The 57,513-nt window shown below is 57.4% G+C and carries 51 protein-coding genes and 1 pseudogene (1 of these 52 only partly in view); 14 read left to right on the top strand and 38 right to left on the bottom strand.

Annotated elements, in window-relative coordinates:
* Positions 1-240: 240 nt before the first annotated feature.
* Together PVZ80_RS17890 and PVZ80_RS17895 are read right to left on the bottom strand one after the other, a co-directional pair.
* A complete protein-coding gene (locus tag PVZ80_RS17890; RefSeq protein WP_009050733.1) occupies positions 241-972 on the bottom strand; it encodes an OmpA family lipoprotein in 732 nt (243 codons plus the stop codon).
* Between the two features lie 114 nt (positions 973-1,086).
* Positions 1,087-1,659: an MBL fold metallo-hydrolase gene (locus tag PVZ80_RS17895; RefSeq protein ID WP_273864355.1), complete on the bottom strand. Its 573-nt coding sequence runs from the start codon at positions 1,657-1,659 to the stop codon at positions 1,087-1,089.
* Positions 1,660-1,737: 78 nt separating this feature from the next.
* Between PVZ80_RS17895 and PVZ80_RS17900 the strand changes: the two genes are divergently transcribed.
* From PVZ80_RS17900 to PVZ80_RS17915, 4 genes are read left to right on the top strand one after another with little or no spacing between them, the layout of a single operon-like run.
* A complete protein-coding gene (locus tag PVZ80_RS17900) occupies positions 1,738-3,183 on the top strand; it encodes a site-specific integrase (RefSeq protein WP_257372685.1) in 1,446 nt (481 codons plus the stop codon).
* Between the two features lie 4 nt (positions 3,184-3,187).
* Positions 3,188-5,146: a hypothetical protein gene (locus PVZ80_RS17905; protein WP_257372684.1), complete on the top strand. Its 1,959-nt coding sequence runs from the start codon at positions 3,188-3,190 to the stop codon at positions 5,144-5,146.
* Complete coding sequence (locus PVZ80_RS17910) at positions 5,143-7,161, top strand: hypothetical protein (protein ID WP_257372682.1); 2,019 nt, start codon at positions 5,143-5,145, stop codon at positions 7,159-7,161. The genes PVZ80_RS17905 and PVZ80_RS17910 overlap by 4 nt, the downstream gene beginning before the upstream one ends.
* A complete protein-coding gene (locus PVZ80_RS17915; RefSeq protein ID WP_257372681.1) occupies positions 7,158-7,574 on the top strand; it encodes a hypothetical protein in 417 nt (138 codons plus the stop codon). Before PVZ80_RS17910 ends, PVZ80_RS17915 begins: the two co-directional genes overlap by 4 nt.
* Before the next feature lie 168 nt (positions 7,575-7,742).
* Here PVZ80_RS17915 and PVZ80_RS17920 read toward each other — a convergent pair whose 3' ends face one another.
* A complete protein-coding gene (locus tag PVZ80_RS17920; RefSeq protein ID WP_257372679.1) occupies positions 7,743-7,961 on the bottom strand; it encodes a helix-turn-helix domain-containing protein in 219 nt (72 codons plus the stop codon).
* Positions 7,962-8,064: 103 nt separating this feature from the next.
* On the opposite strand from PVZ80_RS17920, the gene PVZ80_RS17925 reads away from it, so the two are divergent.
* Together PVZ80_RS17925 and PVZ80_RS17930 are read left to right on the top strand one after the other, a co-directional pair.
* A complete protein-coding gene (locus tag PVZ80_RS17925; RefSeq protein ID WP_257372677.1) occupies positions 8,065-8,634 on the top strand; it encodes a hypothetical protein in 570 nt (189 codons plus the stop codon).
* Positions 8,631-10,016, top strand: a complete 1,386-nt coding sequence (locus PVZ80_RS17930) for a DEAD/DEAH box helicase (RefSeq protein WP_257372675.1) — start codon at positions 8,631-8,633, stop codon at positions 10,014-10,016. Before PVZ80_RS17925 ends, PVZ80_RS17930 begins: the two co-directional genes overlap by 4 nt.
* Positions 10,017-10,710: 694 nt before the next feature.
* On the opposite strand, the gene PVZ80_RS17935 is transcribed toward PVZ80_RS17930, so the two are convergent.
* From PVZ80_RS17935 to PVZ80_RS17965, 7 genes are all read right to left on the bottom strand, one after another.
* Positions 10,711-12,123: an amino acid permease gene (locus tag PVZ80_RS17935; RefSeq protein WP_257372673.1), complete on the bottom strand. Its 1,413-nt coding sequence runs from the start codon at positions 12,121-12,123 to the stop codon at positions 10,711-10,713.
* A 117-nt stretch (positions 12,124-12,240) separates the two neighbouring features.
* Positions 12,241-12,588 (bottom strand): RidA family protein, encoded by a 348-nt coding sequence (locus tag PVZ80_RS17940; RefSeq protein WP_257372671.1) that lies wholly within the window; start codon positions 12,586-12,588, stop codon positions 12,241-12,243.
* A gap of 71 nt (positions 12,589-12,659) precedes the next feature.
* Positions 12,660-13,376 (bottom strand): ABC transporter ATP-binding protein, encoded by a 717-nt coding sequence (locus PVZ80_RS17945; protein ID WP_257372670.1) that lies wholly within the window; start codon positions 13,374-13,376, stop codon positions 12,660-12,662.
* The gene (locus PVZ80_RS17950; protein WP_257372668.1) at positions 13,373-14,146 is read right to left on the bottom strand and encodes an ABC transporter ATP-binding protein; all 774 of its coding nucleotides are present in this window, start codon (positions 14,144-14,146) and stop codon (positions 13,373-13,375) included. Before PVZ80_RS17950 ends, PVZ80_RS17945 begins: the two co-directional genes overlap by 4 nt.
* A complete protein-coding gene (locus PVZ80_RS17955; protein ID WP_257372666.1) occupies positions 14,143-15,390 on the bottom strand; it encodes an ABC transporter permease subunit in 1,248 nt (415 codons plus the stop codon). Before PVZ80_RS17955 ends, PVZ80_RS17950 begins: the two co-directional genes overlap by 4 nt.
* 10 nt (positions 15,391-15,400) lie before the next feature.
* Positions 15,401-16,339 carry a branched-chain amino acid ABC transporter permease gene (locus PVZ80_RS17960; RefSeq protein ID WP_306674808.1) on the bottom strand — a complete coding sequence of 313 codons (939 nt, stop codon included), beginning with the start codon at positions 16,337-16,339 and terminating at the stop codon, positions 15,401-15,403.
* A 137-nt stretch (positions 16,340-16,476) separates the two neighbouring features.
* Positions 16,477-17,628 carry a branched-chain amino acid ABC transporter substrate-binding protein gene (locus PVZ80_RS17965; RefSeq protein ID WP_257372662.1) on the bottom strand — a complete coding sequence of 384 codons (1,152 nt, stop codon included), beginning with the start codon at positions 17,626-17,628 and terminating at the stop codon, positions 16,477-16,479.
* 372 nt (positions 17,629-18,000) lie between these two features.
* Here PVZ80_RS17965 and PVZ80_RS17970 point away from each other — a divergent pair, with 372 nt between their 5' ends.
* Complete coding sequence (locus PVZ80_RS17970; RefSeq protein ID WP_273864322.1) at positions 18,001-18,726, top strand: FadR/GntR family transcriptional regulator; 726 nt, start codon at positions 18,001-18,003, stop codon at positions 18,724-18,726.
* Positions 18,727-19,095: 369 nt separating this feature from the next.
* A complete protein-coding gene (locus PVZ80_RS17975; protein WP_257372653.1) occupies positions 19,096-19,821 on the top strand; it encodes a FadR/GntR family transcriptional regulator in 726 nt (241 codons plus the stop codon).
* Between the two features lie 100 nt (positions 19,822-19,921).
* On the opposite strand, the gene PVZ80_RS17980 is transcribed toward PVZ80_RS17975, so the two are convergent.
* The 9 genes from PVZ80_RS17980 to PVZ80_RS18020 form a co-directional block, all read right to left on the bottom strand.
* A complete protein-coding gene (locus PVZ80_RS17980; RefSeq protein WP_257372652.1) occupies positions 19,922-21,370 on the bottom strand; it encodes an NAD-dependent succinate-semialdehyde dehydrogenase in 1,449 nt (482 codons plus the stop codon).
* Positions 21,371-21,430: 60 nt separating this feature from the next.
* On the bottom strand, positions 21,431-23,116 hold the full coding sequence (locus tag PVZ80_RS17985; protein ID WP_257372651.1) for a thiamine pyrophosphate-binding protein: 1,686 nt from the start codon (positions 23,114-23,116) through the stop codon (positions 21,431-21,433).
* Between the two features lie 25 nt (positions 23,117-23,141).
* Positions 23,142-24,338, bottom strand: coding sequence for an NAD(P)/FAD-dependent oxidoreductase (locus tag PVZ80_RS17990; RefSeq protein ID WP_257372650.1), 1,197 nt, complete (start codon positions 24,336-24,338; stop codon positions 23,142-23,144).
* Positions 24,339-24,364: 26 nt separating this feature from the next.
* Entirely contained in the window at positions 24,365-25,177 is an 813-nt protein-coding gene (locus PVZ80_RS17995; RefSeq protein ID WP_257372648.1) for an NAD-dependent epimerase/dehydratase family protein, read from the bottom strand.
* A 25-nt stretch (positions 25,178-25,202) separates the two neighbouring features.
* On the bottom strand, positions 25,203-26,405 hold the full coding sequence (locus tag PVZ80_RS18000; protein WP_257372647.1) for a pyridoxal phosphate-dependent aminotransferase: 1,203 nt from the start codon (positions 26,403-26,405) through the stop codon (positions 25,203-25,205).
* 3 nt (positions 26,406-26,408) lie between these two features.
* Positions 26,409-28,073, bottom strand: a complete 1,665-nt coding sequence (locus tag PVZ80_RS18005; protein ID WP_257372646.1) for a hydantoinase B/oxoprolinase family protein — start codon at positions 28,071-28,073, stop codon at positions 26,409-26,411.
* Positions 28,074-28,097: 24 nt separating this feature from the next.
* Complete coding sequence (locus PVZ80_RS18010; protein ID WP_257372645.1) at positions 28,098-30,179, bottom strand: hydantoinase/oxoprolinase family protein; 2,082 nt, start codon at positions 30,177-30,179, stop codon at positions 28,098-28,100.
* A gap of 237 nt (positions 30,180-30,416) precedes the next feature.
* A complete protein-coding gene (locus PVZ80_RS18015) occupies positions 30,417-31,172 on the bottom strand; it encodes an SDR family oxidoreductase (RefSeq protein WP_257372644.1) in 756 nt (251 codons plus the stop codon).
* A complete protein-coding gene (locus PVZ80_RS18020; protein WP_257372643.1) occupies positions 31,165-31,914 on the bottom strand; it encodes an SDR family NAD(P)-dependent oxidoreductase in 750 nt (249 codons plus the stop codon). The genes PVZ80_RS18015 and PVZ80_RS18020 overlap by 8 nt, the downstream gene beginning before the upstream one ends.
* Before the next feature lie 100 nt (positions 31,915-32,014).
* Between PVZ80_RS18020 and PVZ80_RS18025 the strand changes: the two genes are divergently transcribed.
* The 3 genes from PVZ80_RS18025 to PVZ80_RS18035 all read left to right on the top strand — a co-directional run bounded on the left by PVZ80_RS18025 (position 32,015) and on the right by PVZ80_RS18035 (position 35,734).
* Positions 32,015-32,608: a TetR/AcrR family transcriptional regulator gene (locus tag PVZ80_RS18025; protein WP_257372641.1), complete on the top strand. Its 594-nt coding sequence runs from the start codon at positions 32,015-32,017 to the stop codon at positions 32,606-32,608.
* 174 nt (positions 32,609-32,782) lie between these two features.
* Positions 32,783-34,426 carry an acetolactate synthase large subunit gene (locus PVZ80_RS18030; protein WP_257372640.1) on the top strand — a complete coding sequence of 548 codons (1,644 nt, stop codon included), beginning with the start codon at positions 32,783-32,785 and terminating at the stop codon, positions 34,424-34,426.
* Positions 34,427-34,513: 87 nt separating this feature from the next.
* A complete protein-coding gene (locus PVZ80_RS18035) occupies positions 34,514-35,734 on the top strand; it encodes a DUF3422 domain-containing protein (protein WP_257372639.1) in 1,221 nt (406 codons plus the stop codon).
* A gap of 250 nt (positions 35,735-35,984) precedes the next feature.
* On the opposite strand, the gene PVZ80_RS18040 is transcribed toward PVZ80_RS18035, so the two are convergent.
* The 13 genes and pseudogenes from PVZ80_RS18040 to PVZ80_RS18100 form a co-directional block, all read right to left on the bottom strand.
* The gene (locus PVZ80_RS18040; RefSeq protein WP_273864323.1) at positions 35,985-37,277 is read right to left on the bottom strand and encodes a hypothetical protein; all 1,293 of its coding nucleotides are present in this window, start codon (positions 37,275-37,277) and stop codon (positions 35,985-35,987) included.
* Between the two features lie 377 nt (positions 37,278-37,654).
* Positions 37,655-37,723 (bottom strand): annotated as a pseudogene (locus PVZ80_RS18045) (MBL fold metallo-hydrolase); the annotation flags it as partial.
* 93 nt (positions 37,724-37,816) lie between these two features.
* A complete protein-coding gene (locus tag PVZ80_RS18050; RefSeq protein WP_009050735.1) occupies positions 37,817-38,248 on the bottom strand; it encodes a hypothetical protein in 432 nt (143 codons plus the stop codon).
* Positions 38,249-38,351: 103 nt separating this feature from the next.
* On the bottom strand, positions 38,352-39,989 hold the full coding sequence (locus tag PVZ80_RS18055; protein ID WP_081359853.1) for a phytoene desaturase family protein: 1,638 nt from the start codon (positions 39,987-39,989) through the stop codon (positions 38,352-38,354).
* A 22-nt stretch (positions 39,990-40,011) separates the two neighbouring features.
* Positions 40,012-40,383 (bottom strand): ferredoxin FdxA, encoded by a 372-nt coding sequence (gene fdxA, locus PVZ80_RS18060; protein ID WP_009050737.1) that lies wholly within the window; start codon positions 40,381-40,383, stop codon positions 40,012-40,014.
* 42 nt (positions 40,384-40,425) lie between these two features.
* Positions 40,426-41,931, bottom strand: a complete 1,506-nt coding sequence (locus PVZ80_RS18065; RefSeq protein WP_110176138.1) for a phytoene desaturase family protein — start codon at positions 41,929-41,931, stop codon at positions 40,426-40,428.
* Positions 41,932-41,969: 38 nt separating this feature from the next.
* On the bottom strand, positions 41,970-42,725 hold the full coding sequence (locus PVZ80_RS18070) for an SDR family NAD(P)-dependent oxidoreductase (RefSeq protein ID WP_009050739.1): 756 nt from the start codon (positions 42,723-42,725) through the stop codon (positions 41,970-41,972).
* A 36-nt stretch (positions 42,726-42,761) separates the two neighbouring features.
* The gene (locus tag PVZ80_RS18075) at positions 42,762-43,601 is read right to left on the bottom strand and encodes an alpha/beta hydrolase (RefSeq protein WP_016703553.1); all 840 of its coding nucleotides are present in this window, start codon (positions 43,599-43,601) and stop codon (positions 42,762-42,764) included.
* Entirely contained in the window at positions 43,598-45,121 is a 1,524-nt protein-coding gene (locus tag PVZ80_RS18080) for a phytoene desaturase family protein (RefSeq protein ID WP_101283469.1), read from the bottom strand. The genes PVZ80_RS18075 and PVZ80_RS18080 overlap by 4 nt, the downstream gene beginning before the upstream one ends.
* On the bottom strand, positions 45,118-46,017 hold the full coding sequence (locus PVZ80_RS18085) for a diiron oxygenase (protein WP_009050742.1): 900 nt from the start codon (positions 46,015-46,017) through the stop codon (positions 45,118-45,120). Before PVZ80_RS18085 ends, PVZ80_RS18080 begins: the two co-directional genes overlap by 4 nt.
* 35 nt (positions 46,018-46,052) lie before the next feature.
* Positions 46,053-46,319, bottom strand: coding sequence for an acyl carrier protein (locus PVZ80_RS18090; protein WP_016703554.1), 267 nt, complete (start codon positions 46,317-46,319; stop codon positions 46,053-46,055).
* Positions 46,316-47,122 (bottom strand): MaoC family dehydratase, encoded by an 807-nt coding sequence (locus tag PVZ80_RS18095; RefSeq protein ID WP_009050744.1) that lies wholly within the window; start codon positions 47,120-47,122, stop codon positions 46,316-46,318. Before PVZ80_RS18095 ends, PVZ80_RS18090 begins: the two co-directional genes overlap by 4 nt.
* A gap of 2 nt (positions 47,123-47,124) precedes the next feature.
* Entirely contained in the window at positions 47,125-48,393 is a 1,269-nt protein-coding gene (locus PVZ80_RS18100; protein ID WP_103331090.1) for a beta-ketoacyl-[acyl-carrier-protein] synthase family protein, read from the bottom strand.
* 448 nt (positions 48,394-48,841) lie between these two features.
* Between PVZ80_RS18100 and PVZ80_RS18105 the strand changes: the two genes are divergently transcribed.
* Positions 48,842-49,522, top strand: coding sequence for an acyl-homoserine-lactone synthase (locus PVZ80_RS18105; protein WP_038635027.1), 681 nt, complete (start codon positions 48,842-48,844; stop codon positions 49,520-49,522).
* Between the two features lies 1 nt (position 49,523).
* Here the strand turns inward: PVZ80_RS18105 and PVZ80_RS18110 are convergent, their stop codons facing one another.
* The 4 genes from PVZ80_RS18110 to PVZ80_RS18125 all read right to left on the bottom strand — a co-directional run bounded on the left by PVZ80_RS18110 (position 49,524) and on the right by PVZ80_RS18125 (position 51,696).
* Positions 49,524-50,252: a helix-turn-helix transcriptional regulator gene (locus PVZ80_RS18110; RefSeq protein ID WP_135006906.1), complete on the bottom strand. Its 729-nt coding sequence runs from the start codon at positions 50,250-50,252 to the stop codon at positions 49,524-49,526.
* A 373-nt stretch (positions 50,253-50,625) separates the two neighbouring features.
* Positions 50,626-51,126 carry a methylated-DNA--[protein]-cysteine S-methyltransferase gene (locus tag PVZ80_RS18115; protein WP_273864324.1) on the bottom strand — a complete coding sequence of 167 codons (501 nt, stop codon included), beginning with the start codon at positions 51,124-51,126 and terminating at the stop codon, positions 50,626-50,628.
* A 149-nt stretch (positions 51,127-51,275) separates the two neighbouring features.
* The gene (locus PVZ80_RS18120; protein WP_016703558.1) at positions 51,276-51,521 is read right to left on the bottom strand and encodes a hypothetical protein; all 246 of its coding nucleotides are present in this window, start codon (positions 51,519-51,521) and stop codon (positions 51,276-51,278) included.
* Positions 51,511-51,696 carry a hypothetical protein gene (locus PVZ80_RS18125; protein WP_016703559.1) on the bottom strand — a complete coding sequence of 62 codons (186 nt, stop codon included), beginning with the start codon at positions 51,694-51,696 and terminating at the stop codon, positions 51,511-51,513. Before PVZ80_RS18125 ends, PVZ80_RS18120 begins: the two co-directional genes overlap by 11 nt.
* A 134-nt stretch (positions 51,697-51,830) precedes the next feature.
* Here PVZ80_RS18125 and PVZ80_RS18130 point away from each other — a divergent pair, with 134 nt between their 5' ends.
* Positions 51,831-52,514, top strand: a complete 684-nt coding sequence (locus tag PVZ80_RS18130) for a response regulator transcription factor (RefSeq protein WP_009050751.1) — start codon at positions 51,831-51,833, stop codon at positions 52,512-52,514.
* A complete protein-coding gene (locus PVZ80_RS18135; RefSeq protein ID WP_273864325.1) occupies positions 52,499-53,839 on the top strand; it encodes a sensor histidine kinase in 1,341 nt (446 codons plus the stop codon). Before PVZ80_RS18130 ends, PVZ80_RS18135 begins: the two co-directional genes overlap by 16 nt.
* Positions 53,840-53,847: 8 nt before the next feature.
* On the opposite strand, the gene PVZ80_RS18140 is transcribed toward PVZ80_RS18135, so the two are convergent.
* Together PVZ80_RS18140 and PVZ80_RS18145 are read right to left on the bottom strand one after the other, a co-directional pair.
* Complete coding sequence (locus PVZ80_RS18140) at positions 53,848-56,583, bottom strand: LuxR C-terminal-related transcriptional regulator (protein WP_273864326.1); 2,736 nt, start codon at positions 56,581-56,583, stop codon at positions 53,848-53,850.
* 328 nt (positions 56,584-56,911) lie between these two features.
* A protein-coding gene (locus tag PVZ80_RS18145) for a DUF1329 domain-containing protein (protein ID WP_009050754.1) crosses the window boundary here: on the bottom strand, positions 56,912-57,513 show its 3' portion. It continues 763 nt past the right edge of the window; only the last 602 of its 1,365 coding nucleotides appear in the window; its start codon lies off the right edge, out of view — the gene reads right to left on this strand; its stop codon occupies positions 56,912-56,914.

Raw genomic sequence — 57,513 nt, forward strand, 5'->3', positions numbered from 1 at the left:
TACGGTTACCGGGATAGCGAATTCTTTTTCATGAAGATCAAGAGCGTCTTTCCCGGTATTCCGTGAAGAACCAATAAAAAGCCCCCGGACAACTCGGTTGTCCGGGGGCTTTTTTGTATCTGGTGATTGGATAGCGACTGATCGGACCTCTTCGCGGGCAAGCCCGCGAAGAGGCCGGCAAAGGCCACACACAAAAATGCCCGATCACAGGATCGGGCATTTCTTCATTCAAGCGATCAGTTACGGATACTGCTGAACCGTACCCGGCTGTTGCTGCTGACCACCATACTGCTGGCCAGGAATCGCCTTGAGGTTCACTTCCACCCGACGGTTCTGCGCACGGCCATTGACGTCGCTGTTGCTGGCGATCGGGTTATCCGGGCCAGCGCCACGGGCCGACAGGTTGGCACCGCTGACACCTTGCGAGGTCAGGTAGGTCGCCACGCTCTGGGCGCGACGCTGGGACAGGTCCATGTTGTGCTGGCGGCTGCCGGTGCTGTCGGTGTAGCCGACGATTTCGATCTGGTTCTGGTTGAACTCCTTGAGGGAGTTGGCCAGGTTGTTCAGCGGCTGATAGAAGCTTGGAGCGATGTTCGCCGAATCGGTGGCGAACGTGATGTTACCCGGCATGATCAGCTTGATCTGATCGCCCTGGCGCTGCACTTCGACCCCGGTATTGGCCATGCTGGCGCGCAGTTTCTTTTCCTGCTGGTCGGCGTAGTAGCCGTAGCCGGCGGCGGAAGCACCGACTACCGCGGCGCCAATCAGCGCGCCCTTGCCACGGTTGTTGTGGTCGATGGCGGCACCGGCCAGCGCACCGGCCAAGGCACCCAAGCCACCGTATTTTGCAGTTTTGCTCATGCCCGTGGAGCCGTCGGCCTGCCCCTGATTGTCATAGGGGTTAGGCGAAGCACAGCCGGACAACAAGGCCACAGCAGTAGCAACAACGATCAAACGACGCGAGGTGAACATGGAGAAGCTCCTACTTTTTTCATTCTGTGATGCAGCGGACGTTGGCAACAGACCTTTGCAGGCGTTTGAACACGGCCAATGACAAAAATTCCGTGAAACTTTTGACAGCAAATGTCAGGCCCTGACAAAGGGATTCTCACGCATTTCATCGCCCAGGCGGGTGTCCGGACCATGCCCGGCCACCACCATCGCGTCTTCATCGAGGGTGTACAGACGCTGCTTGATCGAACGCACGATGGTGGCCTGGTCGCCACCCCACAGGTCCGTGCGCCCTACCCCGCGCTTGAACAAGGTGTCGCCGGCAATCAGTAGCTTAGCCTCTGCGAACCAGAAGCTCATGGAACCTGGGGTATGTCCCGGCGTATGCAGGGCCACGCCGCAGCCGCAGGCCAGCTCTTCGTCGTCCGCCAGCCAGCGATCCGGCGCCGGTACCGGCGTGTAAGGCACGCCGAACATGCCGCACTGCATCTCCAGGTTGTCCCAGAGGAACTGATCCTCCTTGTGCAGGTGCAGGGTCGCGCCGGTTTTCTCCTTCATCTGCCCGGAGGCCAGGAAGTGATCCAGGTGGGCATGGGTATGAATGATGCTCACCACCTTCAGCCCCAGCGCGTCGAGCCGCGCCATGATCAGGTCGGGGTTGCCGCCCGGGTCGACGACGATGGCCTTTTTGGTAACAGGATCACCGATGACAGTCTACATGTAGACCCTTTGACACCTATATCCACATGTAGAAGCATGTGGACAAGCGACCAAAAGGATGAGTGCATGATGCGTTCCAAGCAATCCAAATCTCGCAGCAGGGACCGCTACAGCTCCCAGGCTCATCGGGTTCTCATACCCGAATTTCAGTTATTACAAGTCAGCTATTCTGCCGCTGAAAATGAGGCTGTCTTTAGTGGTCCAACTGAATACGTAACGTTAGGTGGTGAGGATGGTTACTATCCAAACTTCCCGGTTATTATTCAGGGGAACGGAGAGCCTTGGCGAATCGCAAACTTATACTTAACAACTAAACTTCAACGAGAGAGCGGATACGAATCTAGAACCTTTCGTGGAATCGCCGACCACCTACTTAATTACTTACGATTTCTAGAAGACGAAGGTCTAGACTATCTATACCTTCCGAAAAACAACAGACTCAAGGCAACCTTCCGCTATCACAAGCATCTTATTGAATTGCGAGACCTAGGAGAAATATCAACCAGCACTGCAGGTGCGAGGATAAACGCAATTGCCATATTTTATAGATCAATAATAGACTGGAATATAATTCATAAAGAGGAGATCCCACACCTGCCCTTCGAAGATGTAGTCAAGAAAATTATCGTAACCTCTGGATTCGGAACTCAAAACGCTATAAATGTAAAATCTCACAACCTAGCTATCAAGACGCCTAGGAACAATCTTCCCGCAGAATATATACGGGATGGTGGCTCTCTTCGCCCGCTGGTGTTAAGTCATCAAATATTGATTTTGAAAGCATTACTATCTTCTTCTCGCGAGTACCAACTTATATTTTATTTCGCCTTGTTTACAGGTGCACGGATGCAGACGGCTGGAACGATTAGGACCAGGCATTTGTATGGAAATTTAGATGGAGACGGAAACTTGCGGCTCAGTGTTGGATCAGGAACCTGCATTGACACCAAACGAGGCACGCCATTGACGTTACTCGTACCCGGCTGGCTAGTTAGAGACATGATAATTTACAGCCGCAGTCCGGAAGCAGTAAAGCGTCGCAAGCGCTCGTTCTATGGGGACACTGATGACAACTACCTTTTCTTAAGTAAGAATGGAATTCCATACTACACTAGCAAAAGAGAACTTTACGACAGGCAGAACTCATTGGTAAGCCGCAATACGCTATTAACCGATCGAGCAAGCGAGGTTTCGATTCAGGACGGCGGATCAATTCGGCAACATATCATCGAAATACTAATTCCCCGTATACGCAAGGAGGAACCTGAGTTTCAGAATTTCACATTTCATGATCTCAGGGCGACTTTCGGGATGAACCTTCTTGAAAGTCAGCTAAAACATCTTGGTAACAGGGCAATCACAGCTGCCATAGACTATGTTCAACAGCGCATGGGCCATCGTGACAAGTCAACAACAATGCAATATCTAAACTATAAATCAAGACTAGAATGGAAGTCACAGGTAGAGAGCGAGTTCGAACAAGCCCTATTCAAATATGTAAGGCTTACGTGACATTATGACAACTAGTCTAGCAGTACGCCCGATCTCCATCATCGATTATAAAAATCCTGATGTTGAAGCTTTACACCCACAAAATACTGTCATCGCAGGCGACAACAAAGTTACGAACGGAAAACGTTACTTAGATTTCGGTGCGCTTTGCTATCGACAAAGAAAGAAACGGTCGATTAACAGGTATGGAAAGTACGAGGGAATGTACATTAATCCATCATCGCTTGATATTGATCGACTTTCTCTGATCAGTAAAATTATTGAAGTAGCTCGAGCGCAGACTAGTTTTCTCACAACAGTAGGCTTTCACACTACAATCAAGTGCTTCTTTGATTGGGTTGATGGGCAAACAGAAGAATTCAAGCTCTCTAGCAGAGAATCAGGTAGTCTGGCGTACATTGGTTACACTAAATACTTGCTGGACAGGGTTGACTCCTCTTCAATAAGGGGCAACTCTCTTGCAGCTAACAGTGCGGCAATACTGCAAGTCTCCGCTCGACAAGTTTTAAGTTATGCTACGGGGATGCATGATAGAGAAATAGCACTGCTTACTACTTCAATAATCCAGACAGACCGTCAAGCTCATATCAATTTAAAACAGCTAAGCAGTGACGCCCAATCCCGGACATTTGCGACGTTAATCAAGTTCATTGATGAAGCGCATCGCCTTTTGGTTGAGGGCGGTGATTTTCCTATACACCTAATTTCCCCAGGAAGTGATCCCTATTTCGTCTACAGTCTTCATCAAAATACCGCTAAGACCCAAAAAGCCAACTTAAGTATGGCCAACTTTCTGTCAACATGCTCAGAATTTCCCAGCTGGGAAACGACAGCAGAACACTTCAGCATCCCTAAAAACAATCTACTATACAACTTAAACTATACCAACTACAAAAAAGCATACATCAAAAACAATATCGATAAGCGCTCTAGCATTCGACTCCAAATTGCAAATCACGCAATGACCGCGGGCATGCTAGCATTCATAGGGGCGACCGGATGCAACCTAAGTATCGCTCAAAAACTTGACATCGAAAGCTCTGAAGTATTACCCAGCACCCAAGGTTATCGTTTCTTTGGCGTGAAGCCTAGAGCTAATGGCAAGACTGTCGCGCCAGAATTCGGAGCCCGTTTCACACCCACATTTCATAAAATTCTTGAAATACGTAACTGGCTACTTGATGGCCGAGAATCTAATTATGTGTTTGTCATTTTACCCAAAGGAACGAACACAATCGGTTATGTTGGCACTAGCGCACTTCAAACCTTAAAAAAATTAATGCGAAAAATTTACCCCTTAATCTCTTGGGTTCCTGCCATACAATGGCGAAAAAATGTAAGCTACCAGTATATTAGCAAAAGTGGTGGGGACACTGTCCTGACCGCTGAAAAGCTCAGCAACACCGAGAGTACAGTAGCAAAAAACTATGCTAGACCTGCATTGGAAGAGTTCGCCAGTCAAATAACTAATTTGCTTGATGCTATCCATTCAACAGCAATCGCTAAGACGCGCACTACTGAGCACATTCCGGTCCGTATCGCCACGGACAAGAGGCAGGAAGCAACTATAGGTGTTGGAGGCTGCGTAAAAAAATCAGATATAGATCCGCAACGGACCGCCGGCTTCACCGAACAGGCGCCAAAACCCTCTTGCCGGGATCCCGAGACGTGTTTGTTTTGTGATTTCTATTCAGTGCATGCCGACGAAGACGACATCCGTCGACTGCTTTCACTAAGATTTGTAATTATGGCAACTAAACCAAATATAGATCATGAACATTGGATCCAGAAGATTGCCCCAACCGTTCACAGAATCGACGAAGTCCTGAGTGCAATTAGCCATACAGGATCCAATATTCCATTTTTGATTTCCCAGATTCGTAACGAAGTAGAGTTAGGGCATTTAGATGAATTCTGGGCTATCCACTTCGACACGCTGGTACACATAGGAGCAGTTGTGTGAACAAAATTAGAGTTCATGACCGGCTAGAAGAACTAGCATATTTTCCTGAGGAAGGAGGGAGTCTTTCATTCTATCTTTCACCGAAGGACAGTCTCGTAATATCGCGAGATTTTGAGGGTCAGGTAATCTCCTACTTCATCGATGACGTGTGGGACATGCGTGTATATGATGCTAAAAATAAGTGCGTCTACAGTTTTTCCTCATGGTCTAAAACTGACAGCCCGCTCAAAACCATAATCATCAGAGAAATGAAAATTGCGCAACTCGCTAGACTTTATCTTTCCGGCGCACCAAGGCGAGTAGCCTCGGTACGGTTGATTTTGCTGCGAAAACTGGCGAGGCTCGCGCTTAGTAACAGTACAACCCTGACGAACTTACTAAATGATTCAAACTACCACACATCAATTATTACTAGCTTCGCCGCGCTCACGCCAGACTCGATGAAATCTCTGATTACAGTATTTAAGGAGCTTTTCGCAATACGCACCAGACATAACGAATTCACCATTGCCCCACCTAGCCACCTACTTGACAAGCTTGAGCTAATTTACAACAAATATCCGAAAGCCAAACAAAACACCCCTCTGCAAACAAAGCTAATGCCCTCAAGGATTTACGGCGAGCTCATTAATGGCCTAAGTAAAATACTTGATGAATTTAACCTCCACTCAGCACAAATAGAAGAATTTCATAAAACAAGATTAACCACTTATGGTTATGCCGTACCAGAAGCCCACAGCAATAGAAGCCAAAATATTATATCTTGGAACCAGGCCGTGAGCCATAATGGACTCGCGAGGCTTTTTGAAGGCTTATCAATAAGAAACTGGAAAGAACTAGCAATGTACATTGGCGAAGTCCAAGCGGCAGCCAAGTACTGGATTCATTTGTTCTCGGGAATGCGTGACAATGAGGCAAATTTTCTACCATCTGATACTTACGCGTCGATTGATTCTGGAACTGCCTCGTTCAAAATTTTGAAAGGCTATACTTCAAAGATAGCAGCACAAAACCACACACCAACCTTCTGGGTAACTCATGAAATTATTGAAAAAGGCATTAATGCCGCGAAGATAATCGGAACAATATCTGCTTTTATGTGCGGATGGGACGACCGAAATAAATTACAGTATCCTCTATTCGCTGGCAGGGTAGCTAGGAAGCACAACGCTGGCTCCTCGAATAAAAATACATGGCATTTCGAAGGAGCACCAGTAGCAGGGAGCATCTGCCAAACAGCACTTAGCAGACTCCTCAAAAAAATTCCCACTCTGTGCATTTGTGAATCAGACATACGTGAGCTTGAACTGTTTGATGGGTTCCGTGATTGGCGAAGCGATCCTGACTTAGCACTTGGTGCGCCTTGGCCACTAGCAACACATCAATGTCGAAGATCACTAGCGGTTTATGGGGCTCGCTCAGGGATGTTATCACTGGGATCTAGTGCCCTCCAGTTCAAACAGTTAACAGAGGCAATGGCCTCATACTATCGAAAGGATAGTATATTTTCAGTGAATTTTTTACAGTCCGATGAAGCTCAGAATTGGATGGGCGAATTGGAGCATGAGCGCAGAGCAGCTCAATTTTTTAACTATGACAACGACATTATCAAAACCTCAAATCGACTGTGGGGAGGAGAGGGAAATCGAATCCAACAAGCGCGCGACAAAGGTCGCCCATTAATTATCACTACAGACCGGCAGTTAACTGAACATAAATTCATTAAAGGGGAAATGGTCTACAAAAATGGACCAATCGGGGGATGTACTAATTTAGACCACTGCGATAAAATTTCTTTTACTAGCATCTTTGGATGCGTTGACTGTGAAAAATCAATCTTAGATGATGATCGCAGCTTGAAGAAGATCAAAAAAGGAATTAATAACTTGGTAAGAGCAAAAGAGCTTTACCCTTCCAACGCACCTCAATTCAGCCAACTGGAATCTGAAATCTCGTCATTATATGAAAAACTAGAAAGACGAGGCTTGCGAAAAAAAATGGAGGAAATTGAATGAGCGCTGTCAACGAATACCGCGAAGCACTTCAGAGACTGATATCTAACAAACCTATAAACATCCAAAAAGGCTCCGCCATCAATAAAGATACTGTGGCGTTAGAAGCGGGACGGAAAAGAGGATCAATAAAAAAGAGCAGACCAGAACACGCTCAACTTATATTGGAAATTATCGCTGCCATTCCAGCCTCTCAAACCCCCAGCATCCAAAGCCAAGCAAAAAAACCCGAACAACAGAAGCACTTAAAAAACGTGGCCCGGCAAGAGCGGGATAAAATCAAAAAATCTTATGAGATAGCTCTCGCAAAAATTGTTTCACTGGAGCACGAGAACCATGCTCTCAGAGTCGAACTCAATACTCTTAGAGGTTCACGCGCCGCGCCCAACAAGATAATTGAACTAATAACCCTCTAGAAGTTCTCATTAAACTATCAACCGCGCCCGACTTTATCAGAATGAAATTTTAAAATCGGCTTTGTGACCTACTACAACTTTGGCAAAAAAATGAATTTAACCAGGTAGAAATAGGTTAGGTTGACCTTGTCGGTCTTCAAGAAAAATCTGCCATCAGCTATTTCATTCTCACCGGGGCACGCGCGGCAGAAGCGTGTGGGGCTGGCACTTCAGTTGAATCGCAATTCTGTAAAGTTTCTCTACCGTGAGGTTGACTTCACCCCTCTCAACCCTGCCCATGTAGCTGCGATCCATCCCGCAGGCAAACGCTAGGGCGTCTTGGGACAACCCGACCGCTATCCTCCTCTCGCGGATTTTCTGCCCGAGATCCTTTGCCAGCGCTTGCATAACCGCCTCGATTGACTAAGGCGGCACTATCGGTCGTTTACCTGACAGCTAGCGACGGATTATAATCCGCATTTTGCCCGTTCCGGCTGCTTTGGGTGCCTGTATGAAACCCGCAACATTTAAGCTAGACAGGCATGTCTTCGAGCTTCTCAAGGATGGACATTTTCAGCAATTTACGACCCGTTCGCTGAGGGATGGCTATGCCCTTCGCTTGAATGGCCAGGCCCACGACGTTGAGTTATGGCGCTACATTTATGACCAGATTCAACGCCTGAAGCGCGTCGGCTGGATCACACAAGACCCGATACGACGGAAGCGTGACCAAGTCTTTCACGTCATGGACATGCCTGAAGCTATTACTCCACTCCTTGTGGACCATCGCTTTTCGACTCCCCAGATTGAGACGCCAAGCCTGATTGCCCCCATGGCGTCATCCCAAAAACTATCCCATGGTTGTCCAACCCGGCGACTCGAGTCCCTTGCGAAAGAAATACGTCTGGACATGCTCACCGCTCTGGGTGAAGCAGAGCGCTACAAGCAGCTATTCACCGAGATGCCGGTCCTCAAGGCTCGGGTTGAGGATGACTACATTGAAGCGCGTGACCGCAGTTCAAGGCTTTTGGGGCACCTTCGCGCTATCGAAAATACGCTGAAGCTGTTGGTAGCTGCATGACGGGTATGCGTATATGGCAGAACGCCTGTGTTGCCGCGGCGCTTGGGCATTATCAGTCTTCATCCCATTTCTTTTGCCAAGCAACACCTGGTGCCGGCAAAAGCCGGATGGCTGCTGAGCTCGCGAAAAGCTTATTGCACGCCGGACTCATTGATCTTGTCCTGTGCTTCGCGCCCTCCTGCCAAGTGGTTGGGGGACTGGAGAAGACATTCGCCGATGTGTTGGGCCGCTCGTTTGACGGCCGTCTAGGGTCAATTGGGGTCGCTACCACCTATCAAGCGATGGAGCATCGCTCTGCATCATTTTGGCAGTTGCTCAAAGACTATCGAGTGTTGACGGTCTTCGACGAAATTCATCACTGCGCAGGACACGATCCACTTTTGAGCAACGCCTGGGGACAAATCATCCTCCAACGATTGCAAGACCAAGCTGCCTTCACATTAGCCTTATCCGGTACTCCATGGCGCTCCGATGAAAAAGCGATCGCTTTGGCGAGGTATTCTGATCCGGAAGGCCGACTCGTTTGTGATTATCGGTACGGCCTCAAGGAGGCGGTAGCCGACAAGGTTTGCCGTTCTCCAAGGATAGTGGTCATCGATAACAGCGCCGTAAAGCTCACAGAGCTTGTCGATGAGTTACCGATTGTCACTGTCTATCCGAGCATCGCTCAGTTGCTGAGCGAGTCTCCCGTGACGTTTGAAGATCTACTCACTCATCATGACTTGATCGAGAAGGTCATCGATCTTGGACGCAGCAAACTGGATGCATTGCGCTACGAGATACCGGATGCCGGCGGCTTGGTCGTTGCTGCGAACATCAGGCATGCCAACCAGGTCGCTGCGGTCCTCAGATCGCGAGGCGAAGAGTGCTTGGTGGTAACCACCCGGACCCCAGGCGCGCAACAGCTCATCGAGGACTTTCGTGGTGGGGTGGGGAAGTGGATTGTTGCCGTTGGAATGATAAGCGAAGGTACGGATATCCCTCGCTTACAGGTGTGCTGTTATCTCAGCCGAATTCGAACGGAACTACATTATCGTCAGGTGCTCGGGCGCGTGCTGAGACGCACCGGAAACGATGATAGCGAAGCTTGGCTCTATGTCCTTGCGGAGCCATCACTGCTTCAGTTTTCCCAGCGGGTTGCTGAAGATTTACCGGATGATCTGGCGGTTTTGGACCACATCCAACTTCTTCGGGTCGGTGGTGGCTGCACCACCATGCAAGACAACATAGGCCTGGAGACAGGAGATGGGGCGCTTGATTTTCAAGTCAACCGAGCCTCTTCCACCTCTGAACATATGATTGACGGTGCTGTGGATGAAGGGAGTCTTTTCCGAATGGAGATATCCTCCGGATTTCGAACCGAGATTCTCTCCGTTTACTAATTCAGCGACACAAAATCCAGCAACTCAACCAATTTTCTGCCGTTAGCTGATTCATTCAAGGAGGCCTGAGTGAGGCGCTGGCCGCTGCAGAGACGTAAATCTGTAGGGCCAGGCCTCGGGCCCCTGAGACCTCAACGATCCATAGAACAGCAAAGCCGCGGTGCTGGGGACATGGCTTAGGGATGGCCATTGGCAGAATTATCTCTAATTATCTCGCAAACAATAATTGATCATTTTTTGCTCACCCCTCCCTTCAACGTCCAGTGTCCGCACTGCGAGCCCCGAGCCGGCAGTAGCTGTGCTGCACGTCATGCTGGTCATTCGTAACCACCGTCGTCGAATGGCGCTGGAGACCCCAGGGGTCCCAGCTTTCTAAGCCTGCATTACAGTCGAGTGCAGTTTCCGGCAGAGGGGATATCGCAGCAGCCCCATCACGAACAGCCTGCTCCTCAGTGAACGATGAGAAAGTTCTTTATAGCCCTTACTTTCTGGTGGCGGCCACGCTTTCCATCAGACAGGAGGTTAGACATGGCCGTTTTTACCATCTGAGACACTGAGCCCCACACCAGATGCCACCTAGTTTTCATTGGCCGCCTCCTTCAGATGATGAGAGTTTGGGTTCGCTATTCCTGCAGGCGCTCATAACTCTCGTTGAAAGCTCACCGCTGATGAGCCCCCGCGTTTATGTTGATCCCTATCCACCGACCCTACCAAGGACCACCGCGACGCGCTGCTGACGTCTATCACGCAGCCTTTGACGGACTGCGTATATCAGCATGATGAGCAGTGTCAGGACCACCGTCATCAACGTTTGATATCGATACGTGTCTGTCAGCAGCATGTATCCCAAGACCATGAGAATCGTGCCAATCACCATCCAGGTCAGCCAAGGGAACATCCACATCTTGAACGACAACTCGATCCCGGCCCGCTCTGCACGTGCACGCATCCGCAGCTGCGAGATGGCGATAACCAGGTACACCAGCAGCGCAAGGGCGCCTGTAGTCGACAAGAGAAATACGAACACCTTGCCGGGGAAAAGATAATTCAGCAGACAACCGGCGAAGCCCGCGAGAGTCGACAGGATGACTGCCACCACCGGAACGCCATTGCGCGAAACACTCTTGGTCACAGCCAACGCCTCGCCTCTCACGCCAAGCGAATAGAGCATACGTGAAGCGGTGTACAGTCCAGAGTTCATGCAACTGGTGACGGCCACCAGGACTACCAGATCTACAATGAGCTTCGCCGCAGGGATGTTTAGCACTTCCAATACGCGCTGGAAAGAACCTACCTCCACAAGACGCGGATCATTCCAGGCCACTAGCGAAACCACTAGGAAGATCGAAAGCAGGTAGAAAATTGCAATTCGGTAGACAACCAGGTTGGTAGCACGACGAATTTTTTCTTGGGGATTGGCTGTTTCTGCCGCTGCAATGGTGACTACTTCGGCACCAAAGAAGGAGAAGATCGTGATCAGTATCCCTCCGAGAACCGCATCCCAACCATTAGGCACGAAACCACCGGCCGACCAAAGCTTCTCAACGCCCGCAACCTCAGCTAACGGCCAAACCCCCAGGACTGCCATGCCACCGACCACGATGAAAGCAATGATCGCGATGACTTTTACGAGGGCAAACCAAAATTCAAATTCACCGAAGTTTTTCACGCTGACCAAATTGGTGCAGGCCAGCAGTACCATAATGGCGAAGGCAAATGCCCAGGACGGTATGGCAGGGAAATAGCCATGGAGAATGTCACCTCCAGCGATGGCCTCTACCGGGATGATCAGCACCCAGTACCACCAGTACATCCAGCCGATGGTAAAGCCCGCCCAAGGCCCGATAGCTTCGCCGGCATAGGTGGAAAATGAACCGCTGTTGGGGTTGGCCACAGCCATTTCACCCAACATACGCATTACCAGTAACACCAAAAGGCCGGTCATCGCGTAAGACACGAGAATCACCGGGCCGGCTGAGGCAATCGCTATTGAGGAGCCGATGAACAATCCAGCACCGATGATGCCGGCGATGGAAATCATGGATACCTGACGGGATGTCAAGCCATGTTGCAGAGAACCTTGTTGATTCGGTTGGAGCGACGTCATTTGAAACCTTCGATCAACGTCGCCGCCACAAGAGCGACGGCGAGTTTTCTTGTCGTTATTTTCTGCACGACCCTTCGGACCGCGTTAATCGTGAGCGCACCAGGCTAAGTGAGCGCCTCAAGCAGCTGCCGTAATGATGATCTCAACCAGCATGCCGGATTTTGCTAACCGGGCCTGACCGGTTGACCGCGCAGGTGCATGCTCCTTGACCAACCAGGCATCCCACACACGATTCACTTCTTCAAAATCCCGGAGATCGTCCAGCCAAAGGATCGCGTTCAAAATTTTGGTTTTATCGCTGCCTGCCAGTGCCAGAAGCCGATCGATTTTCTCAAGAACCTCTTGGGTCTGCGCTGCAGCAGATTCTCCCGGTGTGCCAACCTGGCCTGTCAAATACACCACACCATTGTGCTTTACGGCATGGTGGATTCGCGTATCAAACGCGTACCGCTCAATATCAGTCACAGCAAAATACCCCTAGTTAAAATTGAAAACTCACGATCAACTGGCGATATGAGCTAGCCCTTCCGACTGCCTCATTCGCCCAAATAGGCTTTCTGGACCTGCTTGTCGTGCAGCAAGTCATGACAATCGCCCGTCAGAGCGATACGGCCCGAATCGATGACGTAAGCACGATCGCAAGTCTGCAAGGCCAAGCGGGCGTTCTGCTCTACCAGAAGCAGCGTCACACCGCCCTTCACTACATCGCGAATCGTCTCGAAGATCTTCTGTACGATGATTGGTGCAAGGCCCATGGATGGCTCGTCTAGAAGCAGCAATTTCGGACGTCCCATTAGCGCGCGGGAAATCGCCAGCATCTGCTGCTCCCCTCCGGACATGGTTCCGGCCAGCTGAAACGCACGCTCCTTCAAGCGAGGGAAGACTCCGTACATACGCTCGATATCTGCACCGATAGCATCCTTGCCGTCACGCCGGGAAAAAGCGCCCATTTCAAGGTTTTCGTGCACCGTTAGCTTGGGGAAGATGCCACGTCCCTCCGGCACCAATGCCAGGCCTTCGCGGATCAGATCGTAACCCTTGATCGCAGCATGAGCCTTGCCGTCGAAGGTAATTTGCCCGGCACTAGGAGTCAGCAGACCGGCCAGTGTCTTGAGGGTGGTGGTCTTGCCTGCACCGTTTGCGCCGATCAGGGCAACCATTTCGCCCTCTCCGACTTTGAGGTCGATTCCCTTGATAGCCTGGATCGCACCATAGGCGACCTTTAGATCATTTACTTCCAGGATGTTTTTCATGCCACAGCCTCCGCACCGAGATAGGCTTCGATGACTTTGGGGTCCTTCTGCACGTCGGCCGGTAGGCCATCAGCGATCTTGCGGCCGAATTCGAGCACCGTGACGTGATCGCACAGCCCCATTACCAGCTTCACGTCATGCTCGATCAACAGAACAGTCTTTCCATCTGCCTGCATCTTGCACATCAGTTTGCGCAGACCCTCAGTTTCCGAAGCGTTCATACCGGCGGCCGGTTCATCTAGAGCGATCAGTTTTGGCTCGGTCGCCAGGGCGCGGGCGATTTCCAAGCGGCGCTGGTCGCCGTAAGACAGATTGCGCGCTAGTTCGCCCCCTAGGTGGGCAATGCCAACGTAGTCGAGCCAATGCCGGGCGGCTTGGCGGATCTCCCGCTCCTCTTGAACACAGGCCTTGGTGCGCAAGATCGCGCCGAACACACCGCTGCGGGTGCGCACATGCCGCCCAATCATTACGTTCTCCAGAGCCGTCATGTTGTGGAACAAGCGGATGTTCTGGAAGGTACGTGAAATGCCGGCTTCTACCACCTTGTCAGGCTTACTGATACGAAGGGGTTTGCCATCGAACACCACGCGTCCCTGCTCGGCCTGATACAAACCGGTGAGGACGTTGAACAGAGTGGTCTTACCGGCACCATTAGGCCCTAGCAGACCGCGAATCTCGCCACGGCGGATGCTCAGATCGATTCCGTGTAGAGCCTGCAAGCCGCCAAAAAACTTGCTGACCTGATGCAGTTCGAGAAGTACGTCGCTCATGCCTTGTCCGCCTCTTTGGCCGGGTAGTCGAAGGATGCTTCGGTCGCAGGAGCCTGCACGGTTGTACTCAGCGCGGCGGCCACAGGGGCCAATTCAGGATCGGTATCATGCAGTTCATTGCGACGCCTGTCGGATGGCCACAGGCCTTCAGGACGGAAGCGCATTACCAGAATCAACGCCAGTCCGAACACCAGCATGCGCAGAGTCGATGCGTCCAGAACGTTGCGTAGGATGTCGCGGCTGATGAAGGTGACATTGTCCATCACCCACGGCTGAATCCAGTTGACCAGGTCTCGGAACAATTCGGGCATTACCGAGAGGATCAACGCACCAAGAACCACGCCACGGATGGACCCCATACCCCCAAGCACGACCATGGCCAGGACCATGATGGATTCCATCAGGGTGAAGGATTCGGGACTCACGAAGCCTTGGTAGCTGGAGAACAGGACGCCGGACACACCGCCGAAGGTTGCGCCCATGGCAAAGGCAAGCAATTTAAGGTTGCGCTTGTTTAGACCCATGGCCTCTGCGGCGACTTCATCCTCGCGCAGTGCCATCCAAGCGCGACCGATACGCGAGACCTCAAGGCGCTTGGACAGAATGATGCAGAGGATGACGATGAACAGGAAGAACAGGTAGTAGCTGATTACCGGTGACACGTTTAGTCCGAACAGGCTCCAGTTCTGCTGAAGGGACAACACTGGAACCACTTCACTGCCTGCAGCATGCGTCCATGGCCCAAAGTCGACATGCAGAGGCGCAATATTGCTGATGCCCTGGGGGCCATTGGTGAGATTCACCGGCTGGTCCAGGTTGTTCATGAAGATTCGGATGATCTCGCCGAAACCGAGGGTGACGATTGCCAAGTAGTCACCCCGGAGCTTAAGCACAGGCGCACCGATCAGCACCCCGCAGATGGCAGCAGCGACCGCTGCCACAGGGATGATCACCCACAATGGCCAATCCATCACGCCACTGGCAAGGCCAGCCAAGTTCAAGTGTGGCGACGCGAGCAAGGCATAGAGGTAGGCACCGATCGCATAGAAACCGATATACCCCATGTCGAGTAGACCGGCGTAACCGATGACGATGTTCAGCCCCAGGGCCAGAAGCACATAGAGCATGGCGAAGCCGAGGATGCGCACCCAGGTCGGGCCCAGCATGGGAATCGCCTCGACCAAAAACGGCAAGGCGATAAAGCCAAGGATCAACAAAAGGTACTGTGTCTTGAGGTTTTTCATGATCCCGTCCTCAGGCTCGGTCGGCCTGGCGTTCGCCAAGCAGGCCATTGGGCCGGAACAGCAGCACCAGGATCAGCACAGCAAAGGCGAAGATGTCCTGGTAGTTGGCGCCGAGGAAGCCCCCGGTGATTTGGCCGGTGTAACCAGCCGCAAGCGACTCGATCAGACCCAGCAATAGCCCGCCTGCCATGGCGCCGAACAGGTTACCGATGCCACCAAGCACCGCCGCAGAGAAAGCCTTCAAACCCAGCAGCAGCCCCATATAGGCATCTGCCTGGCCGTAGTTGATCGCACGCATCACTCCGGCGATGGCGCCCAAACTCGCGCCAATCAGGAAGGTCGCGGAAATTACCCGGTTAATGTTGATGCCCATCAGTCCGGCAACTTCCTGGTTTTGCGCAGTGGCGCGCATGGCTTTGCCCAGACGAGTCTTGTCGACCAACAACCAGAGGCCGAGCATGATCACCACAGCGATCAGCATGATCGACAACTGCACGTTGGTCATGGTGGCGCCAAAGACGTCCACAGGCTGGGTCTCGACCACTTCAGGGAAGGTTTTGTAGCCACGCCCCCAGATCATCATCGCCAAGTTCTGCAGGGCAATCGAGATGCCAATGGCAAGAATCAATGGAGTCAGTCGCGGCGCTTTACGCAGCGGCCGGTACGCATACTTCTCCATGCCTTGAGCCAGCAACATGCACACTACGGCCGCCGCCATGATCGCCAGAAGCAAGGTGACGATGCCGGGGGCGAATCCCGCGCCAGCGAGCATCGTAAGAACGGAGATGGTCACCATCGCACCAACCATCACCACTTCGCCGTGGGCAAAATTGATCAAGCCGATGATGCCGTAGACCATGGTGTAGCCCAGAGCTACTAGCGCGTAAATGCTGCCCAACACCAACCCGTTGAGCACCTGTTGTAACAAAATATCGAAATTTCCGTCCACGAGCTGAATCCTCGAAACTGCATTGACGACGACGCATGACAATGGGTTGTCATGCATCGACGGACCTGGCAGATGGGTGAAGTCTTATTGTTTTTTGCAGGCTTCAGCCCGCTAATTATTCGAGGGTTTGCCGTTACTTAATCCCGCTGAACGGCCAAGGTCTTCCATGCGCCACCTTCGAACTGGAACACCGTTGCAGCCGGGCTTTTCAAATTGCCTTCGTCGTCAAAGGCGATGGTGCCCGTTACACCTTCATAGCTCTCACGCTTGAGGACAGGCAGGTACACCTTCGGATCAGGAGAGCCGGCCTTAACCATGGCGTTGATTGCCGCCCAGGTCGCGTCATAGGCAGCTGGTGAGGACTGCACTACGCCAACGCCGAACTTGTCTTTCAGCTTCTGCTCGAAAGCAGCGCCCTTGGGCATCTCCAACAACGGGGTGCCGTAGTTCCAGGCATACACACCTTCGGCAGCGCTACCAGCCATCTGCTTGAAGGAGTCGTTAGGCAGGTTGCCAATGTTCATGAAGCGCGCCTTCAGGCCCAGGTTTTTCATCTGCTTGGCCATTGGGGCGGCTTGGTAGTCCAAGGCGGCAAAGAACACCGCATCGGCTTTTTGTGCCTTGGCGGTAGTGAGGATGGCGTTGAAATCAGTGGACTTGTCGTTGGTGTATTCGCGCACCACCACGTTGCCGCCTGCTGCTTTAACAGCCTTTGTCACTTCGTCTGCCAGACCCTGGCCGTATGCAGTACGGTCGTCAAAGATAGCGATACGCTTGGCTTCCATCTTGGTGACCAGATAGTTGCCTGCGTAGCGGCCAAGAGTGGCGTCATCGTTGACAACACGGAACACCGAAGGGATTCCTTGGCGTGTGAGCGCTGGGTTGGTAGCGGATGGTGAGATTTGGGGGATGCCGGCGGCTGCGTAAATTTTTGAGGCGGGGATACTGGTACCGGAGTTGTAGTGGCCAATTACGACTGCCACTTTCGAATCCACCAGGCGCTGGGCTACCGCAGTACCGGTGCGAGGATCCGCAACATCATCTTCAGAAACCAGCTTGAATTCGGCAACCTTGTCGCCGATTTTCAGTTGCTGTTGATTTGCCTCCTCGACTGCGATCTGGATGCCATGTTCAACATCCTGGCCTTGGTGTGCTGATGGACCGGTCAAGGGCCCCGCAAAGCCAATCTTGACTACCTCAGTCTCCGCTGCGTTTGCCCCTCCCATAGTCATCAGCAAAGTAACCGCGGTTGCGAGCACGTTCAGCCCGCATTTTTTGTTGTTTTGCATTCTAGTGCTCCCAGTAGTGGTCGAACGAGCATCGGGACACAAAGCAAGCGGACGAGGACCAGAAAGCAATACGAGCCCTCGCCATCGCTTGCCACACGCATTGGCCAGAAAGCCTCCGCACTTGTAAGATAACAGTCAGCAGGTAACTGTCAAGAGGACTATGCTATGGTCGGGATCGATCAAAAGGACATTTGGACCGGTGGAAGGCCTTGAAGCCTGCGTTCGTACCCAATATCCGAATGAATGCTTGATAAGATCTGTCTACAAAATCACCGCTGGTTGGATACGGATCTCGCTCGAAAGGGCTTCAGGCCTGCTCAACCCAGCGGATAAAAACCGTGAGGAGCGAATCCGCTTGAGGAGCAATTTGCTATGAATGCGTCGCTAGGCATACGCCGCGCCAATTTGGCTGAAACCGTAATTCAGGAGCTATCAGCACGGATCGACAATGGCATTTGGGGACCCGGTCAAAAGCTGCCATCCGAGCAGGAGCTGTGTAAGGAGTTCGGTGTCAGCCGCCCCGTCGTTCGAGAGGCCGTAGCATCCTTGCGTCTAGGAGGGCGCTTGGTGGCACGCCAGGGCGTAGGCGTGTTCGTAGTGGAGCAGGACGTCAAACGAATCGGTTTTGCCATCGACACTGTTGTCGACGATGTTCGTGCCGCAGCTCAGATTCTGGAGCTGCGGTTGGGCGTCGAAGTTGAGTCTGTTGCTCGCGCCGCTGAACGTCGCAGCCCTACCAGCATGGCGCAAATCACGGAGGCGTTTGATCGATTTAGCGCCTTGAGTGACGCCTCACTTGAGGAGGAAGCCAGGGCCGACTTTGAGTTCCATTTGGCGATTGCGCGCGCGACCAACAACCCTCACTTTACGCAGCTTCTTGAAGCCTTAGGACCAGATATCATTCTCGACCTGAACCTTAAGCACAGCCAGGTTCATGGAAAAAATCGGCAGGCCCACATCAAAAAAATTGCCCGCGAGCATGGTGCGATTTTGTCAGCCATCACAATGGGTGACGTAACAGGTGCGCGAACAGCATTACGAAAACACTTGGAGGAAAGCCTTTCGCGCTATCAGAGACTGTTAGACAGCAAGGCATAGTGCACTTTCCATCACAGAACGCTGCTTGCGCGTGATGACTTGGCTGGGCTGCAAAACAGCCCTCTGCCAGTCCGCTGAGCGATCTAACGCTTTCCAAAAATCCCGACCGCCCGCTACTGAAACAGCTAAATCGTTTGTTCAAATGCTCCAAAACCCTTGAGCGCTCACCCATGCGAAATCGCCTGCGAGCAGCGCGCATGCTCCGCTTCACCCTACAATCCGAGCGTATGGTGCGCCGTAGACTGCCTCCGGAGATGTAGCACGAACATCCCAAAATCCAAGCAGATAGGTAAGTTATTTGATAACATACAAGCAAAATTATCTGTCGGCCTTATAGCCGGGATGATCTAGTAACTTGGGAGTTTGACGATGGAAGCAGCACTCAACACGCGGAGGGCTAACCTCGCAGAAACTGTAATTCGCGAGTTGTCCAACCGCATCGACTCAGGCATTTACGGTCCAGGCGAAAAGCTGCCGTCTGAACAAGCCCTGTGCAAAGAATTCAACGTAAGCCGACCTGTCATCCGTGAAGCCGTAGCATCCCTTCGCCTGGGTGGTCGCTTGATCGCGCGCCAAGGTGTAGGCGTTTTTGTCGTGGAACAGGACGTCAAGCGCATCGGCTTCGCCATTGGCAGCATTGTCGACGATGTCCGAGCGGCGGCCCATGTTCTGGAGTTGCGCCTTGGAATCGAAATTGAGTCCGTGGCACGAGCTGCGGAACGCCGAACGCCTGCCAGCCTAGCCATGATCACCGAAGCCTTTGATCGCTTCAATGCCCTGGACGGCTCCAATCTCGAAGAAGAAGCCAAAGCCGACTTTGAGTTCCATCTTGCCATTGCGCGAGCCACGAACAATCCGCACTTTGCCCAGTTATTGGAAGCGCTTGGCCCAGACATCATCCTTGACCTGAACCTGAAGCACAGCCAGGTCAGCGGGAAGAACCGTCTGACCCACATCAAGAAGATCGGTCGAGAGCACGGTGCAATTCTCTCTGCAATCACGATGGGAGATGTGTCAGGTGCTCGCAGCGCACTGCGCAAGCACTTGGAGGAAAGCCTTTCACGCTATCAGCGACTGCTTACAGAGAGCAACTGAATAGCGGCCTTCGCCAAATTGAAATGCTTCAGCACAAACCGATGCACACCCAATACTGGCGATGCGATCGGTTTGAACCTGAAGCGAGTAAGGGTGTGGATCAAAGCCCCAAGCAGACGTACTTGATTTCGAGGTAATCCTCGATCCCGTAGCGCGAACCTTCGCGACCCAGCCCTGATGCTTTAACGCCACCAAATGGTGCGACTTCGGTTGCGACCACTCCGACGTTTACACCAACCATGCCGTACTCCAGCGCTTCCGAAACCCGCCAGATGCGCCCAACGTCACGAGCATAGAGGTAGCATGCCAAGCCGAACTCGGTGTTGTTGGCTTCGGCAATGACTTCCTCTTCACTGGTGAAGCGAAACAATGGCGCTACAGGCCCAAAAATCTCTTCCCGGGCGACACGCATCTCAGGTGTTACATCAGCCAACAGGGTGGGCTCGAAGAATGCCTCACCGAGAATATGGCGACGCCCCCCTGCAACTACCCGAGCACCAGCCTCCACAGCCTCGCCCACCATCCGCTCCACTCCGGTGGCAGCACGACCGTCAATCATCGGCCCTACCTGAGTGCCAGGCTCATCACCTCGCCCAACAACCAACTCGCGCACACGCTCAGCAAAGCGTTCGACAAAGCGATCGTAAATGCCTGCCTGGATATAGAACCGGTTGGCGCAAACACAAGTTTGTCCGCTGTTCCGGAACTTGGCGATAAGCGCACCTTCGACCGCCTTCTCCAGGTCTGCATCATCAAACACGATGAAGGGCGCATTCCCGCCGAGCTCCATGGTGACTTTCTTGACCGTCGCAGCTGACTGCTGCAACAGCTGAATACCGATTGGAGTGGAGCCCGTGAACGACAACTTGCGCACGATTGGGCTAGCGGTCAGCTCACCGCCGATAGCCGCTGAATCCCCGGTGACCACGCTGAGCACACCCGCCGGGATACCGGCTCGCTCAGCCAGTACACAGAGCGCGAGAGCGCTGTACGGTGTCTGCGAGGCAGGCTTGAGTACCAGCGTGCAGCCTGCGGCCAGGGCGGGAGCCGCTTTCCGCGTGATCATTGCCGCCGGGAAGTTCCACGGGGTGATCGCGGCACAAACGCCGATTGGTTCCTTGGTGACAATCAGCCTGCGGTCGGCTGCAGGCGACGGGATAACATCGCCATAAATGCGCTTCCCTTCCTCAGCGTAGAACTCCACATAAGCCGCAGCGAAAGCGATCTCGCCACGGGACTCAGCCAGCGGCTTGCCCTGTTCGGCGGTCATGATTTGCGCCAGGTCTTCCTGGTGAGCATGTATCTCGCGGAACCAGGCTTGCAAGCGTGCCGCACGTTCTTTTGCGGTCAAAGCCCGCCATGCAGGCAGAGCCCGTTCAGCAGCCTCGATGGCACGGCGGGTTTCTGCCGCGCCCATACGCGGAACCGTGCCCAGCAGTTCGCCAGTAGCCGGATTGGTGACATTGATATGTTGGCCACCATCTGCCGGCACCCATTTTCCGTCGATGTAGCAAACTTCACGCAGCAGATTAGAATCGGCAAGTTTCATGTCGATTAGCTCGTTCGAAGAAAAAAAAGTGGGGCCAGACTGCGCCCCACTGAGGGAACCTCACTGAGAGGCCAAAGCCTTGTCTCGGATCTGGCTGAGGGTCATGCGCGGGGTCAAAGCTTCTGGGTCCACTTGCACTTCAATAAGCGAAGGCTTGCCAGAAGCTTGGCAACGCTCAAATGCACCAGCGAAGTCTTCCGTGCGGGTCACAGTTTCACCGTGCAGACCAAAGGCACGAGCCAGAGCTGCGAAGTCCGGGTTGTGCAGTTCGGTACCGGACACACGGCCAGGGTAGCTACGCTCCTGGTGCATACGGATGGTGCCGTACATACCGTTGTTCACCACCACGACGATCAGGCGAGCGTCGTAATGCGCGGCGGTAGCCAGTTCCTGCCCATTCATCAGGAAGCAACCGTCACCAGCGAATGCAACCACGGTGCGTTGCGGGTAGGTCAACTTCGCCGCCACAGCTGCTGGCACGCCATAACCCATGGAGCCGTTGGTTGGCCCGAGCAGGGTGCGGAAGGTGCGGTGTTGATAACCACGGTGTACCCAGCCGGTGTAGTTACCAGCGCCGCAGGTGAGGATGCTGTCTTCTGGCAGCGTCTTGTTCAGCCAGGCAATTACTTCGCTCATCTGCACATCGCCAGGCGAACGCGGAGTTTCGAAGTTGCCACGGTAGCCGCGATTAAGAGTAGCGACCCAGTCCTCGAAGGCAGTCGGCAGTACCGCCGGCAACGAGGCGGCCTGACGCAGGAAGCTCGCTGGGCCAGCATTGATCCCCAGCGTTGGCTGGTAGACCCGACCAATTTCTTCTGCGCTGGCATGAACATGCACCAACGTCTGCTTCGGCGTCGGGATGTCGACCAGAGCGTAGCCGCCAGTGGTCATTTCGCCGAGGCGAGCACCGACCACGATCAGCAGGTCGGATTGTTTCACTGCTTCGACTAACACCGGACCTGCCGCAAGGCCCATGTCGCCAGCGTAGTGTGGGTCCGTATTGTCGAACAGGTCCTGGCAGCGGAAGGAAGCGGCTACCGGCAGGTTCTGCACCTGGACGAACTTCTTGAGGTCTGCGACCGCGTCAGCATTCCAACCACCACCGCCAGCAATCACCAGTGGCTTGTTGGCCTTGGCAATCAGCGCCTTCAGCTCCTCAAGCGCGGCAGGGGAAGGAGCTGCTTCAACACGTTGTGCTGGACGAGCGTTCGGGACATGGACGATATCGGTCAGCATGTCCTCTGGCAGCGCCACGACAACAGGACCTGGACGACCGCTGATCGCCCGCTGGAACGCTTGGTTGACCAGCTCAGGAATGCGCTCGGCGTCATCAATCTGGACAACCCATTTGGCCATTTGGCCAAACATGCGGCGGTAGTCGACTTCCTGGAAGGCCTCACGCTCGATCTGATCACGGGCCACTTGACCGATGAACAGGATCATCGGCGTGGAGTCCTGGAACGCGGTGTGTACGCCCACCGAGGCGTTGGTTGCACCAGGCCCACGAGTGACCATGCAGATCCCTGGTTTGCCGGTCAGTTTGCCGTAGGCTTCAGCCATATAGGCTGCGCCACCTTCCTGACGGCAGACGACCAGCTCGATCTCGTCTTTAACGTCGTGCAGGGCATCGAGCACCGCCAGGTAGCTTTCGCCAGGTACGCAGAAGGCGCGATCAACGCCATTGACCCGCAGCGCGTCGACCAGTACTTCGCCACCGCTGCGCTTGCCTTTGGATGGATTATTCATTGTGGTGTTCTCCTCAGGCCTGGGGTCAAATGACCGAATCTTCCAGGAATGGCTTGTTATCGATCACTCGCTGGTACGACAGCGCGCTCAGGTCCAGCGACCGGTAGCCGCCGTAGGTAATCAGTTCGGAAAGGCCACGACCAATCGCCGGTGCTTGCTGCAACCCGTGGCCGCTGAAGCCGTTGCAGAACAGGAAGTTGCTCACTTCGTTGTGCGGGCCAACGATGGCGTTGTGGTCCAGCACACAGAAGTCGTAATGCCCAGCCCAGAAGTTCACCACCTTGATGCCTTCGAATGCCGGTACGCGTTCGGCAAGGATCGGCCAGACCTCTTCGTCGAACTCGTCGTGCATCACGTCGAAGTCTTCGAAGTCCACTTCCGGATCGTGTTTCGGATAGGTACCACCCAGGTAGAACTTGCCTTCCGGGCGGAAGAACACACCTGTTGGATCGATGGTCAGCGGCACGGTGCCTTCCAGCGGCGTACGGCAATCGAAAACAAACAGCGAGCGGCGGCGCGGCTCGACCGGGATGTCCAGACCGGCCAAACGCGCAACCTTGGTACCACGAGTGCCCGCGCAGTTGACCAGCAGACCGCAACCAATGCGCTCGCCACTGGCCAGCTGCACGCCGGTAATACGATCACCCTCACGCTGGATGCCAACTACTTCGTTCTCGATATACTCGATACCCATCGAACGTGCTTTGCGGCGGAAGCCGTTGAGCATGCCGACACTGTCGAACCACCCCTCACCAGTCTGGCCATAGCTCGCGCCTGCCAGGCTGTCGGTGTTGACCCAAGGGAATTTGCGCGCCAGTTGCTCAGGGTCGAGCAGATGAACGTCGGCGCCATGAGAGACCTGAGTATCGTGCAGGCGGCGCAGTACCTCGAAGCCCTTGTCGTCCCCCAGGAACAGGTAGCCGTTCTCGTGGAAGGCCAGGTCTGGACGATCGCCCTCGACTTCCATCAGGTCCGGGAAGTTGCGCACGAACTCAGCGCCGAACTTCGAGATCTCGATGTTGATCGGATTCGAGAACTGCTGACGAATCGAGCTACTCGACAATGCAGTGGCGGATTTGTTGTAGGTCCAGTCACGTTCGATGACCAGTACCGAACCCTTGAAGTCCGGGTTGTTGGCCAGGAAATAGGCGGTGGAGCTACCGTTGACAGCGCCGCCAACGATCACCACATCGTAATTCTGTTGTTTTGCAGTGGAAGCCATGATTTAGCGCTCTTGTGATGTGGAGGTCATTTCGGGTCTTCGAAGTGCCCGGCACCGGCGAAATTGCCACCGTGGTAGCGCGCCGCCGGCTCATTCGGATCCAGAGGCGGATGCTCGGCCAGAACCTTCTCGCGGTAGTCGTCAGCGCTGTCTTGGGGCGCGTAGCCGATGGAAGAGGCCAAGCGGTTGTCCCACAGATTTTCGCGATTGTTGGACATTCCGTAGACAACCATGTGCCCGACACGCGGAGCCAGCAGCGAGCGTTCGGTCAACTGAGCGAAGTCGTTGAACGACAGCCACGTGGCGAGCATGCGACGATCCAATGGCTCAGGGAACGAGGAGCCGATGCGCAGGTTCACCGACTCAATGCCGAACTTGTCCCAGTAGTAGCGACCCAGATCTTCGGCAAAGCATTTGCTCACACCGTAGAGGCTGTCTGGGCGGTGAGCCGCATTGGCATCAATTGTTTCGGTGCGGTCGTAGAAACCAATCGCGTGGTTGGAGCTGGTGTACACCACGCGCTTAACGCCATTGCGCCGAGCCGCCTCGTAAATGTTGTAAGTACCGACGATGTTGCCGTTGAGGATGTTCTGGAAGGTATCTTCCACTGGCACCCCACCGGCGTGAACGATGACATCAACACCTTCGGTCAGCGGCAACACGTCGTTGAAATTGCCCAGGTCGCAGCGGATCAACTGTTCATGTGGGGCCGCCTGGCCCATGTCGGCGATGTCGGTCAGGCGCAGCTCGTCGGCGAAGGCCGCCAGATGTTTGCGCAGCACGCTGCCCAGGCGCCCGGCGGCGCCGGTGATCAGCAGACGTTTGAACGGCTTGCTCATGGTTTACCTCAAATCAATCAGTTGTTCAGACCAGCGCCGCGAAGGCTTCGCGCAGCTGACCCAGGGCCTGTTCGAGTTCCTGCCGCGAAGTCGCGAAAGACAGGCGAACGTAGGGTTCCAGGCCGAACGCCGAACCCGGTACCGTGGCGACCTTGCCCACGCGAAGCAGGTAGGACGAAAGGTCTGCATCGTTCGCGATGACTTGACCATCTGGCGTGCGCTTACCGATGAAGGCCGCAACATTCGGGAAAGCGTAGAACGCACCTTCTGGCATCTGCAGGGACAACCCCTCGATCTCAGCAAGGCCACGCACTACCAGCGCACCACGAGCTTGGTACTCGCGATTAGCGTCCCGAACGAAGTCCTGCGGACCGTTCAGTGCAGCTGCAGCGGCCAGCTGCGAGATCACTGAAGGGCAGGTAGTGGTCTGCGATTGGGTCTTGTTCATTGCCACGATCAGGTCTTTTGACCCGGCCGCGTAGCCGAGGCGGTAGCCCGTCATCGCATAGGCCTTGGACACACCGTTGATCAGCAAGGTGCGGTCCCGCAGCTGCGGGCAGGCGGTGACAAACGAGACAAACGGCTGGTCACCGAGCACGATGTGCTCGTAGATCTCATCCGAGATCACCAACACGTGCGGATGGCGATCCAACACGGCCCCCAGAGCCGCAAACTCTTCGCGGGTGTAAATCGCACCACACGGGTTGTTCGGGGAGTTAAGCATCAACCAGCGGGTACGCGGTGTGATGGCTGCCTCCAGGCGATCCGGATCCAGCTTGAAGCCGTACTCGGCCCCGCACGGAATGACCTTCGGCACACCACCATTAAGCATGGCCATGTCGGTGTACGACACCCAATACGGCGCTGGAGTGATTACCTCATCACCAGGCTCCAAGGTGGCGAGGAATGCATTGAACAGCAGCTGCTTGGCGCCGTTGCCAACACAAATCTCGTCCAGCCCGTATTTCAGACCATTTTCCCGCTCAAACTTATCTACGATGGCCTGACGCAACTCCTCAAGGCCATTGGGAGCGGTGTAGTGATTGTTGCCCGCCAACATCGCCTGGTGGGCAGCCTCGATCACGTGAGCCGGAACGTTGAAGTCCGGCTCCCCCAGACTGAGGTTGATCACCGACTCACCCTTGGCGAGCATTTGTTTGGCCAGCACCGAAACGGCCATACTCGGTGAGCTCTTTACCGCGCGAACACGGCTGCTTTGGATTTCCATCGCTCAGCGCTCCTGGGCGGCTTCGAAGCCGTAGTCTTCACGCGCCTGCTCAGCGCTGATGTAACCGAAGCGCAGGTCACGCGCGACTTGGTCACGGTCACGCTTACGTGGGTCGCCATAACCGCCACCACCCGGCAGGCTCAGTACCAGGCGACGGTCCGCCGGCACAAACTGCTGGCCTTTACCGCGCAGTACGGTACCGTCATCCAAGCCGACGAAACCTTGGGCGCCTTGCTTACCACCGTCCAGGCCACGAGCGGCATACTGGATGCGGTCGAACATAGCGCTGAAGCGGAAGCTGTAGCCTTCGGCTGCAGAAACCTCGATCTCCTGGCCCAGACCGCCGCGCAGTTCGCCGGCACCACCGGAGCCTTCACGCAGCTCTTTGCGCCAAACCACAACTGGACCGGCGTGCTCGGTGGCTTCTACCGGCATGGTGTGGACGCCGCTTGGGAAAGCGGTAGCGCTCAAACCGTCCATGGCGGAACGAGCACCCATACCACCGCTGTTGAACATCAGCATCTCGGCGTTGCGACCGCTCGGGTTGCTTTCCAGTGGGCGCACGCTCAGGTGCAGGTTCCACAGGGCACTGGCGCCCTCTGCCGGCACTTTGCCTGGCAGACACTTGTGAAGCGCCCCCAGAACCAGGTCTGGAACGAAGTGACCAAGCACGTGACGTACCGAGACCGGCGCAGGGTGCTTTGCATTCAGGATGCAGCCCTCTGGTGCGGTTACTTCGAACGGCAGCAGGGAGGCCGAGTTGTTCGGGATCTCTGGGGCGACGATGCATTTGAGGCCGTAGCAGGCGTAAGCCTTGGCGTAGCCCAGCGGCACGTTGATGCCGAACTGACTCATTCCAGAAGTACCGGTGAAGTCGCTCTTGATGCCATCCGGGCCGACAGTCAGGGTCACGGCCAGGGTAACCGGCACGTCATAGCCGTCCAGGGTCATGCTGTTGCTGTAGGTGCCATGTGGCAGCGACTTGAAGCATTCCAGGGTAGCGCGACGGCTGTGCTCCAGAATGAAGCCACCAATGTGCTCCAGGTCGTCCAGCTTGAACTCTTCAAGCATGTCGAGGAGGCGCTTGTGGCCGGTCTCGTTACATGCCGACAGCGCGTAGAAGTCACCGACAACGCGGTCATTCTCACGCACGTTGTTGCGCAGGATGTTGATGAAGTCGCGGTTCACCTGGCCACGCTCGAACAGCTTCAGCACAGGAATGAACAAACCTTCCTCGTAAACCTCACGAGCATCCGGGCCAAAGCCGCGGCCACCGATATCTACGACGTGGGCGGTACTGGCGAAGTAGCCGATCAGTTTGCCCTTGTAGAACGATGGCGAAACGATGGTGATGTCGTGCAGGTGGCCTGTACCCTTCCACGGGTCATTGGTCACGTACACATCACCTTCGAAGATGTTGTCTTCGCCGATGTCGTTGATGAAATGCACCACCGCCTCAGCCATGGTATTGACGTGGCCGGGAGTACCGGTAACCGCCTGGGCAAGCATGTTGCCAGCGCGATCGAATACACCGGCCGACAAGTCGCCGGCCTCGCGCACACTGGTGGAGAAGGCAGTGCGAATCAGGGTCAGGGCTTGTTCTTCGACCACCGAGACCAGCCGGTTCCACATCACCTGCATATGAATGTCGATCATTGTTTCGCTCATGGTTCTTGCTTCCGATGTAGGGCGTTAGCGACGGACAACCAGCAGGCAGCCGTCGGGCTGGACCGTGGCGGTGAAGTTCGAAGTGACGAAGGTCGAGGTCTCACGCTCGACAATGATGGCGGGGCCATCAACCCGTGCACCGACCTGCAGTTCCTCACGCGGATAGATGCCAGCCTCCACGAAGCCGCCGGCGGCAACGTCAAAGACTTTGCGGCGCGATACTTCATGGGCGAGATAAGCAGCGCCAACTTCGGCGATATGAGCCACAGGCGGCAGCGGGGAGCTTGCCTTGACCGACCAGCTAACGATCTCGATATCCGGACCTTCGATCGGGCGGCCGAAGAAGCGGGTGTAGGCTTCTTCGAACAGAGCCTTGAACTGAACGGTGTCTGCGGCGGTGAACGCCTTGAACGGCAGGGCGACAGGGATCTCCCAACCTTGACCGACGTAGCGCATGAAGGCGGTGCAATCCATCTCTGGCTCGCCCTCAGGCATACCCTGACGTAGGAAGCCCATGGACTCGGCCTTCATCTCTTCGATCAGGCCATTGATAGCTTTCTCATCGAACTCGGACAGTCGAACGAAGGAGCTGCGGACTGCCTCGTAACCGAATGGAGCGCGCAGGAAGCCAATGGCCGAACCCACACCAGCACCGGCAGGCACGACGAAACGCGAAACACCCATCTTCTCGCACAGGCGTGCGGCGTGCAGCGGACCGCCACCACCGAAGGTGATCATGGTGTAATCGGCAATATCTTTACCGCTCTCTACTGCGTGCACACGACCAGCGTTCGCCATGTTTTCATCGACCACCTCGCAGACACCGAAGGCTGCGGTGTTGGGATCCATGCCTAGCGGGTTGCCGATTACACGACCCATTGCATCAGCAGCTTTATCGGTGGAAAGGCGCAGCGCGCCACCAGCGAAGTTGTCGGCGTCGAGACGGCCCAGCAGGAGGTTGGCGTCGGTAATGGTCGGCTCCAAACCACCACGGTTGTAGCAAGCTGGACCAGGCTCGGAAGCAGCACTGTGCGGACCGACGCGGATTTGGCGCATGCTGTCGATACTGGCAATCGAACCACCGCCGGCACCAATTTCGACCATTTCCACCACGGGGATAGAGATAGGCATACCGCTGCCTTTCTTGAAGCGGTAGGTACGCGCTACTTCGAAGGTTTTGGCAGTTTTCGGTACCTGATGCTCGATCAAACAGATCTTGGCAGTGGTACCACCCATATCGAAGGACACGACCGAGTCCAGCTGGTAGCGGCGTGCAATATCGGCCGCGAAGATTGCCCCACCAGCAGGGCCAGACTCCACCAGGCGCACTGGGAACTCAGCAGCGCTCTCTACCGAGATGATGCCGCCGCCGGAGTGGATCATGAACACCGGGCAGTCAGCACCGTGCTCCTTAAGGGTGACCACCAGACGATCCAGGTAGGACTTGATCAGCGGCTTGACGTAAGCGTTAGCACAAACGGTGTTGAAGCGTTCGAACTCGCGCATCTGCGGCGAAACTTCGCTGGAGATAGAGATCGACAGCTTTGGCAGACGCGCCTGCAGAGCATCACGCAGTTGGCGCTCGTGTGCGCCATTCACGTAGCTGTGCAGGAAGCCGATCGCCACGCTCTCGTAGTTGCCCTGGGCAATATGCTCGATCAGGGCGTCGATCTCAGCCTTATCAGGCGCGATCAGAACCTTACCCTTTACGTCCAGACGTTCGCGAAGGGTGAAACGGTCTTCGCGAGCGATCAGTGGCGGTGGCAGAACGATGTTGATGTCGTACTGCTCGAAACGGTTTTCGGTGCGCATTTCCAGGGTATCCCGGAAACCTTCAGTGGTGATGAAGGCGGTGCGGGCGCCACGGCGCTCAATCAGTGCGTTAGTGGCAAGCGTGGTGCCGTGGATCAGCTGGTGGATGTCCGAGAGGGCCAGGCCAGCGGCTTCAACAACCTGCTTGACACCGGTGAGAATTGCCCGCTCAGGAAGCTCATAGTCGGTAAGGATCTTGGTGGAATGAAGCACGCCGTCCACGTCCAGCGCGATATCAGTGAAGGTCCCGCCAATGTCCACGCCGACCCGGCATGATGTCGCAGTCATCGTCATATCCCCTGCTTTGTAGTTGTCTCCGCCCACAAAATGGCCGGCTGATCTGTAAGTTATATGTTGTCTTACATGTGGTCAAGAGGTTGTGCGCTATGAAACAAGGTCAATTGGATAGAAAAAGTGATATGACCTTGTGATAAAGGCCGCCCCACAGGAGCGTTCAGTCTGGCTCAAGCCCTGAAATACGTCCGTGTGGGAGCGGCCTTCGCTTTACCCCGGGTTTAACAACCCACACCCTCAGCCGAGAGTTTTGACCATCCGCGAACCACCTACTGCTTGTGCAGTGGGGAATACCTCGAGTCGCGACACATCGACCGCAGCCGGCATACGCAGCGCCGCGAGCAGCAACTGGGCAATGTCTTGAGGCTGGATGGACTCGTAACCGTCATAGAGTTCAGTGCCGGCGGCCTGCATTCCCATAGCGGTGCGATATAACTGCGTTTGCACTCGACCAGGAGCAATTTCGGTCACACGGACACCAGAACCCAGCAGATCACAACGCAACGCATCGCAGAAAAGGCTAACGCCTGCCTTAGAAGCACCGTAGATGGCCGCCCCTGGATGAGGCGCGCGCCCAGCACTGGAACCGATGAAGAACACGTGACCACGCGCACGTTCAACCATGCCAGGCAGCACTTGGCGAGCCAGATGCAGAGGCGCCTTGAGGTTGATGTCGATCATATTGTCGATCTCAGCCTCATCCACCTCCTGGAACGATGCACGAGTGGAGAGAACGCCAGCGTTGTTGACCAGTACGTCGACCGATTGCCCTTCCAAAGCGGCGCTAAATGCTTTGGTGTCACGCACGTCAGCTTCCAGCGTCGTTACACCAGGTTCGCTGGCCAACTCCGCCAGTGCGTCGCGACTACGACCCACCGCAATGACCTCCAGGCCTGCATCACGCAGCGCCAACACGATCGCTTTGCCAATGCCACTGGTTGCACCGGTGACGAGCGCGCGCTGGTAGCCTGCGGGGAAGGATGCTTCAGGCATAAATGTAGCCTCCGCTGACGATGACGTTTTCGCCGGTGGCGTAGCTGTTTCGGCTGCTACCCATCATGACGATCCACTCAGCAATCTCTGCCGGCTCGGCAGCGCGACCCAGCGGGTTGGCCGCAGCCAGTTCACCAAGGAAACCAAGCTGCTTGGCACGCTCAGTAGCGAAGCCAGCCGGGGCTACCGAGTTGACCAGAATTTGGTCCTTGGCACAGGCCTGGGCGAACGACTTGGTCAGGCTCACCACCGCAGCTTTCGTTGCAGCGTAGTGCGCGTTTTGAGGGTGAGCTTTGAATGCGTCAACCGAAGTGACATTGACGATACGGCCAGTTACTGCAGGAGCAGCAACGTACTGCTGCATGTGGCGCACGGCGGCGACCATCATGTGATACGTGCCCTTGATGTTCACGGCATTCTCCAGATCCCACTCATCGTCAGTGATATCGAGAATGTCTTTGCGCGGGTAGATCGCCGCACTGTTGACCAGACAGTGAACTCGGCCCAGGGCATCGACAATCTGCTGGAACGCAGCATGCGCGGTCTGCTGACGAGCGATGTCGCCAACTGCAGTAGCCACCTCTGCTCCTAGCCCACGCAGCTCTTCCGCTGCCTGCACCAAAAGCTGCTCATTTCGATCGATAAGACCGATTTTGCTCGCTCCACGCTTCACCATCAATCGAGCCGTTTCCAGGCCCAGACCGGATGCACCACCAACTATCACTACGGTTTGATCGTTCATGCCAAGCTCCTCCGATAAAGCTTTACTGTAAGATGCCTGTTGTCTTACATTTAGTCAACCAACCGCTCACACTGAACCACTGAATCGAAGGGCCTCGGTCATGACTGCTCCCGACGTGAAAAACGCCCGCGATCGCATCCTGGAAGGCGCATGCGAACTCTTTGCACTTTACGGCTACCAGGCAATCGGATTGCGAGATCTAGCGGATCACGTCGGAATTAAGCCTGGCTCCCTTTATCACCACATTGATAGCAAGCAGTCTCTATTGTTCGAGCTTATGGAGGACGCAATCAGCGAGCTGCTCTATTGCACTCGCCTGAACCTGCGTCGCAAAGCGCAAGCTCACGATCGGCTGAACTGCTTTATCGATACGTTCCTGAGCTTTAAACACAGCTCGGCAAGCCGGGCCAACCTGCTGTCTCGCGAACAGATCAATTTGACCAGCGAGCAAGCAAACGAATTCAACGGCCTTAAGAACGAATACATCCAGATTCTCTCGGACATCATCAAAGATCTGATCAGGACCAATCGCTTACCGCCGCTCACACTCTCCATGGCGGCAGACGCGGTCATAGGCATGCTTTTCAACCAGGCACAGTGGCTGAACGCCGAGGTCAACGGCAGCCAACAGAGCCCGGTGTTGAAACGCTTTGCCTACGGGATTATTGCGACGATGAACATCGAGGCCGCCTAAGCGCAGAGCTTTCCATTTCGTGTGCCACCCGCGAGCTATCGCCATGACCATTGCTAGAAAGGCCAAACGGCGCGACGAACTAGTGGATTGATTTGCCCGACCTACACGCAAGCCGTGAAAACCGCAGGCATCCGTCGCCTGCACCCAATGGAAATAACGAAGGTAAAAGCTCAAATGGCCAAGGCCGCCGATGTCGTTGTGCAATGCCTGGAAAACGAAGGTGTCGAGTATGTGTTCGGCATTCCCGGCGAGGAGAACCTCGACCTGCTGGAATCCCTGCGCAAATCGCAGATCAAGCTGGTCCTGACCCGTCATGAGCAGTCCGCCGGCTTCATGGCCGCCACTTATGGCCGCCTCACCGGCAAGACCGGCGTCAGCCTGTCCACCCTTGGCCCGGGCGCGACCAACCTGGTCACCGCCGGTGCCTACGCGTACCTAGGCGGCATGCCGATGCTGATGATCACAGGGCAAAAGCCGATCAAGAAGTCCAAGCAGGGCCGGTTCCAGATCATCGACGTGTGCGGCATGATGGACCCCATCACCAAGTACACCCACCAGTTCGCCTCAGCCGACAACATTCCTTCGCGTATGCGTGAAGCCTTCCGCCTGGCGGAAGAGGAAAAGCCGGGCGCCGTGCACCTGGAGCTGCCGGAAGACATCGCCGCCGAGCAGACCGACGCCATGCCGATCCCGCCAAGCCTGCACCGTCGCCCGCTGGCCGAGTACGTGGCCATCGACGCCGCGGTCGAGAAGCTGAAGAACGCCCGCAGCCCGATCCTGGTGATCGGCGCCGGCGCCAACCGCAAGATGACCGCCAAGGTCCTCAAGCAACTGATCGACAAGACCGGCATCCCGTTCGTCACCACCCAGCTGGGCAAGGGCGTGGTCGACGAGCGCCACCCGCGCTTCCTGGGCAACGCCGCGCTGTCCTCCGGCGACTTCGTCCACCGTGCTATTGAGGCGGCCGACCTGATCGTCAACATTGGCCACGACGTGATCGAGAAGCCGCCGTTCTTCATGGTGCGTGGTGGTACCGAGGTCATCCACATCAACTTCCGTTCCGCTGAAGTCGATGCCGTGTACTTCCCGCAGATCGAAGTGATCGGCGACATCGCCAATGCCGTTTGGCAGATCGCTGAAGGTCTGGGCGACACCACACACTGGGACTTTTCCCGCCTGCTGACGATCCGCGAAGCCAACGAGGAACAGATTGCCGAAGGCGCCGACGACGACCGTTACCCGGTCTATCCGCAGCGCCTGGTCGCCGACATCCGCCGCGTTCTGCCGTCCGAAGGCATCTTGGCCCTGGATAACGGCATCTACAAGATCTGGTTCGCCCGTAACTACAAGGCGCACAAGCCCAACACTGTGCTGCTGGACAACGCCCTGGCGACCATGGGCGCAGGCCTGCCGTCGGCCATGGCCTCGCACCTGGTGTACCCGGACCGCCCGGTAATCGCAGTGTGCGGTGACGGTGGCTTCATGATGAACAGCCAGGAGCTGGAAACGGCGGTGCGCCTGAACATGCACGTCACCGTGGTGATCCTGCGTGACGACGGCTACGGCATGATCCGCTGGAAGCAGGCGAACATGGGCTTCACCGATTTCGGCCTGGACTATGGCAACCCGGACTTCGTCAAATATGCCGAGTCCTATGGTGCCTACGGCCACCGTGTGGAGAGCGCGGATGCCTTGCTCCCCCTACTCGACCACTGCATTTCCAATCCTGGAGTGCATGTCATCGACTGCCCGGTGGACTACAGCGAGAACGACCGCATCCTGAACATGGAGCTTCGTGAGCGAGCGTTGGCAATCTGATTGGTATCCGTCTCCGCTGTAGTCGAGGACTTCAGCGGAGACGGCCCTGATTGAAGTTTCACTCCCACAATTCAGGTTGGGCTTCAAATGCACCCTCTGCGATCCGCCTTACACAACGAACTCCATGCCCGCCCATCTCTCTATTTCAGCGGGCCGGCCCATGTCTTTCATTTGGCGATCCTCGGAGACAAGGCTGACTGTGCAACGGTCCTACGGAGATGCCAACTTGAAGCCTTGAACTCGGACATGCCTCAAGGTATTACCTGCTTAGATGGCCACTCCTTCAAGTGGGAACAACACACTGAATTTTTTACCCTGACCCTGGCAGTGCCGTGCACGATCGGGGAATCAGATTGGAAAGCGATCCCACCGGCATTAGCCGAGGCAATCGAGCCATACACGGCAAAGATCATCAACGCAGTACAGGTATTGGTGCGCGATGAGCAGCAACTAGACCTAGCTAAGTACGGCTTCAGAGATCCATGTGGCTCTTGTGTGGGGGGTGGTGATGCTGTGGTGTGGAGTGATTTTCATCTCACACCCGATGGTACAAATCGTTTTTTGTTCATCAACCGCCGCCTCAACGCTTACCGCCAGGGCCGCATGATTAGGCGTCTGCTGGAGATTGAAACGTATCGAATGATGGCCTCCTTGACTCTCGGAACGGCGAAGGAACTGAGCCAAGATCTGGATGCGTTTGACAAGACCTTGGTCAACCTCTCAGAACGAAGCGCACGAAGTGATGGCCTGGACTCAAAAGGGTTGCTTGAAGCAATTGCCCGCCTGTCACGCCAAGTGGTGAGCCGAACTGTGACCACACGCCATCGCTTTGGAGCCACACAGGCCTATGCCCAATTGGTGTTTGAGCGGCTCGGCGAGCTTCGAGAAAGCCATGTTGGCGACTGCCAGCGCGTCGGTGTGTTCATCGAACGGCGGTTCAAGCCGACAGTGCGGTACTGCGCTGCTACGGAGCAAAGACTTGAGCAGTTGGCAGAAAACGTTGCGAACCTCGGAGACTTGCTCCAGGCACGCGTGCAAGTGGAAATGGAGGAACAGAACGCAGAAATACTTCGAGGCCTGAACGCTCGGGCCGATGCCCAGGTGAAGATTCAACGCGCCGTGGAAGGCCTTTCGATCATTGCGATCACCTACTACCTTCTGAACCTATTCAAGCTGCTCTACGGCGGGCTGAACGTGCTGGGAGCGGAGCTCACAGCTCGTGACGCATTACTAGGGATGTCACCACCCGTGTTGTTAGTGCTGGCCGTAATCCTGTTGCGGTTACGGAAAGCCAAACAGCACTGTTGATGGGGCATTCACCCATAAAAAAAACCCGCGCCAGGCGCGGGTTTTTTTCAGCAGCTGGAGAATGACAATAGGGTCTCTCGAGTGCTTGGCTTTTTGTCCAGCCGACGAATCATCAAGTCGTACTGGGTGGCGTCCTTTTCCTGACGAGCTGGGCTAATCTGCTGGTTCTCAAAGCGCAGCGCATCTCTTGCCGTTACCGACGCACTGGGCTCCGCTGGGCGGGAGGCTGAGAAGCTCATATCTGACTCCATCATTCTGCTCGTTTAAAAAACCTAGGGTTTAGCTCAGGCTTGAAATAGTGTTTTCTATCAATCCAGACGAACCCATCATGCTTGCTAATCACAGCTACGTCGATGGGGCCTGAGACCGACTCACTGGGGCGGGTTACGCGTTCCTTCAGTGACTCTAGCTCAATCAAGCTTCTTGCCAAGCCTGCCATGTCCGGCAGGGGAAGAGAATTTATAATATTTGATAGCGGAAAGACATGCTGGTTTCTGATCTGCTCATACCATCGGTCGGCATGAGAGATCTTCGTTTCCTCGATGATCTCCGTTATCCGCTGCTGCGAAAGGGGATTTTGGGCACCGCACTCAGCCATCACCCGCGATCCCATTTCTCCCAATGCCATCCTTGTAGACGCGTACACAGCATCAAACACATCGGGGGATACACCCATTCGGAAAGTATCGATCATGTGGGTGGTAGCGAAAGGCTGTATGACCGCAGGTGTCGATGCGTCCATAGTTTTGGAATCGTTCTCGTTTTTCTGAACGATCAGACGATCCCCCAAAAACCTGTAGCAGTCATACACCTCAAGCACTGGGAAGTACTCCTCCTTTCCATAGCCCGCGATGACAACGCCGGTAAGCGGGGCATAACTGAGGAACTGCTTCACAGCGAGCTTGATCAGAGCGGCAACAAATCGAGGGACGAGGTACCCCCTGCTGTCTGGATCCTGAATGAATACCGGTATGCTTTGCGCCGACACCCCCTCCAGCTCTGCAGCAGTGTCAGATACGGCGTTAGCAATATCGGCCTCAGTTAGGAGCTCTGGGAGTGGAAGGTTCTCGACATCGATTTCCGCCAACGCAAGCGCTGCCTCAATTTCCTGAGGCGTCATTGACGCTAACTCACCGACTTCACTCTGCCCAGCGTGCACAGCGATGATGTGCTGCAACCGATACGACGCCCCTCCGAGTAACCGAAGAAGCGCTTCTTTCTTGCTCTCTTTCGAAAACAGTTTGTCGTTGTGCTGGACGAAATCAAAAAACTTCTCAGAGTAGGTCTGAAGCTTGTCAAACTGCTCAACACCCAAATGATCACGGAACGACTTGATGTAGAGCTCCCAGGGAACCGTTTGCAGCCCTGCAGACCCAAAGATCATTAACCCAACAGGGCCACACCGAGACAGCTCGTAGAGCTTGTTCGCGCCCTTGAAATAGCGCTTTTCAAGCTCACCACTCTTCCAGGTCGTAACCGTGGTGGCACTGTCTGCTGCCAGAACCACCGCTGTGCGACTCATAATTGCAATCTCAGCCGTCATCTCAAGTCCCTTCGTAGTCACAAGGCCGGTTGATGGCAATATGCCCTAGCGCAATGCCGAAATCTATTGTCTGCGGCAGATCCAGGAAAGGACCGAAAGGGAACGCGACCTGGTAGGCGATTTGAGGAGCTGAAGCGTTTACACTGCAACACTGCTACAGACTCCTATTTTCGTAGGACCCGTAGTGAATGGGGCTCAAGGACCCAGAGGATGACAATCCCTGAGACACGGTTTATACGAGTTCACGTATGGACAAAATTCCGAAATCTGTCCACACATACAAATGTCCATATGGACAAGGCAGGAAAAAGCCAGAGCCCTTGCCGCAGGCTTGTTGCCTCCGCGTCCGTATGCAGCTACATAAAGACTACCATGCTCGTGCAGTTGCACTGCAAGGGGCCGACAGGGAAGGTTTCGCGAATGAGTGCAGGTTTTGCGATGTCCATGGGGGTCCTAAAGGGCTGAGGCCAGGCTGATGACGCCAAGGGTGACCGCAATGACCCCTGACTTTCAACTCCACAGCCCTTTACCGATATCCCCTAGGCCAGGGAACCCCACACTTGCACCAGGCCGAACAGATGCACCAGGCCATAGACCAGGCAGATCGTCGAGCTGACAAAGATGAAGCGCCGGCTGCGCCCGGTGCCCGCCAGGGCGACCGGTCCCAGCAGGCCGCGCAACAGGTAGACCAGGGTGATCGCGATCAGCGCCGGGCGCAGCAAGGGCAAGGGGGCAATCACCCCGGCCGCGGACAGCGCATACGCCGCCCAGGCGGCAAGCACCAGGGCAATCCCGGCCGTGACCACCGCGGGAAACCAGCGCCCGGCCTGGGCCGCCCGCACAAAGCGCTCGCCTGCGCCAAACAGGCGATACCAGGAAGGCCCGACCATGATCACCCCGACATGCATCAGCGCCGCCAACAGGCTGAGCCCGGCGCCGATCACCAGCGCCATGTTGTATCCATTCGTCATTCCATCGCTCCTTGATGCCAGTCCATTCTCGGTGAATCCAATGATTCACGCGCTGCAGCATAGACGTCATGGCGCACCGACGGGGTGCGCCATGACGTCGCCGTCAACGGACCGCCGCTTCGGCGCGGGTGCCGATGTCCATGACCTGGTAACGCACGTGACGACCACTGACCGCCGCGGCCGCTTCCACGCCACCGGTCATGGCGCCAAAGATGCCGTGCCCGGTACGGGTGGAAGCGCCGCACAGGTACAGGTTGCGGATCTCCGTCTTGGCTCCCGGCCGGTTGTGCAAGAAGTACTCCGGGGTAAAGGCCAGGCCGTAGGAGGTCCCGCCTTCGGAGCCGATAAAGCGCGTGACCGAAAAAGGCGTCGAGACTTCCTGATAGACGATGTGCTTCGACATGCCCGGAATCACCCGTTCGGCCAAGGCAATCAGCTGGCGGGCGTACCACTCTTTTTTCGCCAGGTAGGCCGGGTTGGTCCGATAGCTGCCATCCGTCAGCTCGGCCTGGGTCACGCCCCAGCTTTGCGGGGTGGAAGGCACTGCCGACATCAATTGCAGGTTATAGATGCCCGGTGGCGCGATGGCCGGGTTATCCGGGTCTTTCATGGTGGCGTTGCCGATGAACAGATGGGGCTCCTCGGGAAACGCCCCGGCGAACACCTCGCGGTAGGCCTTCTCGTAATCGCAGCCTGGGTAGATGCGATAGTTGGTGTTCTTCAGGCCCATGGCCTTGAGGTCCATGTCGATACCCAGATAGACCACGCCCATGGCCGGTGACATCTCGAACTGCTCGGCACGGCGCACGGTCTTGGGCTTGAGGTGTTCACGGCCGATCAGGCCGAGCAGGGCCTGCTTGATATCGGCGTTGCAGATCACCGCATCGGCCTTGACCACCCGTTTGCCCAGGTGCTTGTTGCTGAACTCGACGCCCACGGCACGCCCGTTCTCGATCAGGATACGTTCGACCTTGGACCGCAGGAGGATCTTGCCGCCCTTGCGCTCGACCACCTCGCCCAGCTTGTCGGAGAACATCTGACCGCCGCCCGAGGGGTAGTAGGAACCCTGCAGGAAGTGATTGACCACCGCCGCGTGGCCGGCCATGGTCGCGCGGCTCGGCGGCTGGTGATAGACCCCCAGCTGCCCGGTCAGGATGGCCCGCAGGCGCTGGTCCTGGGTACAGGTGTCGAGGAATTGCGCCACCGTCGATTTGGCGTGACGCATCAGCATCCACGAGCGCGGCAGTACCCACAGCGCCGTCAGCGGGCGCGAGTGGATGCCCATGAAATCCCAGACCTGCTGCAGCATCTTGAAATAGCGGTTGATCCCCGCCCGCTCCTTAGGGAACGCCTCCAGCAGCTTTTCGCGAAAGCGTTCATAACCGCGGGGAACCGCGAACTGGAAGTCGGGGAAACACAGGGTCTCGAAACCTTCCGGATCCTGCTCGATAAAGCGGATTTCACCGTCATCGATGCCGGCCCCGCGCAGGATCCGCGGAATCAGGCCGTCCTTGCCGCAGTCGCCGATGTAGTGCAGGCCGACATCGAACTCGTAGTCCTTACCCTTGCGGTGGAACACCGTGGCACAGCCGCCCATTTCATAGTGCATGTCGAGCACCAGCACCTGCTTGCCGCGGTTGGCCAGGGTTGCGGCAGCCGTCAGGCCACCGATGCCGGCGCCGACCACTATCACGTCGAAGGTGTCGCTCTCGAGGGTCTTGAATCGATCAAAGCTTTGCATGGGTTACGGTTCCAGTCGCGCATCAGGCATGGGCTAGGTGGTGGTCGCGGGTCGGGTCGACCGCCTCGGCCTCATGTATCAGGTGGGGCAGCTTGTTCGGCTTGCGGCTCCAGTGCTCATGCTCCGCCAGGGGCGGAATCCGCTGCAGGATCACCGGCCAGTGTTCGGCCAGCTCGGCGTTGAGCTTGAGGAAATGCCGGTTGCTGTCATCGAGCTGGTTCTCCGGCTGGATGGCTTCCTCCGGGCATTCGGGCAGGCACAGGCCGCAGTCGACGCACTCCTGGGGATTGATGACGATGAAGTTCGGCCCCAGGTGGAAGGCATCCGCGGGGCAGATATCGACGCAGTTGGTGTGGCGGCACTGGATGCAGTTGTCGGTCACTACGTAGGTCATGGTGAGTCTCGTAAACGTCTGGTTGGACTGGGAAGTCGCCGCTCAGAAATAGCGGTCGACCAACAAGCGCGCCGACAACATCGTTCCGATGAAGCCTGCGCCCGGGAATGTCCAGGCCCCGACCTGGTACAGCCCCTTGACCGGGTATTTCTGCGGGAAACGGTTGAACAGGCCGGACTGTCGGGTGTTCTGCTCGAAGCCGTAGATCGCGCCCGCCGGGTTATGGGTGAACTTGCTCATGGTGCGCGGCGAACCTGCCTCGCAGACCTCGATGTGCCGACGCAGGCCGGGGATGACCCGTTCGGCGTTGGCGATCAGCAGCTCGGTGAGTTCGATCTTCTTGCGCCGGTAGGCGAGCTTGTCCAGGGAGTGCCATTCGCCGGCGCCCGTCAGGGTGAACAGGCCCAGGCTGGACTTTCCGACCGGGACCATCGAGGGATCGACGTTGGAGAAGTAGTTGATCGACCAGCTGGTGTTGTCGCCATGCAGCTCTCCGGCCTGGATATGCTCGAACTGTTGGCGCTGGGTTTTCGGCGGGGCGAAGAAGTGGATGTACTCCTCGGCGCCCACGCCCAGCTCGCTCAGCGGGCAATCGAGCCCCAGGTAGACCTGGAACCCCGACACCGACAGCTTGAGCTGGCGCAGGCGCGAGCGGTACTTGGCACCGAAGTGCTGCTCGCCCGCCAATGCCAGCACCGCATGGGGCGAGATATTGGCCACGACGTTGCGCGCCTTGACCTTGCCCGACTTGCGCGTCACCACGCCACTGACCCGGCCGCGCTCGACCACGATCTGGTTGACCGCCGACTCCAGCTCGACCCGGCCGCCATGCTGCTCGATGACCTCGACCAAGGCGTTGGACAAGGCCTGTGAGCCGCCCTTGATCGAATAACCGCCGTTCTCCAGATAATCGATGAAGGGATAGGAAAAGTAGCCGAACGCCAGGTCCTTGGCCGGCAGGCCGTAGTAGCTCCATTGCGCCGACAGCACTTCCTTGAGGCGCTCATTGGAGGTGAAGCGCGAGAAGTAGTGATCCACCGTTTCATGCCCATACTTGAGCACCCGGGGATAGATCATCGGCGTGGCCACCAGCCTCATCCAGAACGGCTTGCGCGAATACAGAAAGCCGCACAGGTCCTTGTAGTTGCGCTGCGACTCGGCGAACAGCCGGTTGATGTTATCGACCTCCTCGGGAAAGAAGCGGAACAACTCGCGCTTGTAACCTTCCAGGTCGCGGTGCCCGACCGTGAGGTCGATGTCCTGCGAGCGATAGCGATACAAGGTCGGGTGATGGAGAAACTCGACCTTGTCCGCCACGCCACAGGCCTGGATCACATTGAACGACTCGGCGCCCCGCACCACGCCGTCGAACGAATGCAGCGAAACATCGAAGTTGAAATCCTTGCGGCGGAAATTGCTCGCGTAACCACCGGCTACGTTGTGCTTTTCCACCACCAGGACTTTCTGGCCTCGCTGCGCCATAAGGCTGGCACCCGCCAACGCGCCAAGGCCCGCGCCGACGAAAACGGTATCGTATTCTTGACTCATGATTTCTCCTGGCTCTGCGGCCAGATCAGAACTGCTAATCAGGCCGTCAGACCGCCATCGATCACGAATGTCTGGCCAGTGATGTAGTCGGCCTGGGGCGACAGCAGGAAGCTGGCCAGGGCCGCCACTTCGCGGACTTCACCGAAGCGCTTGAGGGGGATGGTGTCGGTGATCGACTTGCGTATCGGGTCGGCGATCTGCCCGACCATCTCCGTGGCAATGAAGCCTGGGGCGATGGCGTTGACGGTGATCTTGAAGCGCGCCATTTCCAGGGCCATGGTCTTGGTGATGCCGATCATCGCCGCCTTGGTCGCCGAGTACCCCATCTGCCCCTTGTTGCCCTTGAGCCCGCTGACGGAGGACATGTGCAGGATCTTGCCGCGGCGCTCGGCGGCCATCGCCGGAGCCAGGCATTTACTGAAATACACCGCCGAATCGAGGTTGGTCGCGACCACGTCGCGGTAGCGCTCGATGTCGAACTTGAACAGCAACTGGTCGCCGGTCACGCCCATGTTGTTGATCAAGCCGTAGGGCTCGCCGTGGGTTTCCACCAGCTGTGCGCACACCGCCTCGACCGAATCGTGGTTCCTGCCGTCACAGGCATGCCCGCTGGCCAGGCCGCCACTGGCGGCCACTTCCTGCTCCAGTTGCAAGGCCGCGTCGGCCGAGGACTGGTAGGTGAACGCGACCCGATACCCTTCCCGGGCCAGGGCCAGGACCAGTGCGCGGCCAATGCCGCGACTGCCGCCGCTGACCAGTACCCATTTGCCGTTTGAAGACTGCTGAACTTCCATGATCTACATCCTTTGATCTGATGATCCCTGCCGCCGTCATGCCGGCACGGCGGTTTTTCGAGCTTCCGCACGGGCGAAGAAATCGAAGATTTCCTCGAAGTAGCGGTCCCGGTGTTTCTTGTGGTTTTCCAGGTGGCGACAGCCCTCGAAACCGACCACGTGCAGCGCCTCGCATTCCTGGCTGAGCCCGGTCACGCTGGCATCCGGGATGAAGTGGTCGTTGCGCCCGTAGAAGTAGGCGATCGGCAGGTGACGCACGCCGCGCAGCGAGTGATCGATGGCACAGGTCCCCGTGGGAACCGCCAGGCGGCTGCCACTGATCCAGCGCATGGCCAGTCGCAACGGCCCGCGAGTGAAGTAGCTGCGCACCGAAATCGGCACGCTGTCCAGCACGGCCGAGGTGAAGGGCGTGGCATCCCGCGCCAGGGCATGGGACAGGTGATAACCACCGAACGAACAGCCCACCAGGTGGATCGGCAGGCCGGGGTTGTCCCGCGACACGCGCCGGGCAATCGCCAGCACATCGTCGGCGAACGCATGGCCGCCGATGGTGCTGCGGCCGAAGCCTTTGAAGTTGAAGGCGACCACGTGATAGCCCTGCTCGAGAAATGCCTGGTCCAGGTTGTTCTCGAAAAAGTAATGCATGCCGTACTTGAGGAACGGATGACACAACAGCACCACGCCCCGAGGGTGCATGGCGCTGGTGCGCAGCGACGCCCCCTCCAGTCGGCTGCCGTCGCGCGCGATCTCCACAAAGCCTGCCGCACGCTTGGGCACGTCACGCTTCCAGCCCTGTACCTGACGGAACATGACGCGGATGAACAGCTTGGAAATGGCGATCCCCAGCCAACCGGTCGATTGCTCGTTCTTGCTCATGCTCGCCTCCATTGCCTGGCCTTCATTTCGGCATAGCCGAAGGCGGCTTCGTAACTGGGACCTGCCACCCAGGCGCTGAGGAACTGCACGCCCTGCACCGGGAAGCCGTGATGGAACACATGGCCCTTGAGATCGGTGCCGACCATCGCCCCATAACCCGAACCGTCGGTGTTGTTGGTGAAACGTACATAGGTATGGGGCGTGGCGACCTCGGTATGCAGCACATGCCCGCGCAGCCCCGGCACCTGGCGCAACAGACGCTCCACCAGGATGTCGCTGGCCCGCTGCTTCTTGGCCCGGTATTGCGCGGTACGGCGCTGCGGCCAATGGGCGATCGAGTCGAGCACGTTGATGCACACCACCTGGCCCGCAGCCGGGTCCAGGGCGTGATAGTTGGTGACCTCGATCGGCGACATCTCCCAGAAGGCCCGCTCACTGAGCTGCGCCTCATAACCGCTGAGGGCGGCCGCCATGCGCAACTCGGCGCCTGCCGCCGGGTCATCGGCGAACAGCATCGATTCGCTGTGCTGCAAGCCCAGTTGCTCCGGTGGCAGGTCGGTCACCAGGTACACCGTGGTGGTCGAGCGTGCCGGCTTCAGCCCGGTGAGCTTCTCCCGGGTGGCCGCCAGCTCCACATCCGCCGCGAACAGGTGCTGCACCGCGTAGTGCGGTGAAGCGTTGATGTACACCCGCGAAGAATGGAACACCCCGCGATTGGTGTTGATGCCCGTGGCATTGCCCTGGCCGTCGGTGAGCACGCCATCGACCCGGGTGCTGAGCAGGATCTGCCCACCCGCCTGTTCGATCTGCTGCGCCAGCAGGTTGGACAGGTACTGGGAGGAGCCGGCGACATAGGCGTTGCCACGGTTGAGCGTGGCGTACACCACATGCAGGTAGTACAGATAACCCAGGTCTTCCGAGTAACCGCCGACGTAGATGCCCGGCGCCGCCAGGATCTCGATCAGGTACGGGTCGTCGAACAGTTCGTGCAGCGCCTGGCGCACGGTCTTGTGCTTCAGGTTGCGATGGGCGAAACGCAACTGGGCCATGTCCGGCTCGAAGCTGCCGTCGAGCATCTGGAACTGGTAATAGCCGTTGCGCCCGTAGGTCCGGACGTGCTCGAAGAAGGTCGCGATGGCCTCGGCCTGATGGGGAAAGCGCTCGACCAGCTGCCGCTCCGCCCCGTCCGCATCGTTGGCCAGCGGCAGCTCCGTGCCGTCCCGGTAGGCGCAGAAGTAGTCCTGGGGATAAACCAGATCCAGCGTCTCCTCCAGCCCCAGGTCACGCAGGATACGGATGAGGTTGCCGCCCTCGGCCATGCCACTGAGCTTGTGCAGGCTGCAGTCGAACACCGCACCCTGCTTTGGCCGGCTGAAGGTGGAGGCATAGCCGCCGACGACAATATGCTTGTCGACCATCAACAGGCGCACCCCGGGGTCACGTTTGACCAGCATCGCCGCACAGGCCAGGCTGGTGATCCCGGCACCGACGAAGATCGCGTCCCAGGACGGCTGGTTCATTGCCGCAACCCCAGCTTGTCGACCCAGGCATAGATCTCGGCAAAACGTGCGTCGTTGAGCCGGGCGTTATGGGCCGAGCGCCAGACTTCCTCGATCTTCGCCTTGTCATCCACCGCGATCGGGAACTCGAACGAGGTGTGCCGGGCGATTTCCGGGTTGTAGGTGAACATGTCGATCAGCGCCGGAATGATCCGGCGGCTCATGGCCTTCACCTGGGCGATGGACTCGGGGCTCGCCGTTTCAAAGAACGACTCGCTGATCCAGCGACCGAAGGCGATATGCCGGGCCTCGTCATGATGATGCTCACGGAACATGGTCCGGGTCATAGGCTCGACGCCTGGCCCCTGGGACGTGTGCATCGCGCCCATTTCCGCGACCCACTCGATCAGCAGCGTGAACAGCACGCCCACCGCGGGCTCCATCTTCGGCAGCGTCTCGGTGAGCAACTCATAGAGGCCCACCGGCGGGTTCCACAACTGCAGGCCGGCCTTGCCCATGAAACGCTTGAAGGTCAGGGTGTGAACGATCTCCTCCTTGGAGAAGATCATCAGGTACTCCTGCAGGTCCTGGGAGATGCGATCGTGGAACTGGGTGACATAGCCCATGTACAACGGTGGAATGGTCTGCTCCAGCCAGATGAACATGGAGATGTCACGGCCGGTTTCCAGCCAGGCCAGTTCCAGCTTCTGCGCCTCGCTCAGGCCTTCGCAGAAACGCGTGCCATTGATCCACAGGTGATCGGGGTCCTTCGGGTACAGGCTGCGATCGACCTCCTGGTCCCAGGGCAGCACGGTCGCGTGGTCCATGGTCTTGTGGTGCGAGACTTCGCTCAGCTTGCGGACCTTGGACTCTCTTGCTTCTGAAATGGCGAGCACACTATTGGTCAGCGTGGACATTCCCTTGCTCCTATCCGTAACGGTGGACCTGCCAGTCAGGCAGGGACAGCGGCCGATTCCTTGAGCTCGACCACGAACTCGCACAGCTGGCGCAGCGTGGCGATCTTGCGGCTGACGAACGAGTCGGGATCCAGCGCCACGCCGATCTTCTTCTGCACCACGACCTGCATCTCGACGAAGTCCAGGCTGTCGAACTCCATCGCTTCGATGTGGGTATCGAGGGTCACATCGTTTTCGTCGACATCCTTGAGTTCCAGGATGAGGTCGCGAACAACGGCAAATACTTTCTCTACGGTGGTCATTGCATAGCTCCTTGGGAGGTTGGAAGGGCCTTTATCATCAGGCCGAGGGTGATGGTCATTACGTGGCGATCGCTGACATGCACCCCGAGATCGAGGGTGCCCACGGCCTTGCCGGGGCTTTCGATCAGGTGGATGTTGTCGATTTCGCAGCGGATATCGGTCTGCAACTCACCCAGCGAGCGCAGCGATGTGCAGAAGGTGATCTGGTGGCTGGTCTGCACCACCAGGTGATCGGACAGATCCTCGAGCCGGTTCGGCCGCTGCCGTTGACGGAACTGCGGGGACAGGCAATCGAAGATCACGCCCAGATGGTTGCGGATGAAGTGGGAAAAGATCAGCGCATCGAGCGCGACCCAGTCATCGAGCTCCCGGCCCAGGTCATCGCGAAAGCGCGCGAGCCAGGCCGCGACCTCCTCGTGTGCCAGCAGGAAACCCGGGGTTGTGGATGACCATTCCGGTGCCTCGACGATGCGTACATGGCCGATCACGTGTTCGCTGTTGTCAGCGCTCGAGTGCAACTTGAACCCGGTGCTGTCGCTGCGTTCGCGGGTCGACAGGGCCACCGTGCTGTCACGCAGCACCGGGGTCTTGAGCAGCGCCTTGAACTGCATCCAGTCCTGGGGCAGCACCGGGCTGGCCCGCCCCATGCGGTGCTTGACCGGCAGCAGCGCGAGCATGCCATGCACCACCACATCGGCTGCGTCCATGCGGCGTGCCGCCTCGCGGTCGAAGTGGATCGGGTTGCGATCGCCGGAGAGACCGGCCCAGGCCTCGATCTGCTCGGCTCCGAATTGCAGCTGCATGATCAGACCACCTTGCGCAGCATGATGCCGGCGTTGGCGCCACCGAAGCCGAAGCTCAGGTTCAGCACGTTGTTCAGGGTCTGCCCATGCAGGTGTTCGTTGGGCACGTAGTTGAGGTCGCACTCAGGGTCGGCCTCATCCATATGGATGGTCGCCGGAATCGTGCCCCGGGCCATGGCCTTGAGACAGAAGACCGCCTCCATCGAGCCGGCGGCGCCGATCAAGTGCCCGGTGTAGGACTTGGTGCTGGACATCGGAATGCCGTATGCCGCATCCCCCAGGGCCAGCTTGATCGAGCGGGTCTCGTTGACATCGTTGAGCGGGGTCGAGGTGCCGTGCAGGTTGACGTAGTCGATCTGCACGGCCTCTACGCCTGCCTGCTGGCACACGTCATTGATCACCCGTACCCGGGCCTGCATGTCTTCGGCCGGGGCCGTCATGTCGTAGGCGTCCGAATAGTTGGCGTAGCCGGTGATCTCGCCGAGGATCTTTGCGCCCCGGGCCCGGGCCAGCTCATAGTCTTCCAGGCACAACACCGCCGCGCCCTCGGAGAGCACGAAGCCGCTGCGTCCCTTGCTGAACGGGCAGCAGGCCAGGCGTGGGTTTTCCTGTTCCTTGCTCAAGGCCTGGATGACATCCACCGACCAGACGTTGAACTGTTCTTTCAGGGATTCGCTGCCACCGGCGATCATCACCTTGGCGCGGCCGCTGCGAATCGCCTCGTAGGCTTCGCCAATGGCGATGGTGCCCGTGGCGCAGGCCGCCACCGGGCTGTTCTGGATACCGCGCATGTTCCAGTTCATGGTGATACCGGCAGTCGCGGCATTGCACATCGACATGACGGTGGCGAAGGACGTGGAGATGCCCTGCTCGCGGTATTCGTTGTTGTTGCTGTTGGCGGTATCGAGCCCGCCCCAGCCGGTGCCCAGGATCACGCCGCGATCGAAGGGCGAGACGACCTCATCCAGGGGCGTGTCGCCATACGCCATGCGGATCGCCTCGTGGGTGGCCACCAGGCTGTATTTGGCGAACAGCGGCAACATCTTGGAGATTTTCTTCGAGAACGGACGCATCGCTTCACGACCGAAGTCATCGATAAAACCAAAGTAACGCGCATGGATGCTCGGATCGTCGAAGCTGTGCTGACGGTAACCGACCTGGTAATCCATCATTGCGTCCCAGATGGCTTCGACATTCTCGCCGAGCGAGCAGATGGCGCCATAACCGGTTACAACCACCCGGCGCGGTTCTGAAGAGGCGGACTTTTCCATGATCTTCCCTGTTTCGATGTCTTGGCTGGAGATGCCACGCAGCGTGAAGAAGCCTGATCCAGACACTCAGACTGCCATTGGCATATTCGACGATTAAGGCAAGTGGAGTACTCGCAAGTACAAGCCATGTACGCACTAGTTGGAACAATCGTCCAACATTGCAAAGCTCAGCTCTACGGCGTTATTGAGGGCTTAACCACTGCCCGGCATAAGTTGTCGTAATTGCCCGGGGAGGACAACTGTATCTAGGTACAGATGGCCAAGTGCGTAATGAAAATCAACTCAGGCAACCTGCAACTGCACCTAAGTACAGGTTGTCTCCGGGCAGACATTGTTAAACTAACAAGCGCCGCACAATTGATTTGCCTTAGCCGTAAGTTGACTCTCCGCGAACGGTGCGAGCCCAATCTTTAGTACTGACCATATCCCATGGAAGAACTTCAACAATATGGAATTTATCGAATTTCACGCGCTCGACTATAGTGCGACGCCCCACGCCTGGGTCGCCGATTTGTATGGCCTGCGCAAGGAAGTATTCGCCGATCGTTTGAACTGGAAGGTTAATATAAAGAATGACATCGAGTTCGATGAGTACGACAACGAGCGCACCACCTACCTGATCGGTACCTGGAAAGGCGTGCCCCTGGCCGGCCTGCGCCTGATCAACACCCTGGATCCCTACATGGTCGAAGGGCCGTTCCGCGACTTTTTCCGCTGCGCGCCGCCCAAGCAGGCGCTGATGGCTGAATCCAGCCGCTTTTTCGTCGACAAGACCCGCTCGCGCCAGCTCGGCCTGGCCCATCTGCCGCTGACCGAAATGCTGCTGTTGTGCATGCACAACCATGCCGCGCGCAGCGGCCTGGAATCGATCATCACGGTGGTCAGCAACGCCATGGGACGGATCGTCCGCAACGCCGGCTGGCACTACGAAGTAATGGACACCGGCGAGGCCGCGCCGGGAGAAAAGGTGCTGCTGCTGAACATGCCGATCAGCGACGCCAATCGTCAGCGCCTGCTGTCCAGCATCGCTCGCAAATGCCCCTTGTCATCCACGCAGCTCAGCTGCTGGCCGCAGCGCCTGAACCCGCTCCACACCGCGTTCTACGAGCCTCAGCGGATCAGCGCCTGAATCAGAGGATGCCCTGGCGCTGAGCCTCGTAGACCGCCTGCTTGGCGTTGCAGACCTGCAGCTTTCCGGAAATGTTCGACATGTGAAATTTGACCGTCCGCTCGGAAATCGCGCAGATCAGCGCGATTTCCCGGTAGGCCTTGCCCATCATCACCCACTTGAGCACCCCCAGCTCCCTGGCCGAAAGCGGCCCGGTCTGAGGCTCGGGGAACAGCTCGTCCATCGCCCGCAGGCTCAGCAGCCGGCTATGAAAGCGGATCAGCGCCATCTGCAGCTGCCCCTGCTGGTCGGCCATGCGCCGCTCAAATTCGGCTTGCGACCCGCTATTGCAAAGGCTCAGCGAACTGAACATGCCGCAGGCGTCATGCAGGGTAAACGTCGCGCCGGAGCAGATGCGGTATTGGCTGGAACGTCGAAACAACTCCCGACTCTTGTCACAGGAGGCGGCCTGGAGGGCGTCGCCCCAGGAAAACGGCGCGCAACTTTTAAGACCGTGATGAATGATCGGGTCGATCAAATGATAGTTGGCATTCTTATAGGCTTTCAGCCAGCGCGATGGGTAGTTCGAAATAATAAGAGGGGCTACTTCGCGGTTTCGAGGGGCGGCAAAGTAGGCATAACTTGCCCCTTGCAGATCGCCCAACAGCTTTTCAAGCTCTAAATTTAAACAGACATTTGAATTACTTTCGTCGGCCGGAATAAAGCCAGAGTATTTGAGTCGACTATCCATGTCATGAGCTCGTCATATTTCAGGATTACTTCAGTCTCTCGGGAGAGGGTGAAGACGGTGCAAGATTTTTCTTATTATGCCTAAGCACGTGAATACATAGCTGCTGACCCACCAAGTTGGTAAGTCCCGATACGCTGGCGGGCTATATTCAGTTATGCCTTGATAGAAATCAAGCAGGCAGGCTATACGGCTTTAGTTGTACTTGTAAGAAATTATAGCGAGCGGTTTGTGATGTTTTTTTGACGACAGAATACAAAACTCTTATTACCCGTTCGGTTAATACCGAACGATATCGCGGCAACCGCTCTACAACCGCTGCTGGAGACAGGAAGTTCTTGTCGCCAGCAGCCCGACAAAGCCCTGGGCGGCAGGGCTAGAAGTCCAGCGGCAAGGTCTGCTCGCCCTCCAGCGCCAGCAGGAACTGCTTGGCCTGCAGGCCGCCGGCAAAACCGGTGAGGCTGCCCGAGGCGCCGATCACCCGGTGGCAGGGGGCGATGATCGAGATCGGGTTCCGGCCATTCGCCGCGCCGACTGCGCGCACGGCCTTGGGGCTGCCGACCTGGGCGGCAATCTGGCTGTAGCTGCGGGTTTCACCGAAGGGAATGGTCAGCAGCGCCTGCCAGACCTTGCGCTGGAACTCGGTGCCGACAAAGTCCAGCTCCAGCTCGAAGCAATCGCGGCTGCCGGCAAAGTACTCGTTGAGCTGGCGTTCGGTTTCCAGCAGGACCGGATGATCGTCGGCAGGCTGCAACGGGCCGAGACGCACGCGGTTTTCGCGCTCGCTCTCCCAGAGAATCGCGGCGAGCTTCGTGCCTCTGGCAATCAGGGTCAGTTGACCGACGGGCGAGTTCATCAATTTGAATACGCAGGACATGCTAAGCCTCCTTTATCTTCCAGGGAGATCAGGCCCGAACCCGGCCTTCATCCCGGTACGCCTGCACTGTAGATCGACATTCAAGCGCAAGAACTACATTTCTTGTGCTTGAATTCAGGGCCGGATCTTCCTGGATCGCGCTACGCTGGCTACTCATCCTCTTCGATCAGATAACAATTGTCACTGCTGCTGCGCCGCCCATGGGGATAGACGATAAAGGCGCCGCGCCCATTGCCGCACTCGAGCAGATGCACCGGCGACAGTTCACGCTGCTGATCGATGCGCGCATTGAGCCGGACGATATAGGTGCCCAGCGCAAGCGACACGCAAAGAATCAGCAGCAAGCAAAACACCAGTTGGTCGGTGTAGCCCGCGCCGGCCTTTTCAGAATGCATGGGCAATGGCGTCCGATCCTGCTGTCAGCTCCCTGCCATGCCCGATCAAGAATCCTCCTCGCGGCCCACCCTCGCCCAGGCGCACCGCGGGCGTTCTGGACAGCGAGCCATAGGCCAGCAGGCCGATGACAATCAAGACCAGCAGAATGTCTTTGATCAAAGGAGACAGGTTCATGGTGGCGCCCTCTTGGTGTAAAAGCCGCCACCCTAGAGTCCGACAGGTTAACGCCAGGTAAACATCGCTAAAAAAACGCCCGACTCCGTTATCCTCTGGGCCACTGAGCGACAAGGGTCCAAGGGGACGTTCCCGTGCATATCCACCTGCTGCTGGTCGAGGACAACCTCGACCTGGCTAACACCGTCATCGAATACCTGGAGATCAACGGAATCGTCTGCGATCACGCCAGTAATGGCCGGACCGGCCTGAGCCTGGCGCTGGACCAGCACTATGATGTGATCCTGCTGGACATCATGCTGCCGCGCCTGGATGGCCAACAGCTGTGCAAACAGCTGCGCGAACAGGGCAAACAGACACCGATCCTGATGCTCACCTCGCTGGATGCCCTGCCGGACAAGCTCGCCAGCTTTGCCATGGGCGCCGACGATTATCTGGTCAAGCCCTTCGAGCTCGCCGAACTGGTGGCCAGGATCCGCGCCCTGAGCTTGCGGCGAAGCGGCCAGGCCAGCCGCCTGCAGGTGGCCGACCTGACCATGGATCTGTCCACCCGCAAGGTCAGCCGCGCTGGACAGGAACTGCACCTGTCGCCCATCTGCTGGACCTTGCTGGAGTGCCTGATGCGCGCCAGTCCCGAGCCGGTGGGGCGCGAACGTCTCGAGGCCACGGTCTGGGGCGACGAGCCACCGGACAGCAATACCCTCAAGGTGCATATGCACCGCTTGCGCAAGACCGTGGACAAGGATTTCAGCCAACCGCTGATCCACACTCTTTCCGGCATTGGCGTACAGCTGAGGGCTCCATGCGCAAGGGGCTGAGTCTGAAATGGGTGATCAGCGGCAGTTTCCTGCTGTTGATCGCCGTGGTGCTGCTGATCTACAGCCAACTGCTCTCGAGCTACAGCGTCCGTGGCCTGCTCTATACCGCCAGCGCCATGATGGAAGAGCAAGCCCTGTACTTCGTCAGGCATTACAAGAAAGACCCAAGCCTGCCCCCGCCACAGAACTATTTCTTCAGCAGCGTTATCGGCAAGGAGGCGTTGCCGCCGAAAATTCGCCAGTTGCTGGATACGCCGCCAACCCTGTCCTTCGGCGCCGTGCAGGTGTTCGGCGAACTGGACGCCGATGGACAGGATGAAGTCAAAGCGATCCTGGCCCAGCCCCTGGGTGACGGCAAAACCCTGTACATGTTCGATGTCGACCACGACCATGAAGAAGGTGGCGAGGTCGAGACTCCGTTGTCCGATGCCTATCTCGATCACGAACTGAACAGCGTCAACTTCATCAGCCTGGGGGTCTTCGTCCCGGCACTGATCATCATCGTCCTGCTGGTCTGGTGGCTGGTACGTCCTCTCGGCCGGTTGGCCCAGTGGTCCACCACCCTGAAAGATCCTCATGCGGTGTCCAGCCAACGGCCGAATTTCCGCTTCAAGGAATTCAATGTACTGGCTGACTCCCTGGCCCAGAGCGTGCAGCAGGTGCAGGCCGCCAGCCTGCGCGAGGGACGCCTGCTGCGCTATACCAGCCATGAGTTGCGCACGCCGCTGGCGGTGCTCAAGGCCAACCTGGAACTGCTGACCCTGCAGTCCGGCGGCACCCTGCCCCCGCCTCTGCAACGTATCGAACGCTCGGTGCTGAACATGCAGCGCATTGCCGAGACGCTGCTGTGGATGAGCCGCGAGCGCCTTGAACCCTTGCCGGAAGAAGCCATCGACATGGCCGAGCTGTTCAACGAACTGATCCAGGAGCATCGCTACCTGATCGGCAAGCGGGATATCGAACTGATCCTCGACATCAGCAACGAACCCTGTCGCCTGCCCCCGACTGCCTGCCGGATCGTGGTCGGTAACTTTCTACGCAATGCCCTGCAATATGCCGACGAAGGCAGCATCGAAATCACCTTCGAGCAGCTGCGACTGCGCATCGTCAACCGCGTCCGTGACACCCGCGAGCCGGAAGAATCCAGCGATTTCGGCTATGGCCTGGGCCTGGAACTGATGCGCCAGCTGTGCGCCAGGCTGGGCTGGACAATCCAGGTCGTGACCGAACAACAGCGCTTCACGGTGACCCTGGACTTCACCCCCACCGAGCCTCCAGCTGCGCCCCAAGAGCGCGCCGAGGGCGATGCCAGCGAGATCGACTGACAGCCCGATCAACCCAGCAAGCCCAGCTCCTGGGCCCGGGCCACGGCCTGGGTGCGACGCTCCACCCCCAGCTTGCTGTTGATATGGCTAGCGTGGGTCTTCACGGTGTGCAGCGAGATAAACAACTGATCGCTGATTTCCTGGTTGGAACAGCCCTGGGCGATCAGTTGCAGCACCGCCAGTTCGCGGGAGCTGAGGGCTTCGCCGTGATGCTGCTCCAGAGGCTCGCGCGCCACGGCGGCCGGCAGGCGTTCGAGCAAGGTCTGGCGCAATGGCGTCGCCGGCCCCTGCTGCAGCTGCTCGCGGACCCAGGCCGGATGCGCCCGCACCGCCCATTCGAACGGTTGCAATGCCCCGCCCACGGCCGCCTCCAACGCCAGGGCAAAGGCCTGCCGGGCCTCGGGGTCGCGCCCCTGGGCCAGCAACAGCGCGACCTTCTGATTCAAGGCCATCACATTGAGCATCTGCCGCCCGGTCTCGCGGCCATGCTCCACCAGTTTGTCCAGGCGCTGTTCGGCCAGGGCCGGCTCGCCCTGGATGCTGTCGAGCAAGGCTTGCTGCAACTCGATATGCAGCGGCAGCTGTGGATGAAATTCCGGCGCCGCGGCGGCCTGGTCGCCGGTGTAGGTCTGCCCCAGGCGAGCCAGCCAGGCCTGCGCCAGGTCGGTGCGGCCCTGGACCAGCCAGAGTTCGCACTTGACCAGGGTAATCATCGCCAGGTAGTAGATCGGCGGGACGTCCCAGATGTGCATCAGGCGCTCGGCCTCGGCCAGCTCGGCAAAGGCCTTGGCAAATTCACCGTTGTGGCCTTCCAGGTTGGCGATCACGCAATGGCCGATCAGCACGCTGATATCGCGACAGGCCCGGGCCTCGACCAGGCCCGCCCGCAAGCGCGCCAGCCCGGTCTCGGGCTGGCAGCGCAACGTCAGCAGATACCCCTCATACAGCGTCAGCCGCGCACGTACCGCGTACAGGCGTTGCGCGGACAGGCCATACAAGCGCTGCAAGCCCTGGCGCACTTCATCCAGCGCCCGCAGGATCTCGCCGCGGGCCTGCAGCACCCGGGCCCGGTCGTAATGGGCCAGGGCCTCGAACAAGGGGTTGCCGACCCGCTGCGCCAGCTCCAGGGATTCGCGGTTGAGCCCCCGGGCGCGCCACAGGTCGCCATCGGCGATCGCCAGGTTGGACAGGGTCGACAGGCATACCAGCCGCTGCCCGTAACGTTTCTGCGGCAAGGTTTCCAGGGCTTCGGTGCAGTACAGCAGGGTCAGCTCGCGATTCCCCCGCCCGCGGGCGACGATCCCGCTCAAGGCCAGCCATTGCGCCAGCATGGATTTCTGCGCAGTGGCCGAAGGGGCCGGCAGGAAGCGACTCAAATGGCTGGCCAGCTCCTCGGCGGCATCCAGCTGGCACGCCAGCCCCAGCGCCCAGCTGTACAGCACGATCAGCCGCGGGGTGCTGATCAGCAGGCTGTCGGGCAAGTCCATTTTCCAGCGCAGCAGCATGCCGACGTTCTGTTCCGCCAGCAGTTGTTCCTCGGACAAGTTCTGTACCAGGTTCGCCGCCACATCCAGGTGCCCGGCGCGCAACGCCTGCTCCACCGCTTCGTCCAGCAGCCCCTGGGCGTTGAACCAGCGACAGGCGCGCAGGTGCAGGCTGGCCGGCGGCAATACCGCATTGGCGGTGGGCCGGGTGCGCAGCAGGTCGGAGAACAGGTGGTGATAACGGTACCAATGCCCCTGCTCGTCCAGCGGCACCAGGAATACCTGGTGGGCCAACAGGTAACGCAGGATCTCGGCACTGTCGTGGGACTCGCGCAGCGCATCGCACAGTTCGCTGCAGAAGCGCTCCTGGGGCGCCGTGTCGTAGAGGAACGACTGCACTTCGGCAGGCAGGCAATCGATGACTTCTTCCAGCAGATAATCGCGAATCAGGCCTTCACCGCCATTCAGCGACTGCGGCAAGGCTCCACCGCTGCCCGCCTCCGAGGCCGCCAGCAACCAGAAACGCAACCCCGCTACCCAGCCTTCGCTGCGCAGGATCAGGCTTTCCAGCGCCTCGCCGCGCAACGAACTGCTGTGCCGGTCGAGCAGGGTCAGGGATTCGTCGTAGGTCAGGCGCAGGTCCTGCTCGTGCAGTTCCAGCAACTGCCGCGACAGGCGCAAACGCGCCAGGTGCCAGTCCGGGCGCTGGCGGCTGGTCACCAGCACCAACAGGCCGTCGGGTAGATGATTGAGGAAGAACTGCAGGCAACGATCGAGCACCGGCCCCTGGGCCAGGTGGTAATCGTCCAGCACCAGCAACAAGGGAGACGCACTGGAAAGATGGGCCGCCAACTCGTCGAGCAGGCCGTCCAGCCATTCTTCGAAGGCGAAGGGCTGGTGGCGCTGGCGCATCTTCAGCAGCCCGAGGGATTGGCTGCCCAGTTGGGCGAAATACTGTTGCAGCCCCTCGAGCAGGCGTTCGAGAAAACGTCCCGGATCGTTGTCCCGGCGACTGAGCCCCAGCCACAGGCTGCGCCAGTGCGGCGGCAGGCTTTGGCAGAACTCCACCGCCAGCGAACTCTTGCCAAAACCGGCCGGCGCACTGACCAACAGCAACCGGCCATTGAGGCCCGCGCTCAAGCGCTCGCACAGACGCGGCCGCAGAACGTAGCCGTCGGGCAAGGGAGGTCGGTAGAAGCGCCCTTCCGGCGCGGGGATGGCCGCACCGGCAGGCCCCTGGATACGGGACAGATCAGTCATGGCCAACTCTTATTGAAGTGCTGTTGTCGGCAATACAGATGTCGGCAGACTAGCGGTAAAAAGCCCCCTGTTGAAGATTTTTGCTACAGATGGATAGAAAAAGAATACAACCGGGTTTGTCAGCGCTCCCCGCGTACTTGTAGGAGCGAGCTTGCTCGCGATCAGCTCAGCGCGGTTTTACCGGGAGGTGGCATTGTCTGGAGTATTTTTCGCGAGCAAGCTCGCTCCTACAGGGGCCACCCCGTGTTTTGTAGAAAAACCCAGACAATAAAAAACGCCCCGAACCAGTCGGGGCGTCGATCGAGGATGCGCCTCGATTTACCGCGGGTTAACGAACGCCATCCTGGCGCAGGGCCGCCGGGGTGAAGTCGCTGGTGGTGGCAGTGAAGCCGAAGTCATAGGCCGATTTCTCTTCGTTCTTCATGCCCAGTGCCAGGTAACGGCCGGACTGCAGGTCGTAGAGGGTTTCCAGGGCGTACCACGGCACTTGCTTGTCGTAGTAGTTCTCGGCATGCGCCTCGGCCACGCGCCACAGCTGGCCACGACCGTCGTAGTGGTCGATCACCGCGGCCTGCCAGGTGTCTTCATCGATGTAGAAGTCACGCTTGGCGTAGATATGACGCTGACCTTCCTTCAGGGTCGCGACCACGTGCCAGACACGGCGCAGCTCGTAGCGTGCCAGATCCTGGTTGATGTGGCCGGCCTTGATGATCTCGGCGTACTTCAGTTGCGGCGAGTCGAGCTTGTAGCTGTTGGAGGCGATGTACATCTCCTTCTTGCCTTCCAGCTTCCAGTCGTAGCGGTCCGGCGCGCCGTTGTACATGTCGAGGTTGTCGGAAGTACGCAGGCCGTCGGCCGCGGTACCCGGACCGTCATACGACACTTGCGGGGCGCGACGCACACGACGCTGGCCAGCGTTGTAGACCCAGG

Origin of the sequence: Pseudomonas sp. B3G-3 (genome assembly GCF_028640915.1) — a bacterium.
Lineage (GTDB): Bacteria > Pseudomonadota > Gammaproteobacteria > Pseudomonadales > Pseudomonadaceae > Aquipseudomonas > Aquipseudomonas chlororaphis_I.

What these genes read in the sequence shown, in the direction of transcription:
- PVZ80_RS17890 (WP_009050733.1), bottom strand. Translation starts at nt 972, where the DNA reads ATGTTCACCTCGCGTCGTTTGATCGTTGTTGCTACTGCTGTGGCCTTG.
- PVZ80_RS17900 (WP_257372685.1), top strand. Translation starts at nt 1,738, where the DNA reads ATGATGCGTTCCAAGCAATCCAAATCTCGCAGCAGGGACCGCTACAGC.
- PVZ80_RS17905 (WP_257372684.1), top strand. Translation starts at nt 3,188, where the DNA reads ATGACAACTAGTCTAGCAGTACGCCCGATCTCCATCATCGATTATAAA.
- PVZ80_RS17915 (WP_257372681.1), top strand. Translation starts at nt 7,158, where the DNA reads ATGAGCGCTGTCAACGAATACCGCGAAGCACTTCAGAGACTGATATCT.
- PVZ80_RS17920 (WP_257372679.1), bottom strand. Translation starts at nt 7,961, where the DNA reads ATGCAAGCGCTGGCAAAGGATCTCGGGCAGAAAATCCGCGAGAGGAGG.
- PVZ80_RS17925 (WP_257372677.1), top strand. Translation starts at nt 8,065, where the DNA reads ATGAAACCCGCAACATTTAAGCTAGACAGGCATGTCTTCGAGCTTCTC.
- PVZ80_RS17930 (WP_257372675.1), top strand. Translation starts at nt 8,631, where the DNA reads ATGACGGGTATGCGTATATGGCAGAACGCCTGTGTTGCCGCGGCGCTT.
- PVZ80_RS17935 (WP_257372673.1), bottom strand. Translation starts at nt 12,123, where the DNA reads ATGACGTCGCTCCAACCGAATCAACAAGGTTCTCTGCAACATGGCTTG.
- PVZ80_RS17945 (WP_257372670.1), bottom strand. Translation starts at nt 13,376, where the DNA reads ATGAAAAACATCCTGGAAGTAAATGATCTAAAGGTCGCCTATGGTGCG.
- PVZ80_RS17950 (WP_257372668.1), bottom strand. Translation starts at nt 14,146, where the DNA reads ATGAGCGACGTACTTCTCGAACTGCATCAGGTCAGCAAGTTTTTTGGC.
- PVZ80_RS17955 (WP_257372666.1), bottom strand. Translation starts at nt 15,390, where the DNA reads ATGAAAAACCTCAAGACACAGTACCTTTTGTTGATCCTTGGCTTTATC.
- PVZ80_RS17965 (WP_257372662.1), bottom strand. Translation starts at nt 17,628, where the DNA reads ATGCAAAACAACAAAAAATGCGGGCTGAACGTGCTCGCAACCGCGGTT.
- PVZ80_RS17970 (WP_273864322.1), top strand. Translation starts at nt 18,001, where the DNA reads ATGAATGCGTCGCTAGGCATACGCCGCGCCAATTTGGCTGAAACCGTA.
- PVZ80_RS17975 (WP_257372653.1), top strand. Translation starts at nt 19,096, where the DNA reads ATGGAAGCAGCACTCAACACGCGGAGGGCTAACCTCGCAGAAACTGTA.
- PVZ80_RS17980 (WP_257372652.1), bottom strand. Translation starts at nt 21,370, where the DNA reads ATGAAACTTGCCGATTCTAATCTGCTGCGTGAAGTTTGCTACATCGAC.
- PVZ80_RS17985 (WP_257372651.1), bottom strand. Translation starts at nt 23,116, where the DNA reads ATGAATAATCCATCCAAAGGCAAGCGCAGCGGTGGCGAAGTACTGGTC.
- PVZ80_RS17990 (WP_257372650.1), bottom strand. Translation starts at nt 24,338, where the DNA reads ATGGCTTCCACTGCAAAACAACAGAATTACGATGTGGTGATCGTTGGC.
- PVZ80_RS17995 (WP_257372648.1), bottom strand. Translation starts at nt 25,177, where the DNA reads ATGAGCAAGCCGTTCAAACGTCTGCTGATCACCGGCGCCGCCGGGCGC.
- PVZ80_RS18000 (WP_257372647.1), bottom strand. Translation starts at nt 26,405, where the DNA reads ATGGAAATCCAAAGCAGCCGTGTTCGCGCGGTAAAGAGCTCACCGAGT.
- PVZ80_RS18005 (WP_257372646.1), bottom strand. Translation starts at nt 28,073, where the DNA reads ATGAGCGAAACAATGATCGACATTCATATGCAGGTGATGTGGAACCGG.
- PVZ80_RS18010 (WP_257372645.1), bottom strand. Translation starts at nt 30,179, where the DNA reads ATGACGATGACTGCGACATCATGCCGGGTCGGCGTGGACATTGGCGGG.
- PVZ80_RS18015 (WP_257372644.1), bottom strand. Translation starts at nt 31,172, where the DNA reads ATGCCTGAAGCATCCTTCCCCGCAGGCTACCAGCGCGCGCTCGTCACC.
- PVZ80_RS18020 (WP_257372643.1), bottom strand. Translation starts at nt 31,914, where the DNA reads ATGAACGATCAAACCGTAGTGATAGTTGGTGGTGCATCCGGTCTGGGC.
- PVZ80_RS18025 (WP_257372641.1), top strand. Translation starts at nt 32,015, where the DNA reads ATGACTGCTCCCGACGTGAAAAACGCCCGCGATCGCATCCTGGAAGGC.
- PVZ80_RS18030 (WP_257372640.1), top strand. Translation starts at nt 32,783, where the DNA reads ATGGCCAAGGCCGCCGATGTCGTTGTGCAATGCCTGGAAAACGAAGGT.
- PVZ80_RS18035 (WP_257372639.1), top strand. Translation starts at nt 34,514, where the DNA reads ATGCACCCTCTGCGATCCGCCTTACACAACGAACTCCATGCCCGCCCA.
- PVZ80_RS18040 (WP_273864323.1), bottom strand. Translation starts at nt 37,277, where the DNA reads ATGACGGCTGAGATTGCAATTATGAGTCGCACAGCGGTGGTTCTGGCA.
- PVZ80_RS18050 (WP_009050735.1), bottom strand. Translation starts at nt 38,248, where the DNA reads ATGACGAATGGATACAACATGGCGCTGGTGATCGGCGCCGGGCTCAGC.
- PVZ80_RS18055 (WP_081359853.1), bottom strand. Translation starts at nt 39,989, where the DNA reads ATGCAAAGCTTTGATCGATTCAAGACCCTCGAGAGCGACACCTTCGAC.
- fdxA (WP_009050737.1), bottom strand. Translation starts at nt 40,383, where the DNA reads ATGACCTACGTAGTGACCGACAACTGCATCCAGTGCCGCCACACCAAC.
- PVZ80_RS18065 (WP_110176138.1), bottom strand. Translation starts at nt 41,931, where the DNA reads ATGAGTCAAGAATACGATACCGTTTTCGTCGGCGCGGGCCTTGGCGCG.
- PVZ80_RS18070 (WP_009050739.1), bottom strand. Translation starts at nt 42,725, where the DNA reads ATGGAAGTTCAGCAGTCTTCAAACGGCAAATGGGTACTGGTCAGCGGC.
- PVZ80_RS18075 (WP_016703553.1), bottom strand. Translation starts at nt 43,601, where the DNA reads ATGAGCAAGAACGAGCAATCGACCGGTTGGCTGGGGATCGCCATTTCC.
- PVZ80_RS18080 (WP_101283469.1), bottom strand. Translation starts at nt 45,121, where the DNA reads ATGAACCAGCCGTCCTGGGACGCGATCTTCGTCGGTGCCGGGATCACC.
- PVZ80_RS18085 (WP_009050742.1), bottom strand. Translation starts at nt 46,017, where the DNA reads ATGTCCACGCTGACCAATAGTGTGCTCGCCATTTCAGAAGCAAGAGAG.
- PVZ80_RS18090 (WP_016703554.1), bottom strand. Translation starts at nt 46,319, where the DNA reads ATGACCACCGTAGAGAAAGTATTTGCCGTTGTTCGCGACCTCATCCTG.
- PVZ80_RS18095 (WP_009050744.1), bottom strand. Translation starts at nt 47,122, where the DNA reads ATGCAGCTGCAATTCGGAGCCGAGCAGATCGAGGCCTGGGCCGGTCTC.
- PVZ80_RS18100 (WP_103331090.1), bottom strand. Translation starts at nt 48,393, where the DNA reads ATGGAAAAGTCCGCCTCTTCAGAACCGCGCCGGGTGGTTGTAACCGGT.
- PVZ80_RS18105 (WP_038635027.1), top strand. Translation starts at nt 48,842, where the DNA reads ATGGAATTTATCGAATTTCACGCGCTCGACTATAGTGCGACGCCCCAC.
- PVZ80_RS18110 (WP_135006906.1), bottom strand. Translation starts at nt 50,252, where the DNA reads ATGGATAGTCGACTCAAATACTCTGGCTTTATTCCGGCCGACGAAAGT.
- PVZ80_RS18115 (WP_273864324.1), bottom strand. Translation starts at nt 51,126, where the DNA reads ATGTCCTGCGTATTCAAATTGATGAACTCGCCCGTCGGTCAACTGACC.
- PVZ80_RS18120 (WP_016703558.1), bottom strand. Translation starts at nt 51,521, where the DNA reads ATGCATTCTGAAAAGGCCGGCGCGGGCTACACCGACCAACTGGTGTTT.
- PVZ80_RS18125 (WP_016703559.1), bottom strand. Translation starts at nt 51,696, where the DNA reads ATGAACCTGTCTCCTTTGATCAAAGACATTCTGCTGGTCTTGATTGTC.
- PVZ80_RS18135 (WP_273864325.1), top strand. Translation starts at nt 52,499, where the DNA reads ATGCGCAAGGGGCTGAGTCTGAAATGGGTGATCAGCGGCAGTTTCCTG.
- PVZ80_RS18140 (WP_273864326.1), bottom strand. Translation starts at nt 56,583, where the DNA reads ATGACTGATCTGTCCCGTATCCAGGGGCCTGCCGGTGCGGCCATCCCC.